General features: G+C 32.8%; 42 protein-coding genes and 1 tRNA gene (1 of these 43 only partly in view). 12 read left to right on the forward strand and 31 right to left on the reverse strand.

The genetic code is table 11. The features are described from left to right. Positions 1–339 precede the first annotated feature (339 nt). Positions 340–756: a large conductance mechanosensitive channel protein MscL gene (gene mscL, locus BUA99_RS03775; protein ID WP_072988444.1), complete on the reverse strand. Its 417-nt coding sequence runs from the start codon at positions 754–756 to the stop codon at positions 340–342. An 83-nt stretch (positions 757–839) separates the two neighbouring features. After that, entirely contained in the window at positions 840–3,284 is a 2,445-nt protein-coding gene (locus BUA99_RS03780; protein ID WP_072988450.1) for a bifunctional UDP-N-acetylmuramoyl-tripeptide:D-alanyl-D-alanine ligase/alanine racemase, read from the reverse strand. A gap of 501 nt (positions 3,285–3,785) precedes the next feature. Between BUA99_RS03780 and BUA99_RS03785 the strand changes: the two genes are divergently transcribed. Beyond that, entirely contained in the window at positions 3,786–4,391 is a 606-nt protein-coding gene (locus BUA99_RS03785) for a hypothetical protein (protein WP_072988453.1), read from the forward strand. On the opposite strand, the gene BUA99_RS03790 is transcribed toward BUA99_RS03785, so the two are convergent. The 7 genes from BUA99_RS03790 to BUA99_RS03820 form a co-directional block, all read right to left on the reverse strand. Further along, entirely contained in the window at positions 4,386–5,087 is a 702-nt protein-coding gene (locus BUA99_RS03790; protein ID WP_072988747.1) for a porin family protein, read from the reverse strand. The two genes, BUA99_RS03785 and BUA99_RS03790, sit on opposite strands and share 6 nt — an antisense overlap. Positions 5,088–6,104: 1,017 nt before the next feature. Continuing rightward, positions 6,105–6,189, reverse strand: a tRNA-Ser gene (locus BUA99_RS03795). A 65-nt stretch (positions 6,190–6,254) separates the two neighbouring features. After that, on the reverse strand, positions 6,255–7,283 hold the full coding sequence (locus BUA99_RS03800; RefSeq protein WP_072988456.1) for an asparaginase: 1,029 nt from the start codon (positions 7,281–7,283) through the stop codon (positions 6,255–6,257). After that, entirely contained in the window at positions 7,273–8,409 is a 1,137-nt protein-coding gene (locus tag BUA99_RS03805) for a 1-acyl-sn-glycerol-3-phosphate acyltransferase (RefSeq protein WP_072988458.1), read from the reverse strand. Before BUA99_RS03805 ends, BUA99_RS03800 begins: the two co-directional genes overlap by 11 nt. 65 nt (positions 8,410–8,474) lie before the next feature. Next, positions 8,475–9,242, reverse strand: a complete 768-nt coding sequence (locus BUA99_RS03810; protein ID WP_072988460.1) for a TatD family hydrolase — start codon at positions 9,240–9,242, stop codon at positions 8,475–8,477. Between the two features lie 232 nt (positions 9,243–9,474). After that, positions 9,475–10,248 (reverse strand): tetratricopeptide repeat protein, encoded by a 774-nt coding sequence (locus BUA99_RS03815; RefSeq protein WP_234972898.1) that lies wholly within the window; start codon positions 10,246–10,248, stop codon positions 9,475–9,477. Continuing rightward, the gene (locus BUA99_RS03820) at positions 10,203–10,787 is read right to left on the reverse strand and encodes an RNA polymerase sigma factor (protein WP_072988463.1); all 585 of its coding nucleotides are present in this window, start codon (positions 10,785–10,787) and stop codon (positions 10,203–10,205) included. Before BUA99_RS03820 ends, BUA99_RS03815 begins: the two co-directional genes overlap by 46 nt. A gap of 125 nt (positions 10,788–10,912) precedes the next feature. Here BUA99_RS03820 and BUA99_RS03825 point away from each other — a divergent pair, with 125 nt between their 5' ends. The 5 genes from BUA99_RS03825 to BUA99_RS03845 all read left to right on the forward strand — a co-directional run bounded on the left by BUA99_RS03825 (position 10,913) and on the right by BUA99_RS03845 (position 18,472). Next, positions 10,913–11,212: a hypothetical protein gene (locus tag BUA99_RS03825; RefSeq protein ID WP_072988752.1), complete on the forward strand. Its 300-nt coding sequence runs from the start codon at positions 10,913–10,915 to the stop codon at positions 11,210–11,212. 212 nt (positions 11,213–11,424) lie between these two features. Further along, a complete protein-coding gene (locus tag BUA99_RS03830; RefSeq protein WP_084673471.1) occupies positions 11,425–13,296 on the forward strand; it encodes an OmpA family protein in 1,872 nt (623 codons plus the stop codon). Between the two features lie 81 nt (positions 13,297–13,377). Continuing rightward, the gene (locus BUA99_RS03835) at positions 13,378–15,327 is read left to right on the forward strand and encodes a PKD domain-containing protein (RefSeq protein ID WP_072988467.1); all 1,950 of its coding nucleotides are present in this window, start codon (positions 13,378–13,380) and stop codon (positions 15,325–15,327) included. Positions 15,328–15,404: 77 nt separating this feature from the next. Continuing rightward, on the forward strand, positions 15,405–18,035 hold the full coding sequence (locus BUA99_RS03840) for a CHAT domain-containing protein (RefSeq protein WP_072988755.1): 2,631 nt from the start codon (positions 15,405–15,407) through the stop codon (positions 18,033–18,035). Next, positions 18,032–18,472 (forward strand): retropepsin-like aspartic protease, encoded by a 441-nt coding sequence (locus tag BUA99_RS03845; protein WP_072988470.1) that lies wholly within the window; start codon positions 18,032–18,034, stop codon positions 18,470–18,472. Before BUA99_RS03840 ends, BUA99_RS03845 begins: the two co-directional genes overlap by 4 nt. 70 nt (positions 18,473–18,542) lie before the next feature. Here the strand turns inward: BUA99_RS03845 and odhB are convergent, their stop codons facing one another. The 4 genes from odhB to BUA99_RS03865 are packed head-to-tail and all read right to left on the reverse strand — an operon-like array spanning position 18,543 to position 23,030. Next, positions 18,543–19,778, reverse strand: coding sequence for a 2-oxoglutarate dehydrogenase complex dihydrolipoyllysine-residue succinyltransferase (odhB, locus tag BUA99_RS03850; protein ID WP_072988472.1), 1,236 nt, complete (start codon positions 19,776–19,778; stop codon positions 18,543–18,545). 27 nt (positions 19,779–19,805) lie between these two features. After that, positions 19,806–20,042, reverse strand: a complete 237-nt coding sequence (locus BUA99_RS03855; RefSeq protein ID WP_072988475.1) for a DUF2442 domain-containing protein — start codon at positions 20,040–20,042, stop codon at positions 19,806–19,808. Beyond that, on the reverse strand, positions 20,023–20,256 hold the full coding sequence (locus BUA99_RS03860; RefSeq protein ID WP_072988477.1) for a DUF4160 domain-containing protein: 234 nt from the start codon (positions 20,254–20,256) through the stop codon (positions 20,023–20,025). Before BUA99_RS03860 ends, BUA99_RS03855 begins: the two co-directional genes overlap by 20 nt. Further along, positions 20,256–23,030, reverse strand: a complete 2,775-nt coding sequence (locus tag BUA99_RS03865; protein WP_072988480.1) for a 2-oxoglutarate dehydrogenase E1 component — start codon at positions 23,028–23,030, stop codon at positions 20,256–20,258. Before BUA99_RS03865 ends, BUA99_RS03860 begins: the two co-directional genes overlap by 1 nt. A gap of 119 nt (positions 23,031–23,149) precedes the next feature. Here BUA99_RS03865 and BUA99_RS03870 point away from each other — a divergent pair, with 119 nt between their 5' ends. Beyond that, complete coding sequence (locus tag BUA99_RS03870) at positions 23,150–23,692, forward strand: hypothetical protein (RefSeq protein ID WP_072988483.1); 543 nt, start codon at positions 23,150–23,152, stop codon at positions 23,690–23,692. 47 nt (positions 23,693–23,739) lie between these two features. On the opposite strand, the gene BUA99_RS03875 is transcribed toward BUA99_RS03870, so the two are convergent. After that, the gene (locus BUA99_RS03875) at positions 23,740–24,093 is read right to left on the reverse strand and encodes a hypothetical protein (protein ID WP_072988486.1); all 354 of its coding nucleotides are present in this window, start codon (positions 24,091–24,093) and stop codon (positions 23,740–23,742) included. Positions 24,094–24,119: 26 nt separating this feature from the next. After that, positions 24,120–25,094: a polyprenyl synthetase family protein gene (locus BUA99_RS03880; RefSeq protein ID WP_072988488.1), complete on the reverse strand. Its 975-nt coding sequence runs from the start codon at positions 25,092–25,094 to the stop codon at positions 24,120–24,122. A 250-nt stretch (positions 25,095–25,344) separates the two neighbouring features. Between BUA99_RS03880 and BUA99_RS03885 the strand changes: the two genes are divergently transcribed. The 5 genes from BUA99_RS03885 to BUA99_RS03905 all read left to right on the forward strand — a co-directional run bounded on the left by BUA99_RS03885 (position 25,345) and on the right by BUA99_RS03905 (position 32,280). Then, the gene (locus tag BUA99_RS03885; protein ID WP_072988491.1) at positions 25,345–25,866 is read left to right on the forward strand and encodes a YceI family protein; all 522 of its coding nucleotides are present in this window, start codon (positions 25,345–25,347) and stop codon (positions 25,864–25,866) included. Positions 25,867–26,009: 143 nt separating this feature from the next. Beyond that, positions 26,010–26,606: a TetR/AcrR family transcriptional regulator gene (locus tag BUA99_RS03890; RefSeq protein ID WP_072988494.1), complete on the forward strand. Its 597-nt coding sequence runs from the start codon at positions 26,010–26,012 to the stop codon at positions 26,604–26,606. Next, positions 26,606–27,946, forward strand: a complete 1,341-nt coding sequence (locus BUA99_RS03895) for a TolC family protein (protein ID WP_072988496.1) — start codon at positions 26,606–26,608, stop codon at positions 27,944–27,946. The genes BUA99_RS03890 and BUA99_RS03895 overlap by 1 nt, the downstream gene beginning before the upstream one ends. Positions 27,947–27,950: 4 nt before the next feature. Further along, positions 27,951–29,018 carry an efflux RND transporter periplasmic adaptor subunit gene (locus BUA99_RS03900; RefSeq protein ID WP_072988499.1) on the forward strand — a complete coding sequence of 356 codons (1,068 nt, stop codon included), beginning with the start codon at positions 27,951–27,953 and terminating at the stop codon, positions 29,016–29,018. 91 nt (positions 29,019–29,109) lie between these two features. Continuing rightward, positions 29,110–32,280 (forward strand): efflux RND transporter permease subunit, encoded by a 3,171-nt coding sequence (locus BUA99_RS03905; protein ID WP_072988502.1) that lies wholly within the window; start codon positions 29,110–29,112, stop codon positions 32,278–32,280. Between the two features lie 272 nt (positions 32,281–32,552). On the opposite strand, the gene BUA99_RS03910 is transcribed toward BUA99_RS03905, so the two are convergent. The 16 genes from BUA99_RS03910 to BUA99_RS04010 form a co-directional block, all read right to left on the reverse strand. Further along, on the reverse strand, positions 32,553–35,168 hold the full coding sequence (locus tag BUA99_RS03910; RefSeq protein ID WP_072988504.1) for a TonB-dependent receptor: 2,616 nt from the start codon (positions 35,166–35,168) through the stop codon (positions 32,553–32,555). A 6-nt stretch (positions 35,169–35,174) separates the two neighbouring features. Next, the gene (locus BUA99_RS03915) at positions 35,175–35,969 is read right to left on the reverse strand and encodes a GLPGLI family protein (RefSeq protein ID WP_072988506.1); all 795 of its coding nucleotides are present in this window, start codon (positions 35,967–35,969) and stop codon (positions 35,175–35,177) included. An 81-nt stretch (positions 35,970–36,050) separates the two neighbouring features. Continuing rightward, positions 36,051–36,233, reverse strand: coding sequence for a hypothetical protein (locus BUA99_RS03920; RefSeq protein ID WP_143151708.1), 183 nt, complete (start codon positions 36,231–36,233; stop codon positions 36,051–36,053). Between the two features lie 329 nt (positions 36,234–36,562). Beyond that, complete coding sequence (locus BUA99_RS03925) at positions 36,563–36,979, reverse strand: response regulator transcription factor (protein WP_143151709.1); 417 nt, start codon at positions 36,977–36,979, stop codon at positions 36,563–36,565. A 1,370-nt stretch (positions 36,980–38,349) separates the two neighbouring features. After that, complete coding sequence (locus BUA99_RS03930) at positions 38,350–40,293, reverse strand: OmpA family protein (RefSeq protein ID WP_072988512.1); 1,944 nt, start codon at positions 40,291–40,293, stop codon at positions 38,350–38,352. 14 nt (positions 40,294–40,307) lie between these two features. Next, the gene (locus BUA99_RS03935) at positions 40,308–41,234 is read right to left on the reverse strand and encodes a PorP/SprF family type IX secretion system membrane protein (RefSeq protein ID WP_072988514.1); all 927 of its coding nucleotides are present in this window, start codon (positions 41,232–41,234) and stop codon (positions 40,308–40,310) included. 35 nt (positions 41,235–41,269) lie between these two features. After that, positions 41,270–47,029 (reverse strand): tandem-95 repeat protein, encoded by a 5,760-nt coding sequence (locus BUA99_RS14800; RefSeq protein ID WP_084673472.1) that lies wholly within the window; start codon positions 47,027–47,029, stop codon positions 41,270–41,272. A gap of 1,503 nt (positions 47,030–48,532) precedes the next feature. Next, entirely contained in the window at positions 48,533–49,249 is a 717-nt protein-coding gene (locus BUA99_RS03970; protein ID WP_072988519.1) for a DsbA family oxidoreductase, read from the reverse strand. Between the two features lie 179 nt (positions 49,250–49,428). After that, a complete protein-coding gene (locus BUA99_RS03975) occupies positions 49,429–50,799 on the reverse strand; it encodes an NADH-quinone oxidoreductase subunit N (RefSeq protein WP_072988521.1) in 1,371 nt (456 codons plus the stop codon). Positions 50,800–50,811: 12 nt separating this feature from the next. After that, positions 50,812–52,254 (reverse strand): complex I subunit 4 family protein, encoded by a 1,443-nt coding sequence (locus BUA99_RS03980; RefSeq protein WP_072988524.1) that lies wholly within the window; start codon positions 52,252–52,254, stop codon positions 50,812–50,814. Between the two features lie 9 nt (positions 52,255–52,263). Then, a complete protein-coding gene (gene nuoL, locus BUA99_RS03985) occupies positions 52,264–54,147 on the reverse strand; it encodes an NADH-quinone oxidoreductase subunit L (RefSeq protein WP_072988761.1) in 1,884 nt (627 codons plus the stop codon). A 6-nt stretch (positions 54,148–54,153) separates the two neighbouring features. Continuing rightward, positions 54,154–54,474, reverse strand: a complete 321-nt coding sequence (gene nuoK, locus BUA99_RS03990) for an NADH-quinone oxidoreductase subunit NuoK (RefSeq protein ID WP_072988527.1) — start codon at positions 54,472–54,474, stop codon at positions 54,154–54,156. Between the two features lies 1 nt (position 54,475). Next, positions 54,476–54,988, reverse strand: coding sequence for an NADH-quinone oxidoreductase subunit J family protein (locus BUA99_RS03995; protein WP_072988530.1), 513 nt, complete (start codon positions 54,986–54,988; stop codon positions 54,476–54,478). Continuing rightward, positions 54,988–55,533: a NuoI/complex I 23 kDa subunit family protein gene (locus BUA99_RS04000; protein WP_072988532.1), complete on the reverse strand. Its 546-nt coding sequence runs from the start codon at positions 55,531–55,533 to the stop codon at positions 54,988–54,990. The genes BUA99_RS03995 and BUA99_RS04000 overlap by 1 nt, the downstream gene beginning before the upstream one ends. A 333-nt stretch (positions 55,534–55,866) precedes the next feature. Further along, positions 55,867–56,919 (reverse strand): NADH-quinone oxidoreductase subunit NuoH, encoded by a 1,053-nt coding sequence (gene nuoH / locus BUA99_RS04005; protein ID WP_072988535.1) that lies wholly within the window; start codon positions 56,917–56,919, stop codon positions 55,867–55,869. After that, positions 56,912–57,671, reverse strand: the 3' portion of a protein-coding gene (locus tag BUA99_RS04010; RefSeq protein ID WP_072988537.1) for an NADH-quinone oxidoreductase subunit G. Its footprint extends 290 nt past the window's final position; 760 of the gene's 1,050 nt are visible here — the last part of the coding sequence; its start codon lies beyond the right edge, outside the window; it ends in the stop codon at positions 56,912–56,914. Before BUA99_RS04010 ends, nuoH begins: the two co-directional genes overlap by 8 nt.

The raw sequence follows: 57,671 nt of genomic DNA on the forward strand, positions 1-57,671 counted from the left end.
ATTTAATATTGAATATAAAATTTGAATGGCAAAAATAGACAATATTGAAACCAGAACAAGCACACTAACAAAAAATAACAAAATGTTATAATTTTATTAATAGTTGATAATTTTTATAAATTTCTTTCAACCCTTAAGGATTTAAATTACAATTGGAACAATCTAAACTAATTAGTCTAATCCGATACATTAATAAAAATTAGCACCGATCATTACAATATCACTTTGCTATAGCGTTAAAATTATTTATTCCTTCTTAAAGAAAAACCGTCTTACTTAAAAGACGGTTTAGACCTGAACTGAGCTCAGGATTGATTAGAATATATAATGTAGCGGAAATTACTTTTTCAATAAATCTCTAATTTGTATTAGTAATTCTTCTTGAGTTGGTCCAGCTAGCGGAGCAACTACCACCACTTGTTTCTTTTTAGCTTTTTCAGCAGCTCTTAAAACAACAAAAATAAAGAAAGCAATTATAACAAAATTTATAACCGCTTGGATAAAATTACCGTACGTAATTACAGCAGCTCCAGCAGCTTTAGCAGCATCAAGAGTAACATAACTATTACCATCGAGAGCAATAAATTTTTGAGTAAAATCTATACCACCGGTAATTAAACCTATAATGGGCATAATAATATCATCCACTGCAGATCCAACAATTTTACCAAAAGCTGCACCAATAACAACTGCAGTTGCTAAACTTAAAACATCACCTTTTAATAAAGACGCCTTAAAATCACTAAAAAATCCCATAATTCCTATTTTTTTGATTAATAGTTAGATTACAAAAATAAAAAAAATTTCAATAGCTGTTAAATTTATATTAAAAATTAGTGTTAATCTCGATAAAACACTCGTTTAACCCGTTGAGATATACTTGTTAGCACTTCGTAAGGAATGGTACCAAGCGATTTCGCTATTTCATTAACCGTTGGTGCTTGACCAAAAATGATAACGGCATCTCCTTCTTTACAATCAATTTCAGTTGTTTCAACCATCAACATATCCATACAAACACTACCTAAAATCTTTGCTTTTTTATTCTTTATCATTACATATCCTAATTCATTTCCCCAGCCTCGTGAAATTCCATCCGCATATCCTATAGGAATAGTAGCCACTTTAGTTATTTCTTTAGCCATAAATTTCCGACCATAACCTACACTATCTCCTTCTGGAATCGTTCTAATTTGAGAAATAATAGACTTCAAAGTTCCTACATTTTGTAATTTTTTTTGCTCTTCACTATCATTTGAAACTCCGTAAAGTCCTATTCCTAATCGAACCATATCATATTGCGCATTAGGAAAATTAGTAATCCCTGAAGTATTCATTAGATGACGTATCGGTTTTATGTTTAGTTCTCTACTTAATTTTGATGATAATTCTTCGAATAATGCAATTTGTGAATTTGCAAAATTAAGATGCAAAACATCATCGCTTGTTGCCATGTGTGATAAAATACTTTTTACTTGAATTGTTTTATTCCCTTTTAATGTAGCAATCAATTCGTCAATTGTATTCGCCTCAAAACCTAAACGATGCATTCCAGTATCAATCTTTATATGAATTGGAAAGTGATCGAGATCTTTTTGGGCTGCAATTTTCAAAAAAGCACGTAACCCTTTTAAGCTGTATATCTCTGGTTCTAATTGATGCTGAATTATTGCACTAAAACTCGTGTTTTCAGGATTTAAAACCATTATTGGTAATTGTATACCTGAATTTTTAAGAGAAATACCTTCATCGGCAAAAGCCACACCTAAGTAATCTACCTTATGATGTTCTAATAATTTAGCAATCTCAAATCCTCCATTTCCATATCCAAAAGCTTTAACCATTACCATAATTTTTACGTTAGGTTTGAGCTTTGCTTTAAAAAAGTTTAGATTATAACTTATTGCATTCAAATTTATTTCTAGTACAGTTTCATGCGTCTTTTCCTCCAGCAGTTGAACAATTTCTTCAAATTCAAAAGACCGAGCACCTTTAACCAAAATACTTTCATTATTGAAATCTAAATTCTCATAATCCGCAATGAACTCCGCTGTGTTCAAATAAGTGGTACAATTATCAAATTTGTGTTTGTATTCAGAGATTGTTTCTCCAATACCTATCACACGACTAATTTTATTGGAAGTAATTAAGTCAGAAACTTTACTGTACAATTCATCCTTAGTCAAACCACTTTGAAAAATATCTGATACAATTACTGTTTTGTTCTCCGATTGTTTTTGACTTTCCAAAAAATCTAATGCAATTTTTAAAGACTGAAAATCAGAGCTGTAACTATCATCAATAATACTACAATTATTAATTCCGTTTTTAACTTTTAAGCGCATTTCTACCGGAAACAGCAATTGCATTCGGTTTTGAATTGTTAGCTGATCATACTTAAAATATAATAAAACCATCAAACATGAAATTGCATTTTCAACCGAAGCTTGGTCTTGAAATGGTATTTTTACCTCAAAATATTTTTCTTTATACTGAATACTTAAAATTGTAAAATCAACAATCATTTTTTTAGTAATAAAAACAGCCGCATTTTTATTTATGAAACTCCAAGTAAAAGCTTTTGAATTTGACAAATTAAAGGACTTAATTTCAGCATCAATTTGGTAAATTACTGTTTCAGCCGTTTGAAAGAGAGATATTTTCTCCTTCACTTTCTCCTCTAAACTGACAAAACCTTCATCATGCGCAGAACCAATATTTGTTAAAACACCTAAAGTTGGCTTTATAATCCGCTCTAAATTTTTCATTTCGGCACTGACCGATATTCCTGCTTCAAAAATTCCTAGATTATGTTGCTCGTTAATAGCAATGACTGATAACGGCACTCCTATTTGTGAATTATAACTTTTTGGACTCCTAATCACATTAAAATCTGGACTAAGTAGAAAGTTAAGCCATTCTTTAACAATGGTTTTACCATTACTACCCGTGATCCCTATAACTGGAAAATTAAATAAACTGCGATAGTGCGCTGCAAATTCCTGTAAAGCAAGCAGCGTATCTTTCACTACATAAAAATTAGCTTGTGACTTACAAGCACTAGGAATGTGTGTTACTACAAAATTATGAACGCCAACTTCTATTAATTCTTCAATATAAATATGTGCATCCGTATTAGCTCCAGTTAATGCAAAAAATAAAGTTTGAGAACCATTTTGTAAAGACCGACTGTCTATGGAAACCGAATCTAGGGCCATTGCAAATTGGTTATCGATAAATGTTGCGTCTGTTTTTTGAATGCTATTTCTTATTTTTAAATTCATGAATGTGGAATATCTTAAAAATTCTTTTTTGATACGAAAAGTTGTTTTTAATTTTATAAAAGTGACTGAATAAGTCGAAAGTTTAAAAGTCGTAAAGTCAAAATAAACACTCTTGGTGGATTTGACTTAAAGTTAATCCATGATGTAGTTTAATTATTTTATAATATTATATGACATACTTGACCTTACCTAACATCAAAAATAAGACTTCTTTTTAGAACGAAGCAACCACAATTCAGTATTTACCCATAATTTAATAATAAGCTACTGTATTATGCTCGATTGCAAGCATTACAATTTTCCAACAATAGAACAAAAACAGTGCTATATTTAAAAATTTGAGAAACAGCATTTTAGTCACCGACTCTATGTTGCTAGTAAATTAATTTCATTTCCAGTTTTAATCGTCAGTACCAATGTCTTAAAATTTAATAGAAACAGCGGTAATTTGTTGGAAAATTTTTGAGATTACTTATATTTGTTCCAAAGAAATAAGTAGTTGTGAAAAAATTTCTCCCTTCATTTTCCTATATTTTCCATCCGATTTTGATTCCGGCAATGGCGACTTTACTATATTTATTTTATCACAAAGGCGATTTTATTGCACAAGAAAAACTATTTATACTTTTTCAGGTTGTAATTGTCACAATTGTAATTCCTATTTTAGTATTTGTGCTACTTCGCGCTACAGGAAATGTAGATACGATAATGATGTCTAAAATATCTGAACGTAAAATTCCGCTCGTAGTTCACTGCTTTTTAATTATTTTATTGGTAAAAAAAAGTATTATTGTTGACCGATATCCGGAACTACATTTTTTCTTTTTAGGTGGATTATTTAGTATTATGCTTGCAATGATATTACTATTTGGTTACTTCAAAGCTAGCCTTCACATGATAGGAATAAGCTCTATTACTGTATTTATTGCAGGAATGAGCATTCATCTTCAAGAAAATAGTATTTTCACTATTGCAGTGCTTTTACTTCTTAACGGAATCATTGCTTCCTCTCGTTTAGAAATGAAAGCGCACACTAATATAGAACTTGCAATAGGTTTTTTTCTTGGTGCTGTTCCACAAATGCTTTTATTAGCAGTTTGGTTATAAAATATAGAATATTAAACCAAAATTAAGCGAACGCATCTTTATCGTTTCACCATTTATAAATGCCGATTGAAAAAGTGGATTTAAACCATAATACAAGTATAAATTGATTGTATTATATCCTGACGAAACATAAGCTCCGTATTGAAATTTATTGAAGTCATTATTACCTTTTATTTCGATCTTTCCATTTTCACTATTAAAAACTGATTTATCATATAGTAGATAACTGAATTTCACACCTGTGTAAATACGCCAGAATTTATGGCTTTCAAAAGTAGAAGTACGCCATCTAAACTCAATTGGCACATCAAATGAAAGATGAGAAAACTTATTTTTACTATATTTTACATCCGGTTCGATAATAGTGTAATTCGCCGACTGTGCTGTTCCTGTGATCGCTAAATTTTCATTATAATTTGTGTAGGTTAATCCAATTCCGGAGGCAATGGCAATCGTTCTCGATTTATTAATAGGCATGTCTCTTAAAAAACCACCTGAAAAACCACCTGAAAATTTATTTTGTTTTAATCCTGATGGCTTATTTGACAGGGTATTATAAGTAATGGCAACATAAAATTGATCTTCTCTATACAGCGAATCAATTTTTATTAGCGGAGTAAGTTCAGGCGCTGCAAACTCTTGCGAGTATAGGGAGGAGAAAAATAAAAGGAGAATACAATTTAAAAATAACCGCATTTTATTTTCGGGTTTAGAAAGGATGAAATTTTGCATCGTAGTGATATTATGCAAATATAAGTTATAGAAGGATTTGAAATACGTTATAAGTCGATATAAAATTTAATGAAAGCTAAAGTAATTTTGCTGTAAAATTTCTCGTTTTTAAGATTTAAACTAATATACGGTCATTTTAAATAAAAAATACAACCCTAAAATTAGATTTATATAATTGATTCATAAAATAGTTATGTGGGCAATTTTTAAATTAACTCTTTATTGCAATAAACTTAGTAGGTATTTTACTTTCATTTAAGTATTTTTAGTTCGTAAATTGTTTGAGAGAATTATAATTAAAACCATTCTCAATACTTATTTTACTCCTTTCTTCTAAAAATCTCGAACTGAATGTCTATTCATTGCGAACTATTCATTTGATTAAAAGCGCTTCGATAATTCATTTCTGGGGTTGAAATATTTTTAAACTGACAATAACATAATATCGCAGAGAGAAAAGAACTGACTCCGTTGATCCCAAAAGGGGACGTCTCACAAAGAAATAATGCTTGGCTTTGCAAGACTGAGCCTTTTTTGTTTTATAGCTTTGCCAAACTAAAAAGTTTGACACGTTATAGTAGGATTAACTCCGTTGATCCCAAAAGGAGGCGTCTCACAAAGAAATAATGCTTGGCTTTGCAAGCCTGAGCCTTTTTTGTTTTATAGCTTTGCCAAACTAAAAAGTTTGACACGTTATAGTAGGATTAACTCCGTTGATCCCAAAAGGAGGCGTCTCACAAAGAAATAATGCTTGCCTTTGTAAGCCTGAGCCTTTTTTGTTTTATAGCTTTGCCAAACTAAAAAGTTTGACACGTTATAGTAGGATTAACTCCGTTGATCCCAAAAGGGGACGTCTCACAAAGAAATAATGCTTGGCTTTGCAAGCCTGAGCCTTTTTTGTTTTAAAGCTTTGCCAAACTAAAAAGTTTGACACACTCTAAAACAAAAAAGGCTCCCCTTTCAGGAAGCATTATTTCTTTGCAGAGAGAAAGGGATTCGAACCCTCGATATGTTGCCATATACACGCTTTCCAAGCGTGCGCCTTCAGCCACTCGGCCACCTCTCTATTTTATTTTGATAAGGCTGCAAAGAACAAGAAAAAAATTGAGTTACAAAAGTAAAATCTGATTATTATATCATTTCCCCTCGCAGTGCAGTTTCAAAAATAGTTTTAAAGTCTTTTGTCTCTATTTCTTGACTTAGTAAATACATCAACTTAGTAATTGCGGCCTCTGTTGTGATGTCTTTTCCTGATATTACACCTATTTCCTTCAATACTGTACTGGTTTCATATTGCCCCATATTAACACTTCCGCCAGAGCATTGTGTTACATTAATTACATATAAACCATTTAAAATGGCTTGCTTTAATAAATTTAAAAACCAATCTTCTGTAGGTGCATTTCCTGCACCGTAGGTTTCTAAAACAATTCCTTTTAAACTAGGGATATTCAATATGGCCGCTAAAACGACTTCACTAATTCCTGGAAACATCTTGATTATAGTAACATTATTATTTAAATTTTTATGGACTTTTAGCTTTTCATTCTTTTGTATGGGTAAAAATAGATCTGAGTTTAATTTTAAATGCACTCCTGATTCTACGAGATCAGGATAATTAGGCGAAGTAAACGCCTTGAAATGTTCAGCATTTATTTTGGTCGTCCTATTGCCGCGGTATAATTTATATTCAAAATACAAGCATACTTCGCTAATAACAGGTTTATTATTTTCTCGTAATGAAGCAATTTGAATTGCAGTAATCAAATTCTCTTTAGCATCCGTGCGTAAGTCTCCTATTGGTAACTGTGAGCCCGTAAAAATAACTGGTTTTGCTAAATTCTCCAGCATAAAACTCAATGCAGATGCTGAATAGGACATAGTATCTGAACCATGAAGCACTACAAAGCCATCAAATGACGCGTAATTATCTTCAATGATTGTTGCAATTTTTGCCCATTTCTCAGGGTTTATATTTGATGAATCGATAGGTTTTTCAAAAGAAATAGTTTCTATCTCACAATCTAATTGTTTTAACTCTGGAATGCGTTGTAATAATTTACTAAAATTGAAAGCTTTGAGCGCACCGGTATCAAAATCTTTTCGCATACCAATAGTTCCACCGGTATAAATTAATAATATTTTAGGCTTATTCAACATTATGATATTTCAATTTATTCACAACAGGATTAGCGTACATTGCTAAAAAACTATCTAGTGCCACGGGATTATCATGATCAATTCTCATTTCTAAACGGCGGGCAAATAATGATTTTTCATTTTCAGTATATAAATGGGAATAGCGACTCGTTTTATTTACAATGTCAAATGCAATGAAATTTGTGGGCCATAATTTATAATTACTCAAAATTGCGTCATCGATAACTTGAGCTACGGAAACTATTTGTTTATTTGAACTCTCGTTATTTAACTTTATTTCATCGATCTCAACGTCTAAAATTTTACCAACGTGAATGTGAATCCCTTTCTTTTGACCTAAAGCACCGCTTAAAATAGTCATAAAGTCTTCATTTTTTTCTTTGACATATACTTCATTATTGGCTTCTGCTATTAGCTGCGGCATTTTCAAAGCATCAGTTGGATCATATTCATAGGAGATTGAAACGGGAACAATTTTAATTTTCTTGAAGTAATCCATTAAATTCTCCTCATCTGAACCCATTCCAAGCATTTTTAAAATACCAGGATTGGTTTCGTCTCTTCCATCTTTAGTTCTTCCCTCGCGCTGAGCAATCCAAACCGAACGATTTTCATGAAGCAATAAATGCCCAATGTATTCCGATAAAAGTTTTGAACTTTGCAGCATTTCCCTTGGCGTTAAGCCCCGCTGCACTAAAAAGTTTCTATTTAGTTTCGCTAAAGTATTCAGGAAAGACTTTTTAACTAAATTATCACCAATAGCAGATGCTGTCATAACTAAATTATGCTCAAACAATGCCGTATTCAATAAAGTAGTGTCTAAAAGTATATCTCGATGGTTTGAAACAAATAAGTAGGAAACATTTGGTTCTAAGTTTTCAAAACCTGATGTAGTCAAGCCATCTGAGCTTTTTTCTAAGACGCGTTGAACAGATTGATAAATCACATTACACTGAAAATCACGAATCGATTGCGTTTTGCGAAGTTGTTCTTTCCAAACCTCTTCTGAAACGTCGGGAAAAGAAAAATTCATCAATGCCTTCATCATTGGATGATTAATAACATCTTGAAGTGCTTCGTTTATTTCGGAGTCATAAAATGGGCGAATAGCGTCAAATTTCTGCATTATGGTTCTTAATTATTTAATTGGCAAAAGAACAAAAAATATATCTAAAAATTGTGAATTGTATTTTAAATCCCAAAAATAGCTTTAGAATTCGCAGTTGTTACCGCTGCAATTTCGGTGAGCGAAACTTTATAGATTTGCGCCAGTTTCTCGGCTATTGCAAGTATATAACTACTTTCGTTTCTTTTTCCACGATGCGGGATAGGTGCGAGATAAGGAGAATCGGTTTCTAAAACAATATTTTTTAAATCAATTTGATCTAAAAATTGATCTATTTTACCATTTTTAAAAGTTGCAACGCCACCAATTCCTAATTTCATATTGTACGATATGGCACGTGTAGCCTGTTCATAAGTTCCTGTGAAACAATGAAAAATACCAAACAAATCTACTGATTTCTCATCTTCTAAAATCTGAAAAATTTCACCAAAAGCATCTCTGCAATGAATTACAATGGGCAATTTATACTTTTTAGCAAGCCGAATTTGAGTTTTAAAAGCAATTTGTTGCTCTTCTAAATGCGTTTTATCCCAAAATAAATCGATCCCAATTTCACCTATAGCGTAAAACTTATGCTTTTTTAACTCGTTTTCTACGTGTTGTAATTCCTCAAGGTAATTCTCCTTAACGTAAGTTGGATGCAAACCCATCATCAAAAAAACATTATCAGGATAACTTTTCTCTAAATCATACATCCTTTCTGTAGAAGTAGAATCGATGGCGGGGATAAAAAAACGAGAAACATCCACATTTATAGCGCGTTTTATTATGTCGTCTCGATCTTGGTCAAATTCTTCGCTGTAAAGATGCGTATGCGTATCCGTTAGTATCATTCAGTTATCAAAAATATTTAAATTACAAAATTACAATTTATATACAGTTTCCCAACGTATGCTATTACTAATAAAGCCAATAATTTTAAGAATTATAATAATTAAATCACTTTTGTTAATTTAAATTTTCATCAAATTTTATTTATAAAGCTAAAAAAAAGCGCCAAATTCTTATAAAGAAACGATACGTTATGATTCGGTTTCTATAATTGCTTCATAAAATATTTAAACCCTAATCGATTGCTTTTAATAATTTTTCAACGGCATCGTAATTCTCATAATCTTTAGGAATAGTCAACAGGATTTCCTTGCAGGATTGATACTCTTTTTGTTTTAATTTGGCTAAAGCCAAGCCATAAATAGCTTTATTTTTATAAATTGAATTTCCTGATTTTAACTTTTGAAAAACAGCTTCTGACTTCGATGTTTTATTAATTTCTAATAAGGAAATAGCATAAAAATACTGAAATTCAGCAGTTTGTTTCTCCTTTAAAATAGATTCGAAAAGCGAAATTGCTTTCTTATAATTTTTTGTATTATACGCTTGCTCGGCTTGTTTTAAGTTTTCAGTTGAAGTACCTCTTTCGACAAAATGCGCCTCTTCAAACTGATTAAAATCTTTAAAATTAGGATCTGAACTTGGATTAAAAACAAACAAACCCAAGAGCAAAACTACCGAAGCCACAGCAAGAAAGAATAATGGTTTGAGGTTAACCACTTTTGGCTTTTTAGTTTTATAATGTTCGGATCCTATAGTATGTAGGCTTTCGCGAAAAGCACTACGTTCTTCATCAAATGAAAGTTTGTTTTCTAATAAAGATATCGTTTCCTTAAAACTTATAAATGCTGCGGCTAATTCTTGATCTTCTAAAAGTTGGTTTTCAAAAATTACTTTTTGGTCGACCGTCATTTCATTTTGAATATATTGATCGAATAAGATATAGTTTTCCTCCTTCATGGCTAATTTATTTTTAATGATTGGAAGCGACTGTGCTCTTGAATCCATTGTGTTAATTGTCCTGCACACAACGATTTTTTCTTACGAGCATACCCGTAAGTGACCTGAAGTTTTTCAGCTACTTCTTCCATCGATTTTAGTGTAAAACTCAATTTTAAGACCTCTTGGCATTTGTCACCTAGTTTTTTAAACATCAGGTCAAATAATTCTTGTTTTTCTTCAAATACTTCAGTTTGCGCAACCATCTCTTCTGTGGGTTTATAATTAGATACAAAATCATCAGTGATTGTTACCCCTTGATTGGATGTTTTTTTTAATTCATTTAGCCATTTTCTTTTGCATAAAAGGAAAAAATAGGCGTCAAAGGGGCAAGTGAGTTGCAACTTATTGGCTTTAGCCTGATTGAAAAGTAGAATTAATATTTCCTGTATAACATCTTTGGCCTGATCCTCATCACCAGAATTGTTTTTGATATAAGAAACAATTTTAGGTACAAACTTCTTGTATATAGATTGAATAACCGCCGAGTTGTTGCTGGCGAGACCTTCTATATATACTTGGTCAATATGAATCACGCTATTTATCATAAAAAATAATTATTGGCTAAAGTAAAAAAAGAAACTGAATTAAATTGAGATTGACAAGGGTAACAAATGGAGATGTGATTGTATATAAAGTCATAAACAGTGTTAAACTTATAAATAAATTGAAAATGAAAAAGCATCATTTAAGTAGCAAAGCTTCATTAGAGAAATTCCATAATGCAATTTATCAAAAAATGAAAACTGGATTCATTCTCACAGAGGAAAATAAATCAGTGCCGTTTGTGGTGTTATCTAAAGAGAAAAAAGAAATCAACCATTCGCTTCATTTTCTTCTTTGTTGTCTAACAATAGGAATTTGGTTCATGATTTGGGCTTGTTTGATTATCGAGCAGTCTTATAATAGAACTGTAATAATCGCAATCGATGAAAATGGAAATGTATTTGAGGACAAATGCCAGACTCCATAAACGTTTATCTCAGGCGCTATGATGATTCCATTTTACTAACCGGAAATTAAAATTTAAAAAGCTTTCAAAAATAGGGTAACAAAAAAACCATCGAATTGATATAATAATGAAGCCTGATTATAAAGTAAAAAAATAATCAGAAAGAAGGGTAACAATGTCAAACCCGAATTGATATAACAGTATAAAACTAAAACGTAATTAAAACTAGGATCATGAAAACAAATTTTAAAATTATTCTGACAATGCTTTTATTCGGAATTGGATTTCAAACCATTAAAGCACAAGTTTCAAAAGTAGTTAACACAACTGCAAAACAAACCGAATGGCAATTTTCTACCAGAGCCGGTTATGATTTCCCAAAATACAAAGAGGATTTTAAGTACATCGATTACTCTGGAGGAATCATGGGAGGAGTTTCTGTAAATCATTACTGGAACTGGCTTGGCCTTCAAACTGATTTTGACTACATCAAGAACAGTCCAAAGAACAACATTACAAATCCTTTTTTTGTAGATAATAGCGCAATTCCATCAGCAGTTGCTTATTCAGATATGCTGACTACTAAAAAAGATATTACGAGAATGTTTGTTGGCGCTGGTCCATCTTTTAGACATCTAAGTAACAATACTAAATTCCAAGCCGAGTTTGCTGTACTTGCAGGATTAGGAACCATTGATGGTGGAGAAATTTTAGTAGAAGGCGTAAGAAAAGATGGATCGAAAGATCTATTAACCTACCACTCTGGCTGGGACAACGAAAAACTACTTACCGGAAAAGCACAAGCTAGATTGACGTACTTTTTCAACAAAAACTGGGGTATACATGCTGGCGCTTACTACATGCATTACTTTAGTGGAGCAAAAGAATCTAGTAAAAATGACATTTTAATTAATAACGGCTATCTAACAGCTGGAAGCGCTCTGAATGTTTATTATGCTGAAAATAGTACCACAGCAATTCGTCAAGATGTTGTTGGAGAATCTACAACTATAAATGCTTTTAACGGTCAAGCCATTGTTCGTAATAATGAAGATGGTATTTCAACATCAAAAGATCTTATGCGTAAAATAGACTTATCTTCTTTTGGTATTTTTGCCGGGATAACATATCGTTTTGGCCCAAATAAAGAGCCGAAAAAAATAGTTGAGGACGTAAAAGCGAATCCAATAGAGAAAAAATATTGCATACAAACAACGGCTAAGGATAAATACTCAAAAGAAATTTTGCCTAACACTGATGTAACCATTATTGATTCAAAAGGAGTTGTAATCAAGACGGAAAAAACAGATGCTTTTGGAGTAGTGAAATTTTGTGATATTTTACCCGAGGATTACATTATAGCTGGAAAGTTTAATGATGTAGCACTTGAAGGAAACACAGTAAAAAAATCAGAATTCAAAGACAATCTTACAATTGTTAAAGAGATTTTTTATGCGGATCGAAACTTTATTATCAAAGGAAAAGCAGTAATTTGTAATACAGCAACAGCAATAAATGATGTCACTATTGTTCTAAAAAATAATGAATCAGCTGTTCAAAAAATTACAAATACTAGCAGTAAAGGAGAATTTACTTTTCAAGCGTTAGAAAACACAAATTATACAATTTACGGTAAAAAGGAAAATTATTTATCACAAACGATGACAATATTAACCAAAGATTACGACCGAAATCAATCCTTATTTATCCAACTTGAAATTTGTATGGATGCCGCTGATTGTGGAACTGCAATTGCACTTAAAAATATTCATTACGATTTAAATAAATATTTTATCAGAGAAGATGCTAAACCAGAGTTAAATAGATTAGTGCAGTTTATGAATGACAATCCAACTGTAAAAGTAGAATTATCATCTCACACTGACTCTCGCTCTTCAAACGCCTATAACTTGACACTTTCTCAAAATAGAGCCAATGCAGCGGTAAATTATATCACATCCCAAGGAATTTCAAAAGCTAGATTAACTGGAAAAGGGTATGGTGAAACTAAACTTCTTAATCGTTGTGCTGATGGAATTAATTGTACGGAAGCTGAACATGAAATGAACAGAAGAACTGAGGTAAAAGTGATCTGTCCACAATAAAAAAATAATTTTAAAAAACTAAAGCGGTGAAACTCTCACCGCTTTTTTCTATTTTTATATATTCTATGTAAAAAACTGATTATGAAAGTATTATTACCTCTATTTCTTCTATTCTCTTTAACATCGTTTTCACAAACTAAGGTAAAAGATACCCTGACACGCAGAGCTACTATTACTTACAATCAAAACGGAAATTCAGTTTCCTTTAAACCAGAAACTCCACCATTGATTCCAATTTCAGGTGCACCAAAACCTAGTTTTTCCTATCTATGGGAACTTGGCGATGGAAATTATAGCAAAGAAGCAGAACCTAAGCACGTTTATAAAAACAAAGGAACTTACAACGCAAGATTATCCGTTACTAATAATTATGACAATGGAAAACCGCCCGCAACCCGACCTAAAAAAGTGGTAATTAATGATATTAATAACAATCAATACAAAGACATCGCTTCGATCGAAGAGCAGAACGGATTTACCATTCAAAAAAATCGTGATCCTATTCCTGAACAGGAGATAGTGGTAATTTTAAGCTATCAAAATCTGGAGAATTATGTGACTAATGGCAAATTATACCTGTTCTATAATGAGAAACAATTCAAAAATAAAAACTTCGAATTAGTTGATTTTAGAACTCATGCTGGCGAACGAGAAATTAAAGAAAACAATATTGTTGCTGTAAACGACTTAAATAATTCGGGTTCTTATATGGCTTCCAGCGAAACTTTGGCTCCAGCCAAAAAATATAGAAACACGACAAATGAAGAAGATTTAGAGGCTAGTTTGAAAATTGCAAATGAAACTTACAATAATGTTTCTATTCTCGAATTTGACGATCAGGATCCGTTTCAAACTCGAAATGTTTTTTATACTTTCAAAACCACTCCTGAAATGATTAAGGATACTAGTGCAACAGTTACAATGCGCGGTATATTTATTCCCAACCGAAGTTATAAAAATCATAAAATAAAAAATCTGGAGATGGAAATCGTAACCTCGCACGATCCAAATAAAATGGGCTCAAACGGTAGTTTTATCAATTACAGAAAAGTAAAGTTTAAAAGGGTGAATTTTAAAACTCAATTTCAAAACAATGGAGAAGGACCAGCTCGAATCATTCGTTTAGAAACCGATATACCTGAGATCTTTGATAAAAAAACATTGCAAATTGAGGATATGTATCCTAAATGCCCCATTTGTCCAAAGGATATTATTCCCACGACGAGTTGTCTTGATACCATCATAAAACAGAAACAAATATTCTTTACTTTCAAGAATATTTATATTCCAGGAAGTGAGCAAAAAAATGTGAAAGAAAAGGATAGTACTAAAGGTTTTGTTAAATACTCGATGAAATTCAGTGAAGACTTCCACAAAATAAAAACTAAAAGCAGAACTGCCATATTTTTTGATAAAAATGAACCTATAATTACAAATTATGCTACTACTCGTTTCCTGCCTGGGACTTCTATAGGCGCAAAAGCAGGTTATAATTTATATCCTCAATTAGAAAACGCTACAAGTTATTTTATAGGAGCAACAATTTCACCGTTCAAATCATATCGTTTTTATTGGCAAGCAGAGTTTTTGAATAGTCTTACTAAATACATAGGTAAAGCAACTATTAGTGATAAAATTATAGGCAATGCTGCTGGAACGAATCAACTACAACGCACCACAGAAGAATCAAGTACTCAAAATATAAATTGGGAAGTTCCGCTGTTGATTAGATACAATATAAATAATTTCATTGGTATTGGCGCAGGAATACAAGCTAATGTTAATGCATTAGAAAAACAGAAACAAAATTTAAAAATCGAAACTTTTGAAGGGCCCACGGATAAGTTGTTGATTAATACAAAAAACGAATCTAGTTCTGTTTCTAATTCTTTTACTACATTAAAAACAGGAATACTATTCGATTTAACAATTGGTGCTGCACGTATTGGGCCTAGTTTTGGCGCGAGATACGTAGTGAATTTCAAAGAAAATTTTAATTATTTTCAGTTTTATGGAATATGGAAGTTCTAAGATTTACAAAGCTCATGGAACATTTTTTATTGCAACTAAGGAAAAATTTCAGCGAATCAGATTCTAACTTTGTCGCAATGAAAAACTATAGTAAAAATATTTTTACCTCATTTTTACTCATTATTTCTTTTGTCATTACAGCTCAGAAATTACCATCAAATAAAGATAAAATATACTTTGAAGTTGATCGTTTTGTTGCAAATCCTAATCCATCAAATCTACTTAAATTAGAAAAATTTGATCGAGATATTACAACCGTTATTCGAAAATCAAATGATAAAAACGAACTACTGGCGCTTGTCATTTTAAATTGCAACAAAGGGTATTATGAGACCTTATTCAACACAACAAGCAAAGCAATATCTAGCTACGAAAAAGCGTGGCAAACCTATCAAAAAAATCAACTTAAAAACTATGACATAATTGAGTTTTGCTTAATACCGTTAGGAAATTTATATGCAATTGTTGGTGATTTTGACAATGCAGAAAACACTATTAAACAGTATTACTACATCGCTACTGAAACTAAAAATCAGCAGCAGCAATACGCTGCTGTTCTAAATTTATCAAACGTGTATCAAAATACCGGAAGAATAAACGAGGCGATTGATTTATTAGAGAAAACCATTAAATCACAAAAATTAACAAACCTTCAAAAGGGAAATTTATACAATAATTTAGGTTCTAATTATTTTCTTCATACCACACCCAACAAAATGATTCCTAATGCTTTTGAAAATGCTGAAAAAGCTTATTTAAAAGCTGTCCTTTTATTAGTACAAGATAATACACAAAGCGAAGCCTTAGCCAATACATATCGCAATTTATCAAAATTAAAACTCGAGAAAAATGAAACAGAGCTCGCTTTACAGTATTTTGAAAAAGCTAAAAGTGAGTTTAGAAAGACAAGCAAGAAAAACTCACGAACTAAAGCACAATTTAATTTTGATGAAGCTATTATTCTTTTTAAGAAAGAAAATTTTGAAGAAGCTACAACTTTAATTAAAGAAATTTTCCTACTATTAATTCCATCCTACTCTAACGAAATAACACTCTTACCAAGTGAAAAATCACTCTACGCTGAAACCCTTTTACTGGACGCAATCGATTTACAAGCGGCAATTTATAAAGCGCAGAACAAACCCCAAAAGGCAATAGAAAGCTATAAACTTTCTTTTTTCATCGAAGATATATTTCAATCTTCACTACTATCTGAAAATTCGAAGATTATAAACCAAATCAGAAATCGAAATCGCACCGAAAAATGTATCGCTATTTATGAGGATTTATATAAAAAAGATAAAAATACCGCCCATTTAGAAAATGCTTTTTTACTATCTGAACAGACAAAGTCAGCAGTTTTAAAGCAAGGTTTAATTCAATCGAAAAAACAATCTAGAATTGAAAAGCAGATTTTAACTCAGCTACAAAATGAAAATATTATAATTTTAAAAGAGCAACAAAAAGGTGAATTAGCAAGTATCAACAAAATTAACGAAGCTATAAGCAAGCAAAATGAATTGATGTTGCAACTTAAGCAAATCGACATAAAAACACCAAGTAAATCAATACAAAACATCAACTTAAATGACTTGTATAATAAACTTAAGGAAGACAATGCTGTACTGATTCAATATTTTTCAGGCGTAGAAAAAATGTACTCTTTTACCATTATGGATAAAAAAATATACTTAAATTCTTTCCGCAATAATTCATACAATTCGGCAAAAATTATACAATTTTTAGATTTTTTTAATGATGCGAATAGCATTGCAAATTCGCCAAAAGAATACAATCAGCGTAGTACTATAGCGTATCAATTACTAAGTCTTCCCAAGAGTAAATCTCATAAAAACCTAATAGTTATTCCAGACGGTTTATTGAATTTTTTACCATTTGAAGCCCTGATTACGAAAGCAAGCGCTACCACGAATTTTGCCAAAATGAATTATTTTTTGAATGATTTTAATGTTGGCTATCAAAATTCCGCTCATTTCTATATGTCTAGCAAAGAGAGCAAAAAACAGCCTGAACAAACAGTTTTAGGTATGTTTCCTATTTTTGAAAACACTACTTACGCGTTGAATTTTTCTAAAGAGGAACTACAATCCATTCGAGAAAAATTTAAAGGAAACTATTTTGAAAATACGAATGCGACTTTTGAAAATTTTAAGAAAAACGCCAATAAATATTCTATTCTGCATCTTTCCACTCATGCCTCTTCAGGAGATATCCAAACGCCAGCAAGTATTAGATTTTATGATCAGGAAATTCTATATACTGAATTGTATAACTTGAACATTCATCCTGAGTTAGTGGTTCTGAGTGCTTGCGAAACTGGTATTGGTAAACTCTTTAAATCAGAAGGAGCCATGAGTATTGCAAGAGGATTTCAATTTGCAGGAGCACAAAACTTACTGTTTTCATTGTGGAAAGTGAACGATTATACCACATCAATATTTATGGATTTATTTTACACCAACATTAAAAAAAATCAATCCTATCTTGAAGCTAATGCAAATGCAAAGCGAGATTATTTAAAAAGCGCAACGGTTTCAAATGCTAAGAAATCTCCCTATTATTGGAGTGCTTTTGTATATTATGGAAGTGTTGAAAAGGAAAAAATTTCTCCAAATTATATCTATTATTCCACGGGATTATTAATGCTTATTAGCTTATTTTTGATTTATATAAGAACTAGAAAATGAAAACCCTTCCTGACTTCCTGAAAAAGGGAAATTACAAAAAAATAAGATTTAAAGTTTCTAAAACCCAGCATTTACTTATTAAAGTAAGTATTAATGGTGTTAAAGGGAATTTTATTTTAGACACTGGCGCATCTAATAGTTGTGTAGGATTTGAAAGTATTTCGCTGTTTTTATTAAATGCTAAAAGCTCAAAAACTAAAGCTTCTGGTGCCGGTGCAACAGGAATGCTGACTCAAACTTCAGATGGGAATTACCTTCAATTAGGCAGCTGGAAAGATTCAGAATTTGAATTAGTCATATTTGATTTATCCCATATTAACGAGGCGTTAGTGCAGCACAAAGCCAAACCAGTTCACGGGATTATCGGTGCCGATATTTTGATGAAAGGAAAGGCCATTATTGATTATTACAATCATTGCCTATATTTATTAAAGTGATAAATTTAGCAACAAAAAAATCCCATTTAACTAATTGTCAAATGGGATTTATATTTTGAAACTTTATTTCTTACAATTCAAATGCCTTTTTAGGATTGTTATCTAATAATAATTCCATTGGATTTTCTAATGCTTCTTTCACCGCTACTAAGAAACCAACAGACTCACGACCATCAATAATTCTGTGGTCATAAGAAAGTGCTACGTACATCATAGGATGAATTTCTACTTTACCATTTACAGCAATAGGACGCTCAATAATGTTGTGCATTCCCAAGATTCCTGATTGTGGAGGATTAATAATAGGTGTAGATAACATTGAACCAAATACACCACCGTTAGTGATGGTAAAAGTTCCACCTGTCATATCATCAACAGTTATTTGTCCGTCACGTGCTTTTATTGCTAATCTTTTGATATCAGCTTCAACACCACGGAACGTTAAATTCTCGGCATTACGAACTACAGGAACCATAAGTCCTTTTGGTCCTGAAACCGCAATTGAAATATCGCAAAAATCAAAAGCAATCTTATGATCGCCATCCATCATTGAGTTTACATCTGGATACAATTGTAAAGCTCTTGTAACAGCCTTGGTAAAGAAAGACATATACCCCAAACCTACTCCGTTATGTCTTGCTTTAAACGCATCTTTATATTCATTACGAATCATATTGATTGGCGTCATGTTTACTTCATTAAAAGTAGTTAACATTGCTGTTTCGTTTTTAGCAGCCACTAATCTTTCGGCTACTTTACGACGTAACATTGACAATTTCGTTCTTTCAGATCCACGAGATCCACCTGTAGGAGTCCCCATTGAAGGGACAGCATTCACTGCATCTTCTTTAGTAATTCTTCCTGCCTTTCCAGTTCCTGAAATAGAAGTTGGTGCAATATTTTTCTCGTCTAATATTTTTCTTGCCGCAGGAGATGGAGTCCCCGAAGCATAAGTTGTTGCTGGCGCTGGAGCCGCTTTTGGCGCTTCAGCTTTAACCTCAACTTTCTCTTCTACTTTTGCTGTTTCTGCCGCTTTATCAGCTGCGGGTGCATCACCCGATGGTTTTGCTCCATCGGTATCAATATGACAAACCACTGCTCCTACTGCCACAGCATCGCCTTCCTCTGCTTTTAATGTAATGATTCCACTAGCTTCAGCTGGCAATTCAAGTGTAGCTTTGTCTGAATCAACCTCAGCAATCGCTTGGTCTTTCTCTACATAATCTCCATCTTTTACTAACCAAGTTGCAATTTCAACTTCTTTGATTGATTCCCCTGGTGATGGGACTTTCATTTCTAAAATCATGTTTTATAATTTTATTTGTGTGTTATTTTATTTTAATAAATTCTCAATCGAAACATCTTCGTCAATCTCTTCCCAATGAATGCCTTCTCCTTTGCCGATGAATCTCCATTTTTTAAGCTGCTCTTTCGTTGCTTTTCTCAACCTAGGAAACCATTCTAAAGGAACTGCGAGCTCACGACCATCTTCTAAGAAAACAATCATTTTGTTTTCAGAAAAAACAATGTCTACTGCATTTTTTGATTTACTAATTACTGAAAAACTCATCCCATCTTTGTATTAAAAGTTCTTGATTCACTTCTACTAAATTACGCATTGTTTTTAATTGAGTAGAGTTAAATCCAGAAGATTTCACTAATTCTACATTTTCCAACTTAAATTTAGCCGTCTTTTCTGCTTTCTCAATAAGAATATGCTTTGGCATATGCTCATTGCTGTAAAAGAAAAATCGAAATCCATCAATCACTAATACCGTTGGCATTATCTAAATAAATTTTTATCAAATACCATTCGAATCGCATCAGCATGACGACGCTTAGCTCTTGTATAACTTCCTGCTGCTGGCGCTGCATAAGCTTTTAACGAAGCTAATCGCCATTTGACTAAATCAAAATTCATTAACATGAAGCTGTAAGCTCCCATATTTTTAGGCTCTTCTTGTGCCCAAACATAATCATCAGCGTTTGGATATCTTGCAATAATCTCTTTTAACTGCTCTACTGGCAACGGAAATAATTGCTCGATTCGCACTACAGCAACATCAGTTCGACCATTAAGTTCTCTCTCAGCAGTAATGTCATAATAGAATTTACCAGTACAAAAAACCAGTGTTTTTACCTCCGTTTTGTTCACAGTTTCATCATCAAATGTTTCTTGAAAAGTTCCCTGTGTGAAATCTTCAATTGGCGAAACACATCTTGGATCACGCAATAAACTCTTTGGCGTAAACACCACAAGTGGTTTACGGAACGTAGTTTTCATTTGTCTTCTCAACAAGTGAAAAAAGTTGGCCGGCGTTGTACAATCAGCAATATACATATTATGCCTAGCACAAAGTTGTAAATACCTTTCCATCCTAGCTGACGAATGCTCTGCTCCTTGACCTTCATATCCATGAGGCAGCAATAAAACGATCCCATTCTGGTTGTTCCATTTATCCTCTGCACATGAAATATATTGATCTATCATTATTTGAGCTCCATTAGAGAAATCTCCAAATTGCGCTTCCCAAATGGTCAAGGCATTTGGATTTGCTAATGCATACCCATAATCAAAACCTAAAACTGCATACTCAGATAACAAAGAATTATAAATATTAAATTTCCCCTTTTTACCTTCTAGTTTGTTTATTAGCGTAACTTCCTCCTCTGAATCTTCTACCTTTACAATAGCATGTCTGTGAGAAAAAGTTCCTCTCTCTACATCTTGTCCGGAAATACGAACATCGTATCCTTCCTGCAACAGTGACCCGTAGGCTAAATGCTCGGCCATTCCCCAATCTAATGCATTATTTTCGAAAAACATAGTTTTTCTATCGTTGATTAGTTTTTGGATTTTATTGATGAATTTTTTATCTGAAGGCAAGTTACAAACTGCATTTGCAACATCAGTTAGACCATCTTTTGTATATGAGGTATCTACTTTTTCAAGCATTTTATCATTCGAAACTCGTGCAAAACCCTGCCATTCATTTTGCATAAATGGAGTTATAATGGTTAAATCTTTTTTACGAGATTCTTCAAGATTCACCTCTAACTTAGATTTGTACTCCTTCTCTAAACCTTTAATATATGTAGAGTCTATAACGCCCTCCGCAAGTAATTTATCAGTATAGATATCTCTTGGATTTTCATGCTTGGCAATCAATTTATAAAGCACAGGCTGAGTAAAACGTGGTTCATCACCTTCATTATGTCCGTATTTTCTGTATCCTAATAAATCTATAAATACATCACGTCCAAATTGCATTCTGAAATCTAAAGCAAATGACATCGCGTGTACCACAGCCTCCGCATCATCAGCATTTACGTGTAGTACTGGCGAAAGGGTAACTTTGGCAACATCAGTGCAATATTTAGAAGAGCGCGCATCCATATAATTGGTGGTAAAACCAACTTGATTATTTATCACAATATGAATTGTTCCACCTGTTTTATATCCTTCAAGTTGCGCCATTTGCACAATTTCATATAAAATTCCTTGACCCGCAATTGCCGCATCACCATGTACAGCTATCGGTAGTACTTTTGAGAAATCATTAGGGAAATATTTATCTTGTTTTGCTCTTGTAATTCCTTCAATAACAGCACCTACAGTTTCCAAGTGCGAAGGATTTGGAGCCAAGTTAATATTGATTTTTTTGCCTGAGCTAGTAGTCTTATCGGCAGTAAGCCCTAAGTGGTATTTTACATCACCATCAAAATATTCCTGATCGTAATCTTTACCGTCAAATTCACCAAAAATATCTTGAGTTGATTTATTGAAAATATTAGCTAGAACATTCAAACGGCCACGATGTGCCATTCCCATTACAAATTGCTCTACTCCTTTCTCAGCTGCTTTTTCTATTAAAGCGTCTAAAGCTGGAATAATTGATTCGCCACCTTCAAGAGAGAATCGTTTTTGTCCTACATATTTTGTGTGCAAAAAGTTTTCAAAAGAAACTGCCTGATTTAATTTATTGAGTATCGCTTTCTTTTCATCAGCAGAGAATCTAGGTTGATTATCATTGACTCCTAACTTATTCTGGATCCATTCAATTACTTCTGGATTACGAATATACATATATTCGACACCTATATGCTGACAATATATATTATCTAAATGACTTAGAATTTCTTGAAGCGTACAAGGCTTTAAGTTCATTACTTTTGCCGCATCAAAAACCGTATTTAAGTCTGCTGTTGAAAGTCCAAAGTTTGTGATTTCAAGTGTAGGTGATGAGGCGCGTCTTTCTCTTACAGGATTTGTTTTAGTAAACAAATGACCACGAGTACGATACCCATCGATTAATTTCAAAACATTAAATTCTTTTTGAAGTTTATCCGATACTAAACTACAATCCGTATTATTTGAAGCAAAATTAGCAATTTGCTCTACTGGATTTTCGTCATTGTAAGTGGTCATTCCAAAGTCAAAACCTTGAAAAAAACTCCTCCAGCTTGGCTCAACGCTATCTGGATTCTCTAAGTATTGATCATATAATTGAGCAAAAAATTCTGTGTGTGCTGCGTTTAAAAATGAAAACCTATCCATAATATTTAGTGAATATACTTTTTTTGTTAAAATAGTTTGGCAAAAGTACAATAATACAATAAATTTATACTTCAATTTAAGATACTTTTACCTTCAATATTGTTAAAAATCTAAATACCATGAGAAACTACAAGCATTTAAGAGTGTCCCCAACTTATTTCATAGTGATAAGCTTATTTTATTCTACTTGCTTATTTGCACAGCAAAATAATAAGCAGGCAAATTCACAAAACGATTTCTGGGAAAAAGTACAATTTGGAGGCGGAATTGGATTAGGTTTCGGCTCTGGATACACTGACATTTCACTAGCTCCTAGCGCAATATATAATTTCAATCAATATGTTGCATTAGGATTAGGTGCTCAGTATAAATATTTGAAGCAAAAAGATTTTTATGCCTCCCATTTATATGGAGCAAGCATCATTGGTTTGCTGAATCCTATACAAGAAATCCAAATTTCAGCTGAGTTAGAGCAGTTAAGAGTCAATGTTAATTTAGATGGGACTAGGAGCAATTCCCAAAACTTCTGGAATACAGCGCTTTTCATTGGCGCAGGATATCGATCAGGATATGCCACTGTTGGGGCTCGCTACAATATTTTGAGTGATAGAAATAGTATTTACGGGAGTGCATTCATGCCTTTTGTAAGAGTTTATTTTTAGAAAATTGTTATGTTATCTAATAAGCATCGTTCTTCTTAGTAAAATTTCTATTTGTATTTATTTCTAAACCAAACTTTTTGCCATTCTCTTTTTAAGATTAAAAAAGCAACTTGTTCCGCAAGAATAATTAAATCCGAGCCATCTAGTTTTTTTATTTCTTCTTCAGACACGTCAATTATGTAGAGCAAATTAAGATACTCAGCAAATTTGTATTGAATGAGACGGTACACTTTTTCATGCAATTGACTTTTAAGTTCATTTGGAGTAATAGTTAATACTAAATCAATAGACTCATTAGCCAAATTAAAATCTTTGTTCAATTGTTCAACTAATTTAAGATATAAACTTTCTTTTTCAGCCTCTGATAAAAGTAAATCAGTGTTGATAGGAGCTAAATACATGATATTTTAAATTTCAGATTTACACATTACACTTTTCTTCCCATCAATCTTTCACCAAAATCTTTTAGAATTTCCTTCTTTTCATCACTAATATTTATTTTTTCTAAGGTTTGAAAAGCCTTAAAAGTAAAATCGTGAATCGCGTCTTGCGTAGCTTTAGAAGCACCTGAACTATTAAATAGTGCTTTCACAATTTCAATTTTCTCTGAACTATCCTCAGGATGTATAGAAAATAAACGATTTAATTCTATTGCATCATCAGGATTTGAGAAAGCCATTGCTTTAAGATATAGATAGGTTTTTTTGTTTTCTATTATGTCGCCGCCAACTTGCTTCCCGAAGGTTTCAGGATTTCCAAAAGCATCTAAATAATCATCTTGTAATTGAAAAGCTAAACCTAAATTGAGTCCAAAATCATAAATTAAATTGGCATCTTCTATAGAAGTTCCGGCAATAATTGCACCCATTTTCATGGCTGCGGCAACAAGAACGGCAGTTTTGTACTGAATCATTTTTAAATATTCAGCAATAGTGACGTCATCTCTTTGTTCAAAATCCACATCCCATTGTTGACCCTCACACACTTCAAGTGCTGTTTTGCTAAATAATTTTGCCAAGTCTCTAAAAACAGCAGGCTCATATTGCTCAAAATATTGATATGCTAGAATTAGCATTGCATCACCAGATAAAATTCCTGTGTTCAAATCCCATTTTTCATGAACCGTAGCATTTCCTCTGCGCAATGGCGCATCATCCATAATATCATCGTGAACAAGCGAGAAATTATGAAAAACCTCGATAGCAAGTGCAGCAGGAAGTGCCTTTTTATAGTCAGCATTAAAAATTTCAGCGGTCATTAAAGTAAGCACAGGACGAATTCTTTTACCACCAAGATCTAAAATGTAATGAATAGGCTCGTATAAATTACGTGGTTCCTTAGTTTCATATTGCGATTGCAAATAGTCCGAAAGAAAATTTTGATATTGATAAATGCTATGCATTGCGGTTTTGTTTAATGTTAAAACTCAAAAAAAGTTAAAAAAAAGTTGCTTTTAACTTATTCATTGCAAAGAAACTCAATAAACTTAAAATTCAAACTTTTACAAATGTTAAAAAAAAGCAAATACATTGGAAACTGTTTTGGTATTCAAAGTTTCCATTATACATTTGCACAAAATTTTAACATTTAAAATTCTGATATTTCTTAACATTTAAAAAATTTAATTTTATGTACAATATACTCTCCCGATTATGATAACTAAATGGAAAATTGATTCCAGCCAAAGTGATGTGCTTATTAAAACGAAACATTCGATTATTGCTTACATAGCAGGCAACATCAATAAGTTCGATGGTCATATAGACATTGAAGACAATCAGATCGAAGATGCTTCAATTGAATTTTCGCTTGACGTAAACAGTAAAGATGCAAAATTGAAGCAAGTGAGTACTCACTTTAAAATGAATAGTTTATTTGACGTCAATCAATATCCTACCATACAATTTAAGTCTACGTCATTTGAAAAAATAAATAAGAATATCAATTTTTTAAAAGGCAATTTAACGATCAAGAATGTGACTAAAGTTGTAGAGCTTGACGCAGAATTTATTGGTATAAACGAATATAATGGAAATAAGAAAGCCGCATTTGAGATAACTGGTAAAATCAACAGAAAAGATTTTGGTCTAAACTACAACACCTTTCGTCAAACAGGTGGATATGCGCTAGGTAAAGATATTAGACTAATTGCTAATTTGGAATTTGTAGTGTAATGTTGCTATTGTCTAAATGTTAAATAAAGCAAAAATAAATGGAAACTATTTTAGTTTCTAAAGTTTCCGTTATACATTTGCACCATAATTTTATAACTGTTTTTAACTAATTTAAAAGATACTGAATTTATTCAGGTTACTAAATGAAAGAAAAAATCATATCTAAAGCAAGTGAGATGTTTTTAAAACTAGGTTTTAAGAGCGTAACCATGGATGATATTGCAGGTGAAATGTGCATTTCTAAAAAAACGATTTATAAGTATTTTTGTAACAAAGAACTTCTTATTGAAGAAAGCACCGCAACAGTACATAAGGAAATACATGAAATCATTGACACCATAATATCAAAAGAATACAACGCCATTGAAGAAAATTTTGAAATCAGGAAAATGTTCAAAGAGATGTTTAAAGCCATAGACAACTCTCCTATTTTTCAATTAAAAAAACATTACCCGGAAATATATGAAACTGTTATGGCACGTGAAATTAACGAGTGCAACACCACATTTGAAAGAAATATTAAAAAGGGAATTCAACAAGGTTTGTACCGAGAAAAAATAAATGTGAAAAACTACGTTCAGTTTTATTACCATCTCGTTTTTACCATCAAAGAAAATATAAGTTCTGAAAAAGAAGGCCAACAAATTGAACTTGAAGTATTAGAATACCACACCAGAGCGATGGCTACTCCAGCAGGAATTACTGAATTAGAAAATCAATTACTAAACTACACTATATAATGAAGAGAATAATTTTACTAACAATTATGACTTTTGGGCTTGTAGCCAATGCGCAAGAAGTAAAATCGCTCACACTTAAAGAAGCGATTAATTACGCTTTAGAGAATAAAGCCGATGCTAAAAAAGCAAAACTACAAGTAGAGAATAGCGAATATCAAATTCAAGAAGTGCGTTCCAGAGCATTACCACAAATTACGGCAAATGGTAATTTGACCTACAATCCTGTAATCCAAACAACAGTAATTGATGGAGCAGGTTTTGGACAACCAGGAACCATAATTCAAGCAGCTTTTGGACAACCATGGATTTCAACAGCAGGAGTTTCACTAACTCAGGCCCTCTTTGATCAATCTGTTTTTACAGGTTTGAAAGCGGCTAAATCAACAAGAGAGTTTTATCAAATAAATGAGCAATTGACCGAGGAGCAAGTTATTGAGCGTGTTGCTAATAATTATTATCAGGTTTTCGTACAACGTCAAAAACTAACTGTTATTGATAGCACTTATAAAAATACTACTAAAGTAAAAGACATTATAAAAGGTCAGTTTGACAATGGTTTGGCTAAAAAAATTGATCTAGATCGCATATTAGTTAAGCTTTCTAACATCAACACAATGCGTCAGCAAGTGCTGAATGCTGTTCAAATTCAGGAAAATGCGTTGAAATTTTATATGGGAATGCCTATCGAGACGCAAATTGAGATTCCTCAAAAAGAATTTGAAGTCAGTTTACAATCATTGACAGAAGTACCAAACACGGCTAGCAGAACTGAATTTTTATTGTTGAAAAAACAAGAAGAACTTTTAATATTCCAAAAAAAATCAATTGAAGCTGGCTATTATCCCACGCTGTCTTTAACAGCAGGATACAATTATATAGGACAAGGTCCAAAAATGCCAATCGGCGCCAAGCCCATAGATGGCGTATACTGGTCTGACTTCTCTGCTATAGGATTAAATTTGAGAGTTCCCATTTTTACAGGTTTTAGTACTCGATCTAAAGTGCGCCAAGCAGATGTAAATTTGAGAACTATCAAGGCAAATCTTGATGATACTAAGTTATCACTTGACTTGGCTTTTGCCAATGCTAAAACGCAAATCGATAATAGTTTGATTACTATTCAAAGTCAAAAAGAAAACGCGCAACTTGCTAAAGAAGTTTTAGATAATACTCGAAATAATTATGTACAAGGATTAGCACCTTTGACTGATTTATTAGATGCTGAAAACTCATTGACTGAGGCGCAAAATAATTATACCACCGCATTATTAGATTATAAACTAGCAGAAATTCAATTAATCAAATCCAAAGGAGAATTAAAATCATTACTAAATAATTAAGAACATGAAGAAAATTATCATAACCACTATAATCATTTTAGTTTCATTAGGAGCTATAGCATTTGTTTTAACGAATAACAAAAAAGAAAATGAAGCTAAAATAGCAGTTGTAGCAGAGAAAAACGCAACCGTTTCTGTTAGAATTGACACAGTTAAAACTCAAGAAATTACTTTAGATTTTGTTTCCAACGGAAATTTTGAACCGGTACAAGAATTGAAATTTTCTGCTGAAAAGTCTGGTAAAATTACAAATATTCTTGTAAAAGAAGGAGACTACGTATCTGTTGGTCAAACGGTAGCCGTTGTGCGAAGTGATGTAATTAATGTTAATGCTCAAAATGCAAATGCGGTTTATCAAAACGCTGTAAATGACCACAGCCGCTTTGAAAATGCGTTTAAAACTGGCGGTGTTACTAAACAACAATTAGATCAAGCTAAACTAGCTATGGTAAATGCTAAATCACAATTGACTCAAGCTAACATCAACGTGGGCGACACTAGAATAAAAGCGCCAATAAGTGGTTATATTAATGCTAAGTACATAGAAATAGGTTCAATAATTTCAGCTACACCAGCAACACAATTATTTGATATTGTCAATGTTTCTAAATTAAAATTAAAGGTCAACGTTACTGAAAGCCAAGTTGCAAGTTTAAAAGTGGGAAGTAAAATAAATGTAACAGCAAGTGTTTATCCTGATGAAAAATTTTCGGGTAAAATTACATTTATTGCTGCTAAAGCTGATGAGCGTTTAAATTTCCCTGTAGAAATTGAAATTTCAAATAATGCTGCTGCTGCTTTAAAAGCAGGAATGTATGGTACTGCAGAATTTGCATCAAATCAACAAAAACGATCTCTTAAAATTGTTCCTAGAAATGCATTTGTAGGAAGTGTAAGTAGCAATCAAGTTTTTGTAATTGAAAACGGAACAGCAAAACTTAAAAATGTAACTGCTGGTAGAGTTATAGGTGATAAAGTAGAAATTCTTGATGGGTTAAATGATGGCGAAAACGTAATCGTTACCGGACAAATCAACCTGCAAGACGGTACTAAAGTGGAAATTATAAAATAAAGTACTTAGTGACTATCGAGTCGTTTTTTAGCCAAAAACTTTTTACTACTTGCTATTCACTGATCACTAATCACTCTTTTAAATTAAAAATATGAAATTAGCAGAAATATCCATAAAACGTCCGTCGTTAATTATTGTATTATTTACAATATTAACACTTGGTGGACTGTTCAGTTACAGTAATTTGGGTTACGAATTGATTCCAAAATTTGAGACAAACGTAATTACAGTTGCCACAATTTATCCTGGAGCATCGCCAAGTGAAGTTGAAAATACGGTTACTAAAAAAATTGAAGATGCAATCGCTTCCTTAGAAAATATTAAAAAAATAGATTCAAAATCGTATGAAAGTTTATCTACGGTTTCAATCACATTGACATCAACCGCTGATGTAAATATTTCTATGAATGATGCACAGCGCAAAATAAACGCTATCATAAATGATTTGCCAGATGATGCCGATACTCCTTCATTGACTAAATTCTCTTTGAGCGATTTACCAATTATGACTCTTGGTGCCAATGGAAATATGGATGAAATTGCTTTCTACGATTTAGTAGATAAAAAGTTAACACCAGTTCTTTCTAGGGTTCAGGGTGTTGCGCAAATCAATATCATTGGAGGGCAAGAAAGAGAAATCCAGGTAAATCTTGATGCCGCTAAAATGCAAGCTTACGGACTTTCTATTCCACAAGTGCAGCAAAATATTTTATCCTCTAACTTGGATTTTCCAACAGGAAATATTCAAACACGAGAACAAAAGATTTTAATACGATTAGCTGGAAAATATAAAAGCGTTGATGAATTAAGAAACCTAATTGTATCTTCAAAAAACGGAATACAAGTGCGTCTTGATGATATTGCAGACGTTCAGGATACGCAAAAAATTACTGAAAAAGTAGCTCGTATCAACCAGAAAAGTGCCATTATTTTACAAATCATTAAACAATCTGATGCTAATGCCGTTGCTGTAAGTGAGGAAGTAATTAAAACAATTAGCAAATTAGAGGCAGATTATAAAACCGATGGTTTAAAACTAGAAGTGGCAAAGGACAGCACTGTTTTTACTTTAATGGCAGCTGACGCCGTTGTACATGATTTACTTATTGCAGTGCTTTTAGTGGCACTAGTAATGTTGTTTTTCTTGCATAGTATAAGAAACTCATTGATTGTAATGGTTACGATTCCAGCTTCATTAATCGCAACTTTCATAGGGATCTACTTAATGGGCTATACCTTGAATTTAATGAGTTTATTAGGTTTATCTCTTGTTGTAGGTATACTAGTGGATGATGCTATTGTGGTATTAGAAAATATATATAGGCACATGGAAATGGGTAAAAACCGAGTTCGTGCTGCTTATGACGGAACAGCCGAAATTGGAGGAACAGTAGTTTCTATTACTTTAGTTATCGTGGTAGTGTTTTTACCAATAGCTTTGAGTACTGGTTTAGTTTCAAACATTATTACTCAATTTTGTGTTACAGTAATCATTTCTACATTGTTATCATTACTAGCTTCGTTTACTATTATTCCGTGGTTATCGTCTAGATATGGAAAATTAGAGCACATAGAAGGTAAAAATCTTTTTGGAAGAATTATTCTTGGATTCGAAAGTTACCTAACTCGTTTTACTAATTGGATATCTAATTTATTGAACTGGTGTTTAGATCATTATATCAAAACTATTTTAGTGGTTTTAGTATTATTTTTTAGTTCAACAATCGGATTGTTAGGCGGAGGTTTTATTGGAGGAGAATTCTTTGCTGCATCAGATAGTGGTGAGTTCTTAGTTCAAATTGAAATGCCAAAAGACGCTTCATTGGAACAAACCAATTTTATGACTCAAAAAGCTGAGGCATTTTTAGGAAAGGAAGAGTATGTTTTTAGTCAAATTACAACTGTAGGACAATCAAGTGGTGGTCTAGGTGCATCACAAGCTACTGCTTACAAAGCAGAAATCAACGTGAAAATGGTTGGATTAGACAAGCGTAGTGAACCTGCAAATGTATATGCCGCAAAAACGAAACGTAAGCTTGAAAAACTATTAGTAGGTGCTAAAGTTAAAACAGTTCCTGTTGGTATTTTAGGTACTGCTGAGGATGCAACATTAAATTTAATTGTTACAGGTCCAGATGTGGAAAGTGCAATGAGTTTCGCAAAAGCAGCTGAAAAAGAACTTCGCACGATTGCTGGAGCAACTGAAATAGAATTATCAGTTGAAGATGGAAATCCAGAAGTAAACGTAAGAGTTGACAGGGATAAAATGGCAGCACTTGGCTTGAGTTTACAAACTGTGGGTATGACTATGCAAACAGCGTTTAGCGGAAACACTGATGGACGTTATAGAGCTGGAGAATATGAATATGACATTAATATAAAATACAACGCATTCGATAGGAAAAGCATTACTGACGTTAGTAATTTAATTTTTATAAACGATGTAGGCCAACAAATAAAACTAAATCAATTTGCTACTGTTACAGAAGGTTCAGGACCAAGTAATTTAGAGCGAAGAGACAAATCAGCATCGGTGACGGTAAAAGGTCAAAATGTAGGTGTTGCTTCGGGAACGATTGTTGGAATCTGGCAAGAAAAGCTTGATAAATTGAATAAACCAACTGGTGTAAATTACATTTATGGTGGTGATCAAGAAAATCAATCCGAAGGTTTTGGAACACTGGGAGTTGCTTTATTAGCTGCTATTATCTTGGTGTATTTAGTAATGGTTTCGTTATATGACAGCTTTGTGCATCCATTTGTGGTATTATTTGCGATTCCGCTTTCGTTCATTGGAGCGATGTTAGCTTTGGCTTTGACCAATAATACATTGAATATTTTTACTATTCTTGGAATCATCATGCTGATAGGTCTGGTATGTAAAAACGCAATTATGCTTGTAGATTATACGAATCAACGACGTAAAGCTGGTGAAACAATTAGAACAGCATTGATCCAAGCGAATCACGCAAGGTTACGTCCTATTTTGATGACTACAATTGCAATGGTTTTTGGAATGGTACCTATTGCATTAGCATCAGGAGCTGGAGCGGAATGGAAAAACGGATTAGCTTGGGTAATTATTGGTGGATTGATCTCCTCATTATTCCTAACGCTTATCATTGTTCCTGTGATATATGAAATCATGGAAAAAATTATTGCCAAATTCTCTAAAGGTGAAAAAACAGATTATGAATCAGAAATGATTGCTGATTATGAGCACCGAGAACTAAGCGAAGATGGTTTTACACCAAAACATTAATTCCTTTTTACAAATAAAAAGCGACCTGTTCATTGCTGTGAGCAGGTCGTTTTTTTTATGCTTGTAAAATTGAGTTTGATGAAATACCACTAAGTTGTTGCAAAATATCAGAAGAATTCCTCGCTAATACATCTCTTCGTAGACTTAGCTGGAAAATGCGATTTTTATTCAAATTGTAAATGTGATGCAATTTATTTTTAACAAAGAATCCTGTTATTTAGTATAACTAGCTTGAATTATGGGGTGTTGATTAAAGAAAAGTGAATCATGTGTCAAAATCGATATTTAACGGCGCAAAGTAGATATCGTGGAACAAGTTCAACAGTTGATTGATAGAAGGTAAAATTGTTTAAAGTTATTAAAGTGAATTTATTTTCGTTTAAAATATTGTTAAAAACAAGACGGTAAGAAAACTTACTTTCTACTGGATTGTAATTGATAATGATGTTGTTGAACGAATAATTTTGCTGATTTATAAAATAGATTGCACTGTTGCATTCAGCTAAAATTGTTTTTGAAATAGTATAATTTACATCTAAAAAAATATCTTTGGTAACGTTAGTCGTTTTAATATTTTCAAATACTGACTGGGTGTAGTTATACGAAAAACCACTATCAAAATTTATTGCTTTTTTAAAATAAGAGGTTACTGAATATTTTATTTTATTGGAGTAATTTTCTGAATTTGTAAATTCAGTTGCATTGACGTTAACGGGGCTTGAATTCCAGTTTTGGATATTTTCAATTTTAGAAGCTAATTTAAGTTTGCGCACATAGTTTACAAAACTAAAACTGAAATTATAATTATCCCCGCCAAGTGTTTGCCTCAAATTACTAAAATTAAAATCATTTGTAATTATACTCTCGGTATTAAGGATCGATTTAGACTTGATGTAAGACAGAGCCGAGTTGACTGAAAACCTTTTTTCGTCCAGATAAATGGAATAATTTAAAGTGGCAACTGTATTTTTAAGTGGATTTTCATATCGTGTACCTTTAGCAAAACTACGATAATCGATAAGCTGAAAATTAGTAGTGAGTTGATTTATTTCGGGCAAAGTGTTATTTTCTGAGTACGATAATTTAAAATTACCAAAACCAGTTTTTTTAATATTTAATGATAGTGTTGGGTTTACAAGAAAGATACTACTTGTTACATTATTACTCTCAAAGTTTATATATTGTAGACTTACAAGTGCTGTAAAATCTATTTTTTTAGAAAAGTTATAACGTATGGCGTTATCAAAAAGAAATTTGAGTTGTTTTAAATTAGAAAAATTTTCATAATTGGGAAAACTATGGGTGTTGACCACAAAACTATTATTAAATTCCTCTTTTGAAAATTCAAATTGAACACTATTTGTAACATCAATATTTGAAAATTTTGTTAGAAGTTTCGTTTTATCACCAATGTAAAATAAGTTGTTATGCGCTCTTTGCCTTATAACATCCCTGGCGCTTACATTAAGAAAATCATTGAGCAAAGGCGACAGAACGTTTACATTTTCTCTAATTTCATCATTACCAAAATAGACATAGCTATTCAAAATTTTATTTTCTGATAGTTGTAGCGTGTGATTAAAATGATTATAAAAAGTATAATTCTTATTTTTTAACAACTGATTTATTTCATCCAAATTGAAGAATAAATCGCTATTTGTAACATTTGGATTAATTTTATAAATAAATAAATTAGTAACGTAATTTTTATCGTTTGGATAGTATTTGAGTTCTATTTCAGTTGAAGCAACAGTTTTACGATTGTTGTAAAAATTGTTTACGGTAAATGATATTGGATTATCTTCTAAATTGTACCTTGTTTCTGAAAATGAGTTTTGATTTTGTCTGTCCTGCGCAAGGTAAACAACTCCCCGCAAGGATAAATTATCTTTTCTTTTTGTTGCAAAACTTAAAGTGTTTAGAAATGCATTATTGAAAACACTTTGAGTTTTACTAAAAAGTGCCACTTCATTATTATTAATTTGAAATAATGATTTGGCTTTGAATTCCAAACGATCTTCACTGAAGATATTGCTTTCATGTATATCTGTGGCTACAATATCGGTTGCCTTTTCTCCAAGATTGTTATAATCCGCTAGATAAAAGAGTTTGATTTTTTTTCTTATCAATCCTAAGTTTAGACTTTCTTTCCACCGATTTTCAGATACTACACCGCTTCCCAAGGTAACATTACCAAACCATATATTTTTCTTTCCTTTGACTAGTTTTAGGTTTAAAGCAACTTTCTCAGACTTATTCAGTTTTTTTAATATTGGATTATCCTCAAAATTATCAATGATTTGAATGGACTCTAAAACTTTAGCATCTAAATTTTTTGATAAAAGTTTATAATTTTTATCAAACATATCCTCACCTTCTACGAGTAATTTATCAATTGATACGCCATGTGCCTTTATTGTACCATCCTTTAAAACCACGATTCCCGGAATTTTTTTTAAGACATCCTCAATAGTTTGCTCTGTTTTATTTCCAAAGCTTGCTACTTTTATTGTAGTGGTGTCTTGCTCAACTCTAACTTTTTTGCTGCTTTCAATAATCACTTCTTGTAAAATCTGCGCTTTTTTTTCCAAAATGAAATTTTCACTTTGGCTTGAGTTACTAACTATTTTAGATATTTTACCATAGCCTAAACAAGAGATCTCAATGGTAATGGTCAAACTTTTAGGGTTTTGAAATGCTATCGAATAGTTACCGTTTTCATCTGTGAAATCATATTCAAGGTAATCACCATTTTCATTAATTAAAGAAACAGAGGCATTTTGAATACCTCTGTTTTCAAGATCTATAATTTTCCCTTTGATGATGAATTCCTGAGCCTGAGTAGATAACGAAAAGAACAATAAAAAAAATACAATTAATTTTTGCATCTACTATTATTCAAAAGATTCAAGATAGTAAGACGACATTGGTGCTTTATCAGGCGTCATTCCAGGATAATCTTTAGCAATTAAGATCATTCTTTCATACCCACTTTCAATTGTGTTTTTACAATATAGTTTAAATTCATCGATGGTCAAAAATTTCACATTTTTGTCTTTTTTGCCTTGTCGAATGGTATAATTTTGCTTCACATTTATGGGATATTGATATTTTTTAAAATTCCAACTCACATATTTTTCTTCGTCATAGGCTTCAAGAATCATTCCTGGCAAACCATTTAATTTCCAAGGTCCCGAAAAAACTGCGATTTCAGGCGTGTACCAAGCATAATATTTCCTCCCTCTAAAGGTTGTCGTTGCCAAAACACAATTGAAAGAAGCAATTTTTTTCTTTTGATTCGTAATTTGCCAGTTAAATTTGGGCAAAACTTCCTTTACATACACTTGCTTCCCATCTTGCAAATTGAAATAAAGCGTTTTAGTTGCATAATTACATACCACTTGGTTCCCTTGTGGAGAGAGTATCAACCCATTAGAAATTTTATTGTAGCTGCCGTTGCTATTTTGATAATGAGCCTTTGATTTAGATAAGCTAGCGGCGGTTTCCAGAGAATCTTTAGCCACTACATAATAAGACTTGTCTTTACTAAACATAGTGTAGGCATTATACACTTCACCATTTGCGCCGCCCACACCAAAAGCATCAGTAAATTCATAATAAACAATACCATCTTGCGCAAAAAGTAAATTAAAATAGGTGAGCAATACGATTGTACTAATTTTTTTCATGGAGACTTTTTTATTTTGTTTAATAAATATAGAGGTAATAAAATTACTACCTCTATATGTTTTCAAAGCATTAGATTATTTTTAATCTCTGTTATCACACCATGCTGCTCCCATAGCACCCGTTTGCCTTGCAGTTGTGTCATCTGATGTTGTAAAATAAACCCTACCGCCGCCTGCGCAATTGTGTACCCATCTTTTAGCATAAGTTGATAATGGTGACAATGACATTAATGCTACTGCTACAATTAAAAAAGATTTTTTCATGTTGTCAATTATTAGTTGCCCCATTTAGGACTTGAGCGGTTAGGTTAGTCATGAAAGCTATTTTATCGTGTTGCCTATTGCACTATTTCATTTTTTTTCTTTGGGAAAAATAAACAAATCCCGCAATTCGTAGCTACTGAATATTTCATGCTTAGCTGTTAAATTTAATTTGTCTAAATGACAACAAATTAAAACGAAAAACTAAATCATATTGTAAATTTACACTGTGTTTTAATAACTTAGAGGTATTTTTACTACCTTTTTTGTTAAATTTTTTAGTTAAATCGCAATATTTATAATGAAATGTATCGAAGTCCCTTTTTCAAATGCTAAATAAGTCCCATTTTACGAGCCTCTCTTACAATATCTTCATCATTCCCTTTCGGAATATTCAATAATTCTTTTATTGTAGATTTTCTTTTATGAACTGCGCTCAGTGACAAATCAATATAATTAGGAATGTTTTTTGTAGTAATGCCCTTGTCAATTAAAACAATAATTTCTCTGTTCAAACCATCAAAAATGCTAGAACTAAGCTTAATTTCATTTATAGTACCATTTATTTTTTCGCTTCTATAAACCTGCCCTGCTAAAACCTTTTTAAAGATCAAGCGAATGGAATCGTACGTAAGATCTGATTTTTCTATCAGTCCTGCTGGATTCACAGTATTAATAATATTCTGTAATTTTATTTTATTGAAAAAACCAGAAATGAAAATAATTTTACAATTAGGGTATCTTTCCATCAAGAACAATGCTATATCTTGTCCACAGGAAAGCTTTTTTTCTAAAGATTGGGGCATACTAATATCTAAAACTGCTAAATCAATTTTTGAAAACTTTTAAGTTTCTATAAAATTATAAGCTGCCTTTAAAGTATTTACAGCAGTAATGTTGGCATCCATACCAAGGTCACCTATTGCCATTTTATAACAGTCAGTTATCATAACATGGTCATCAACCACTAAAAAATTTAAAGACATACGTTTACAATTAAATTCATTGCTATTGTATTTTTTTAAAAACTCATTTTTTATAATAAAATTTACATGTGGACATTGAAGCAAAAATTATTTTAGCGTGAGAGTTTTTTGACTATCCATTCGATTAAGTCCACTTAACACAATCTATAAATTCCTTTGCTTTTTGAACAAAACGTTACACATCGCTAGGCTTAGTGAAACAATACTAAAACTCAAATATTAAATTTACTACTAGTAAAACCATTAAAAAATTGTGGAATTTAATAGCTTGCACTATCCTTATAAGCGCAAAGCTATCTAAACTTTTAGGTCAAATATATTTCGAATAAATAAATTGTTACTGCACTGAAATAACAACAATTTTCAAATATTAACGAGAGAAATTTGAAAAAAATTGCTTTCAAATTGTAAGAATATATAAAAAATTTAATAAATTATTAACACTTATAATAAGATAATTTCCTGAGTGACAGTTTTTATAAAGATCTCTTTTTTTAAGGAAAAGGAAAGATAAATTACAAAATTTTTAATGAGGTTTTGAGGTTTTTTTAAAAAAACATAAATCCGTTTAATTCCATTTACTTTTTATAGACTTAGAAAGCAAAAATAAGTACAACGTAATGCAATAGCTCCAAATGACAGCTGATTATGAGCACCGAGAACTAAGCGAAGATGGTTTTACACCAAAGCATTAATTCCTTATTCTACAAATAAAAACGACCTGTTCATTAGTTTGAGCAGGTCGTTTTTTTGTGGAAATGCGATTGATAAAACATTTACTTGTCTTTGATCTTATCAATTCCTTTCTTCACAGGAAGACTCTTCGACAGGCTCTGAGTGAAATTGAAACTTTATTTCAATTTGATTGATTCAACAAGAATCTAACAATTATCGGATATTTGCATTTTGCTATATAAAGCTAATCGTAGTTTCAATATATTTTACTTTCAGTTTGTCAAACTGAGCTCGTACGCAAAATCAACCACGCCATAATTAATTTCGAAAACTATAAATTAAACTCCAGATAACACTGTGCTGCAAATGAAAAGTTTAAACCTGTAAATTATAAAATTTTTACAAAAAAAAGGCTGTCTAAAATTTAGACAGCCTTTGCTTGTATAGTAGATATAAATCTATTCCATTGAAATAATTACAAATTCACTTCTTCTATTTGCTTGGTGTTCTTGCTCAGTACATTCAACGCCATCAGCGCATTTGTTTACTAATTGTGTTTCACCGTAACCCTTAGCAGTTAAGCGATCTGCTTTAATTCCTTTAGCGATTAGCCATGCTCTTGTTGCTTTAGCTCTTCTATCAGAAAGTTTCGCATTATAAATATTAGTTTGTCTACTATCCGTATGAGAGCGAATATCAATTTTCATTTTAGGATATTCTTGCATTACAATTAACAATTTCTCTAGTTCAAAAGCAGCATCTTTTCTAATGAATGATTTATCTAAATCAAAGTAAAGAATTGGAATATCAAGTGATTTAGCAAGATCTGAACCTACATCAATTACTTTTTTACGTTTCTCTAGTTGAATAGGTTTCATTGTCTCACCACTTACTGGTACTATAATAACTTTGATTTCTTTAGTTTCGAATTCATCTTTCTCAGCTCTTAAATAGTACGTTTTACTGCAAACTACTTCTAATGTATACTTACCATCTGAACCTGATTTAATTTCTTTAATTAGATTAAATAGCTCATCAAATAGACTTAATTTGGTATTAACTAAGATCAATCCTGTTTCTTGATCAGTTATGATACCTTTTAGCACTTGGCTGCAAATAGTTTTAGTTTCTAAGAATCTATAAATATCATCAGATCCTTTTCCACCCTCTCTATTAGAAGTAAAAAATCCAGATTTACTACTACTGTCAACTAAAAAACCAAAGTCATCATAGGAACTATTCACTGGCGCTCCAACATTTTGAATATCTTTAAAATTATCAGCAGCTGCTACATTGGTAACAAAAATATCTAAACCACCTAATCCAGGATGACCATCACTTGCAAAGTATAATTTGTTGTCAGCAGAAATAAAGGGGAACGTTTCTCTTGACTCTGTATTAATTGGCAATCCTAAATTTAGCGGAGTCCCGTAACTCCCATCTGCATTGATTGATACACTGAATAGATCTGACAGACCTTTTGTTCCTGGCATATCTGATGCGAAATACAGTGTTTTTTCATCAATACTAAGTGTTGGATGTGCTACGCTGTATTCATTACTGTTAAAAGGTAATTCTTGTATGTCTACCCATTTACCATCTTTTTGTGTCGCTTTATATAATTTCAATAGCGTTACTTTATTAGCATCTTTACGTTTTTTGCCATCTAAGTAATTGTTTCTACTAAAATACATTGTAGAACCATCTTTAGTAAAAACAGGTGTTGATTCATGAAATTTACTATTTATAGTAGCGCTAAATCTTCCAGGTGCTCCCATTGATCCATCAGCACTAATTTCAGAAGAGTACAGATTTGTGAAAGATTCATTGTTCCACTTAAATACTTTTTTCGATACTCCACCCGTATCACGTGCAGAAGCAAAAACTAAATTATTATTATACAATGCGCTTCCATAATCAGAGTAAACTGAATTTACACCTGCATCTGAAATCTCGTATCTTCCTGAATTCTCTTTAATGTTTTGCAAATAATCTCTTTGATTTGCAAAAAGTATTGCTCTTTGATCATCAGCAGATTTTGCAATAAACTTTTCAAGAATCATATCAGCTTTCTTGTAATTTTTTACAGCTTTTAAGGTTTGTGAATAACGGTAAAGGTACTCTACTTCTTGATTTGGATTCATGTCAAAAAGCTCCGTGTACCACTTTTCGGCCTTCTCTAAATTAGCAATGAAATAATAGGAATCACCTAATTTTTGAAACATATTTTCGTCTTTATAGCCTTTGTTTGCCACTTTTTCATAAGTCGCAATTGCATCTACATAAGAGTAATCATCGAATTTTTTATCGGCTTTCTTAACACCTTTCTCTTGAGCAAACCCATTTAGGGTAAACATAAAAAGGATAACACCGTAACTGAAATATTTGAAGTTGATTTTCATAATATTAATTTGATTTAGAAGAATCTAGGTGAAGTGATTCTGTTGAATTTACTAAAAAGTTCGAATCTTAAAAATATTTCATGAGATCCTGAATTATAATTTGCTAAGCGAGTCGTTTCTAAGTCATATCCATATCCTATAAACCACGAATCAGTTGCTTGAAATCCTACTAATGCACTTACCGCTGCGCTCCATCTATAGGCCGCACCAACAGTAAATTTTTCATTAAATAAGAAATTTGCACTTAAATCTACTTGAAGCGGCGCTCCCTGAACGACCTTAGTCATGATTGCTGGTTTAAATTTTAAATTGTAATTCAAATCAAAAACGTGTCCCGCAGTGAAATAGTAATTAATTCTTTCTCTAGCAATATAAGAGAACGCGCCTGGACCTGCATATTTGTCAAAATGTTTAGTCTCAATCAAATTGGGAGCTGAAATTCCAATATATGTTTTATCGGAATATAAATATAAACCTGCACCAATATTTGGTGAAAATTTGTTATCGATATTATTTTCAAAACTATAATCGTTAGCATCGTACTGATTCAACTTTCGAAAATCTACATTTAATAAGTTAGCGGATGCTTTTAATCCAAAAGCTAGTTTAAACTTTTCAGAGGTATTAATATTGTATGAGAAATCTACCGCAATATTATTCTCATCAGATGGTCCAATTCTATCATTTATTATTGACAATCCAATTCCAACATTTGTATTATTTATAGGTGTATTAATTGAGGCTGCATTAGTTACTGGCGCTCCATCTAATCCTACCCATTGCGTTCTATGCAATGCAAATATGCTCATCGCCTGACGTGAACCTGCATAAGCAGGATTCACGTTTATCGTATTGTACATATATTGTGTGAACTGGGCGTCTTGTTGTGCTCTTACGCTTACTGACAGCAACAGTAGTATTATTATTAATTTTGTTTTCATATTCTTCTATTTAAAACTTAGGGAATTTGTATTAATTATCTGTTTATATATAAATAACCTGCTTTTTCAAATGATGTAGCAGCACTATCTTTATATCTCAAAATATAATAATAGGTTCCTTCAGGTAATTCATCAGATTGTCTGACTGTTACTCTTCCTTCTGACATACCTCTAAAGGCATTTTCTTGGTTATTATATCCTCTTTTTTCAAATACCAATACTCCCCATCGATTGTATATTTCAACACTATTATCAGGATAACATTCTAAACCTCTGATTCGGAAAATTTTATTATCACCGTTTCCATTTGGAGCAAGAGCATTAAAGATTTCGATAACACAACCTGAAATTCCTAATACTGTGGGGCTATCATCAGTTATAGTATTTCCATCTGATAAATCATTTACAATAATTCCGGATGGGCTTGTTGCTTCAACAATTGCTTGATTTGAAACACTTCCTAAGTTTATGTCTGCTTGAGTCAACACATAGATTCCGCTGTAAGCCGCACTGTTAGTAACTCCAACTCCTAAAGTTGTAATTGGAAGTCCAGTTAAAACTAATCCTGGCAAACCATCTGTTACAGTTACGTTAGTAAGATCGACATTCCCAGTATTTGTGATTGCAAAGTTGTAAGTGATTGTCTCCCCAACTTGCGCAAAACCATCGCCATTTTCGTCATTGAAAACTGCTGTCTTTACGATTGAAATTGCAGGTGACTCAATTAGTGGAATTGTTACAGTTGCTGGTGAAAGATCTACTAAACCTCCATTATCTCTTGCAGTTACCGTAAAGCTTGCAGATGTTCCGCTGAAAGAAACACTTGGTGTAAATCTTAATAAAGCAGATTCAGCTATTGTTAATACCTGATTTAGTACTACTGGTACTCCGTTAAGTGTTAATACTCCCGATAAAACATCTGGTAAAGTTCTAATAATATAAGTAACAACACTTCCATCTACGTCAGCACCTGACAGAGCTGGTAATGCTTGAGCAATTCCACTTTTTCCTAAACCTGGGGTAACTGTAATATCTGCAGTTGTAGGTGGCACATTTGTAACTAGTATACTCACAATTGACGGTGCACTAAGTGCATTATCATTATCAGTTGCTGTGTAAGCAAATGTAACTGTTCCTGTAAATCCTAGCGCAGGTCTAAATTTCAATCCTGCAGCATCTGATGCTGACAATACCGTATTTACATTAACTGGAGTTAGACCATCGTTCAAATACAAGATTCCTTGTACTGGATTTGGCAATGTTGTTACGATGAAACCGTCTGGTTTTATTGTCCCATCAATGTCAATACCTGTTAATGCTAATACTGCTTTTGCAGTTCCATCATTTACTATTGGAGTCGATACAATTAAAGTAGCTATTGGTGGGTCAACGACAGGCGTTACAGTTATTATTACTTCTGCTCCAGTAGAAGTGGTTCCATCTGTAATCTGATAAGGAATTCTAACCTCACCATTGTAGTTAACATTTGGTGTGAAAGTAATAACTCCTGCTGTTGTAACTGTTACTATCCCATTAGGTACTGTAATAGTTTGTGCGGTTCCTGGTGTTAAAGGAATTCCATTAATTGAAACAATCGTTGGAGTTGTTCCGTCTGGATCGTTATCATTTACTAGTGGCGTTAAAACAACCGGCGTATCTTCTGGTACAGTTATTACATCATCAACTGCTACTGGTGCATCATTTACTGGAGTTACCGTTATAACAAGTGTAGCTGTGGCAGTTCCTGTATTTCCATCGCTTACTGTGTAAGTAGCTATTGGAACTGTTCCATTGTAATTTAATGCTGGGACAAAAGTATAACTTCCATCAGCGTTGATTGTTAAATTGCCTTCTACTAAATTAGCTGTTGTTCCTGCTACATAAGTTGTTGCTCCAATTACAAACTGTGTAATTGTAAGTGTATTTCCGTCTACGTCTGTATCGTTTTGCAATAAGTCTTTAGCCGAACCATTTGCAACAGTGATTGTAGTGTCCTCTGGTGTTGAATCAGTTTCACCTATAGCCACTGGTGCATCATTTACTGGAGTTACCGTGATGGCAATTTTTCCTATGTTAGATACTAATCCTGCATTATCAATTACTGTATAGTCGATAGGCGTTGCTGTGCCGTTGTAGTTCGCTACCGGTGTAAAGGTTACTACACCTAAGTTGTTTACCGTGTACGTTCCTTCGCCTGTTACGGTGAATGTCGTTTGGATTCCTGCTGTAGCTGGATCTAAATCTACTGTGGTTGCATTTATTGTTCCATCAACATCAGTGTCATTTGTAGTCACATTTAGAGTAACTGCTGTGTCTTCATTGGTGGTTACTGCGTCATTAACTGCTATTGGTGCATCGTTGACTGCTGTTACGGTGATGGCAATTTTTCCTATATTAGATACTAATCCTGCATTATCATTTACTGTATAGTCGATAGGCGTTGCTGTGCCGTTGTAGTTCGCTACCGGTGTAAATGTTACTACTCCTAGGTTACTTACGCTATACGTTCCTTCGCCTGTTACGGTGAATGTCGTTTGGATTCCTGCTGTAGCTGGATCCAAATCTACTGTGGTTGCATTTATTGTTCCATCAACATCGGTGTCGTTTGTAGTCACATTTAGAGTAACTGCTGTGTCTTCGTTGGTGGTTGCTGCGTCATTAACTGCTACTGGTGCATCATTGACTGCTGTTACGGTGATTACTTGATTGGCAGTGGCAGTTAATGTCCCATCTGTAATGACATAAGGGAAGGTTACTGAACCATTATAATTTAACGCTGGTGTAAATGTAATTACTCCTAAAGCCGTAATATTAACAGTTCCGTTAGTTACAGCAATTGTTTGTACTGTTCCTGGCGTTAACGCTGTTCCATTGATCGATTGGATCGTTGGAGTAGTTCCATCTGGATCACTATCGCCTGTCAATGGTAATAATGTTACAGCTGTGTCTTCGTTCGTAGTATAAGTATCGTTTACCGCTACTGGTGCTTTGTTTGATGATGCCCAACAAAAATTACCTATACTAACCGATGCTGCTCCTGAAAGACTATTAACCTTTCTTTTTAATTCAATTCTATCAACAGCAACCGAAGGATCAACAGTTATCTGTAAGATACCATTCCAATATAAATTATTATTTGATTGCGCATTATTTGATCCAGTTCCATTAAAAACAAAATTTGTTCCTGTAGAGGTAACTGTTGGCGCCGGTGTTGTTCCGTCAGAATTAAAAGGTCGAATAAATGATGATGTCGCACCATTAGAACCAAAAGTTGTGTAAGTATAACTAACTAAATTGCCATTAGAATAAATCAAAATTTGACTTTCATCTTGGTTATTATCTACATCAGATAATTGAAAACTTAATCCTTTTGGTCTGTTTCCAGTTGTAAAATCTAAAACAGTTGTGATGTAAGATCCTACACATGATCCTGTCAAAGGTGGATCAGGTAAACGAGTTATAAATGCTAAAGGACTATTTGCTCCTTGAGGTGAAGGTATAAACTGAGTATTATCATAACCCCATTGCGCACCAATGTTGCTATAAGTACAGCCTGCAATTACGCTTGCAGTTGGAATCATAGTTACATTGTCAGCACTTGTCACAGCGCTAGCGGTGGCAGGCATTGTTGGACTAGATGCACCACTTAATGCCGTTAATTTACCAGTATTAAACGAATTAGCACAAGCTGGCAAAATATTAACTAAAATAGTGGCTGCATTAGAGATAGCACCTGAATTATCCTTTATAGTATAAAATACTTTTGAAGAACCAGTGTATGTAGCATTAGGAACAAAAGATACTGTACCGTCTGAATTAGCGTTATACGTTCCTTCAGTCGGGATTGATATTGATGTACTTCCAGTCGCTGCTGCTACTGCTGTTGTTCCTAATAAAATTGAGGTACTATTTATTGTTCCATTCCCTTCTGGATCTGTATCGGTCGTTACACCCGCTGTGTTTCCTGCAATAACAGGAATAATTACAGTTACATCATTAGGCGTAGTAGTAAAATCATTTGTTGCAATTGGAGCATCATTTACCGCCGTTACGGTTATTACTTGATTGGCAGTGGCTGTTAATGTCCCATCTGTAATGACATAAGGGAATGTTACTGAACCATTAAAATTTAACGCTGGTGTAAATGTAATTACTCCTAAAGCCGTAATATTAGTAGTTCCGTTAGTTACAGCAATTGATTGTGCTGTTCCTGGTGTTAATGCTGTACCATTGATCGATTGGATAGTTGGTGTGGTTCCGTCTGGATCGCTATCACCGGTAAGTGGTAATAATGCTACTGCGGTATCTTCGTTAGTCGTATAATTATCTGTTACTGCTACTGGTGCATCGTTGACTGCCGTTACGGTTATTACTTGATTGGCAGTTGCTGTTAATGTCCCATCTGTAATGACATAAGGGAATGTTACTGAACCATTATAATTTAGCGCTGGTGTAAATGTAATTACTCCTAAAGCCGTGATGTTAACCGTTCCGTTAGTTACAGCAATTGTTTGTGCCGTTCCTGGTGTTAGGACTGTTCCATTGATCGATTGGATCGTTGGTGTTGTTCCGTCAGGATCACTATCTCCTCTCAATGGCAATAGTGCTACTGCTGTATCTTCGTTGGTACTGTAATTATCATTGACTGCAATTGGTGGATTTCTTGGTATTGGAGTTGCTGTAGCACTGTTATTTGATAAATCTGTGTCAGATTCAAAGCCTGTGATTCCAGCAGAATTCACATAATTACCTGTTTCTTTGACAGTTGCGGTAATCGTTAGGACAGTTTGCGCTGCATTACTTAAAGCTCCAATATTCCAGATTCCCGTTGTAGAATCGTAAGTGGTTCCTACAGGTGGTGTTGAAGAAATATAGGTATAACCACTTGGTAGGATATCAGAGACTTTTACAACTGTTGCGTTGCTTGGACCATTATTTTTTGCTGTCAAGTTAAATATAACAGAAGTTCCCACTTCTGGTGATGTTATGTCAACTACTTTGGTAATTTGTAAATCAGTAATCGTAGGGTTAGGATTATTTGTCACAACTGGAGTTGTAAATGGCCCAGGAGCAATTCCTAAACGCATTGAAAATTGTCTATTTCCCTGATTACCAGTTGTTCCCAGGTTTATATCAATAAATGTTCTCGGATTATTGTAAAAAGCAATAAAAGAGGCAGAATTTTCGAATGTAATTCCAGGTAAACTAGTAGCTAAACCTAAAAACTGCGTAAATCCGCCGACATTACTTATCGTAAGTCCTGTAGGATTATTAACTTGATAACTAGCGTATTCCTTTATTTGATAAAATTCACGCTGGTTACTATTAGTCCCATCAATATCTAAACCACTCAAATTAAAATTGTACAAATACACAGGAAAATTTGTGGCAGTATCAAAAAATTCAAATCTATATTTTATTACGCTTGCGATTCCATTAGCAGCGGTACCAGTGATAACTGGCTGAAATGCACCAGCAGTCGATGTATCATCATCAAAATTAGTCAAAGTTGCAGTTGAGCCCGGCAAAATCTCAACTTTCACGTAAACCGTTCGTCCTTCAACCACAACAACATCGTCATAACGATGTACGGATCCCGCTGTTAGGCCGAGAGCAGAACCAGTTACAATTGTCTTATTGGCTGTTAAAAAAGATAAATTTTGTCCTGACAAATCAAAAACAAAGGACTGCGAAAAAACATTTGTGGTAATAAGAAAAATTAGTATCGGCAAAAAATTAAATAATTTCCTGCTTAAACTACATTCTAGATTTAGATGTGTAATTTTAGAATTCATTGGGTTGTTATTAAAAAATTGTTCGGAAAATGAATAAACACATTTATGATGTAGCTATAAATCAATTATAGATAAAATTGAAATAAACTACGAGTATCTTTACAAGTGCTTATTATGTTAAGTAGATTAACTATAATTGAGTTAATCTGAAATTGGAAATAGTTACACTAATTATTAAATAGCTTAGAATTTGTTAATTCATCTGTAATGTGGAGTATTTTTTGACTTCGCATTGAGTGATAATCAATTAACATTACATCAGTCTTATAAGTTGTTTGACCAAAGCAAAAATTTTGATCAAGTAATTCAATTTTTAAACTAAGTTCCTGATGCTGATTTATCTTGTTGAAGTAATCGTTAGAGGCAATATTTTTTGAATGAAAAACATTTGAGTAGCCACAATTAGCAAAAAGCAGAAAAGTAAAATTAATTAAAAAAATAAAAGGAAATTTTAATAATCTTTTAGTAGAGTTGAACATAGGCTGTATTGATAAATTTGGGTTGGGTAAGCTTTATTAATTTTTGGTTTGCGAAATAATTTATTTTCTCAAAAATTAAACAGTACACTATCATAAAATTTGAGTTTAAAAAAATTATTACATAATTTTAAGTTAATTTTTTAAAATTTCGCGCAAAGATATTTAATTTAATAAGCAATTTTTACTAAAAGAGCATTAAAAATAAAAACTATCGACAAAATTCAAGTAATTCCGACAAAAGGCGCTTTTCTAATTTAAAACCCGAGTTTTTTATAAGATTTACTTGATCAAAATTTATCAAATTATATGTAATCAACCATCTATTAGCTATTTCTTAAAACGTATTTCCACTAAACACAATGCTACAATGGCAATAATTAATCTAATTAAATAAGGAATTGGTAAAAAACGAACCTAAAAATTATCACTTTGTAAAACATTAATCTAATGCTTAAAACAATGCTTATCAATAGATGAAAGTAGGAAAAACTTCAGATGGGTGTCAAAATAAAAACTGCTATCCGATTTCTACATAGAGATCAATAAACTCTAAACTAAGATTGAAACTTCAACGAGAATTCAAGGTGATGAGATCTTCCCCAAATTCTTATTTCGCAATAGAATTCTCGTCATTATCGCGATTAGTTTTACGAGGATATTTGCAGTATTACAAATTGGATGTTCGATGGGGAAAGAGACTCATCATAAGAATGCGTACAACATGTCAAACTACATATTAATTTTTTACCGAATCAATATTAGTAAGCTACTTCTTAATTGATATACTGGGTGAGAATAAATAAAGGTAGATAGGCCCCACTCCTTTTGTCACGCTACAAGAACTCAAATAACAACTAACAATCTTCTCAAAATGCCTGCAGCATAACCAATTAAATGTGCATTTTGAAATGGAGCAACATTATTCGGATGCTTACAGCATAAAAAGTAAAATTAAAAGTAGTAGACTCCACTTCGTTTGTCATGCTGCAAACGACTCAATAGTAACGAGAAAATTTAGTAATCCTTAATTACATCCATCAATGCCACAGCTATCACCTAGAGTCGTATTCAAAACTATTGGCTTGGCAACAAAATTACCCTCTTTCCACACTTTTTCTAAAGTATTTATAAAAGTATCCACATGCTGTGCACCAGATACTGCATATTTATTATCAAACACATAAAATGGAACTCCTTGAACACCAATAGATTGTGCCTCTAAAATATCTGAAGCAACGTCTTTTGCATATATATCAGAATTTAACACTTCATCAATGTCTTGACTATTAAGTCCTATTTTAACTCCTAAATCTTTCAGCGTAGCCAAGTCGTTAATATTTAAACCATCAGTCAAGTATGCTTTGAATAACAACTCTTCTAAGTTATTTGCAAGATTAAATTTTTTTGCAAGATGCAACAATCGATGCGCGTTCAATGAATTAGCCATAATTGCTTTTTCAAAATGAAAATCCAATCCTGAATTTTTAGCGTTTTGTGTCATATCATCTAACATTCCCTGCGCCCAAACAGCATCTTTTTGATATTTATTTGCTAAATGTACCACCATATTATCATCAGCAGAGGCTACGAAACCTGCGTCTAATTGAAAACTTTTCCATTCAATCTCAACTGAATTTTTATGTGGAAAATTTTCTAAGGCCACTTCTATTCTTCGTTTGCCAATATAACAAAATGGACACATTATATCAGACCAAATTTGTATTTTCAAGGTATCTTTCATCTCTATTCTATTTAGTAAATTAAATATTTATTTGTATATACAAATGTATGAAAAACCAAATGACATTTGATAAATCTTATGTTTTCATTGGGAATTAAACTTTAAACTTTATGTCTTTATAATAAAAAAACCACCAAGAAATAATCTTGATGGTTTTGTAAGCATTTGAAATATCACGCTTAAGCCAGTAAATCCAATATAAAAGATGGAAATATACCCAAACCAATGTTTAGAATGATTGCCGTAATAGCAACTGCATAAATGACAAATGGAGTTGATTTTTTTTCTTCATTCGGTTCTTTTGTGTACATCGCTAACATTAATTTGAAGTAATAACCAACACTTATTATCGAGTTAATAACAGCTATAATTACTAAAAATAGGTAACCGGCCTGTATCGCATCATTGAATAAAACAAGCTTTGCAAAAAATCCTGCAAAAATTGGAATACCAGCCATCGATAATAAAGAAGCAGTCATTACTGCTGCTAATATTGGATTGTTTTTTCCTAGACCATGAAAGTTGACAATATCCTCATTATCTTTATTTTTACATACATATATAATAACACTAAAAGCTGCTATTCCAGATAGCGCATATGCAGAAGCATAATACAATAAATTACCTGCTGATGTAGATAAACTAAGCAAAGTCATTAACATAAATCCCGCATGCGATATCCCAGAAAACGCTAGCATACGCTTGACATTATTTTGGCGTAAAGCCATAATATTACCAACACTCATTGAAGCAATTGCGATAATGACAACAACAATTTTGAAAGCCTCAGAAACATCAGCGTTTAATACTGTAAGTAATTTATATAAAGAAGCCATTGCAACTACCTTTGCAAGTGTACTCATAAGAGCCGTAGTCATTGCTGGAGACCCCTCATAAACATCAGGAGCCCAAAAGTGAAATGGCACTGCTGCAATTTTAAAAAGCATACCTATGGTTACTAATACAATCCCTATCGGAAACCACACTGGCAATTCAGCAGAACGGGACAATTCACTAATTTCAATAACATCAAAACTTCCCATTGCACCGTAAATCAAACAAATCCCAAAAAGAATGATCCCTGACGCAAATGAACCCATCAGGAAGTATTTCATTCCTGCTTCATTACTTTTTAAATTCAATCGATCACTTGCGGCTAAAACGTATAACGCTATTGAAAGTACTTCAATGCCTAAAAAGAACATTGATAAATTCCCAAACGAAACCATTGCAACTGCTCCTGAAAGTAAAAATATTTTAATGGCTACATAATCAGAAATTTTTGTGGGATGCTTTTCATAATAAGTACCACTCAATGCGACTAAAAAAATTGTAAGCACAATAAATAAGGAGGAAAATGTGGTCGAAAATTTACTTACAACAATCATATTATTGTAATAACTTTCAGTAGAGTTAAATTCAGAAACAGTCAACCCGAGCACCGCTAACAATCCAAGGATTGTAATAGGTACAATAACTTTTCTTAAATTAAAAATTTCAAATAAAAGGCATAAAATACCTAATCCGATTATAGCTATTAATGTATTCATTTTATTATCTGACTAGTTGATTCTATTAATTTGTGTGAGTATTTCTTCTAAACTTGGTGTAATTAAATCCATGATCGGTTTTGGATACATCCCAAAAAAGAACAACACCCCAATAATTGCAACCATCGCTATACCCTCATTTACCGTAACATCAGGAAAACCTTTGCTATTTGTCTCTCCTAACATTGCATGCTGATACATCTTAAGCATATAGTAGGCTCCTAATATTATCGTTGTCCCACCTAAAACAGCGAACCAAATATTAACCTGATATAAACTATATAAAACCGTAAATTCACCAATAAAATTAAATGTAGTAGGTAATGATACAGATGCCAAAACTAAAAGTATAAACATCGAGGCCAATCGAGGCGCTTGAGCACGAATACCACCCATTTCTGAGATGGAGCAAGTTTGGTATCTTCTAAAAATAATTTCGCTAGCAAAGAATAAACCAACAACAACAAAACCGTGTGCAATCATTTGTAAAACTGCTCCTCGTAAGCCATCAAGGGTTAGCGTGTATGTACCCGCGGCAATTAAACCTACGTGTGCTAATGACGAGTAAGCTAGTAATTTCTTTAAATTATTTTGTTTTAAAGCAACAATTGAACCGTAAATAACTCCTGCAATTCCAAGTCCAATAAAAATATATCTGTACTCTGCTGCTGCTAAAGATGTTATTGGAAGTTGCCAACGAATTACACTATACAATCCCATTTTTAGCATAATACCTGACAATAACATTGTCCCTACTGTTGGAGATTTTTGATAAACGTTCGCCTGCCAAGTGTGAAAAGGGATTAATGGAATTTTAATCGCATACGCTAAAAAGAACGCCAAGAATATCCATAATTGTTCTGTTTCAGATAATTTAAGCTTGTATAAATCTTCTAGTAAAAAGCTGCCCGCTTGTTGATACAAATAGATAAACGCAACCAGCATAAATAAGGAACCAGCTAAAGTGTAAATAAAGAATTTAACAACTGCTTTTTTGCGTTCTTCAACATCTCCATTACCCCACACAAGTGCAATAAAATAAATAGGTATCAGCGCTAATTCCCAAAAAATATAATACAGTAATCCATCAGATGCTAAAAAAGTCCCAGCCATAGCAAATGACATAAATAAGACAAGAGCATAAAATGATTTGGAATTTTTATATTGATTTCCAAAAGAGGAAAAAATAATAATAACTGTTAAAACCGTATTTAATAATAACATTGCCATTGACAAACCGTCGGCTTTAAGTGCAAAAGAAACATTGGGCTTTGTGATCCATTTAGTGATAACGCTAATATTCTCGCCTGCATTATAATGTGTTAACAAAACTATGGAACAGCCCATAGCGACCAAGCCAAAAAATAAAGACACTTTTGAAGCTAGCTTATCTCCCGAAAGAAATGTCACAAAAGCTCCAACTAAGAGTATAATTAATATAAGAGATACGTTCATGATAATAAATTATTGGGCTAAAAATAAATAAGAAATAATGGCGCAAAGTCCTAAAACAAAAACAAACAAATATAATCCTATACTTCCAGTTTGTATTTTCTTTCCTTGATAACTTAATTCGTTAGTTACTTTGCCAAATCCATATACTAATGATGACAATCCAGTTTCAACTGTATCTCTAAAAAACTGAGACAAAAAGTTAATAGGTTTTACAAAAAGCGCATCATAGAATTCATCAACGTAATATTTATTGTAAAGCACTTTAGCAAAGCCCGTAATCTCAGCATCTGCAACAGGAACTGAATTTTGCTTGATATATTTGGAATACGCTAATCCTATTCCTATAAGTGCTCCTACTACCGCAATTGCCATTAAAGTATATTCAGTAGTACCAAAATGATGTTCAGCTGTAGCTAATTTTGGTAAAATAGGAATTAAATATCCATTTAACCAGCTATTACCAGGCAAACTAATCAAACCTCCTACCGTGGCTAAAATTGCTAAAACAATTAAAGGTATTGTCATTAGCGACGAACTTTCATGTAAATGACTTTTTTGTTCAGCAGTTCCCCTAAATTCCTTAAAGAAAGTAAGAAACATCAATCGGAACATATAAAAAGCCGTCATTATTGAAGCTATAGAACCAACTACCCATAATGGTATATTTTGATGAAAAGCTACTAACAAAATTTCATCCTTAGAGAAAAAACCTGAAAATAAAGGAACACCTGAAATGGCTAATGATGCAATTAACATTGTAGCAAACGTGATAGGCATCACTTTTTTCAAACCACCCATGTTACGCATATCTTGTTCCCCGTGTAGAGCGTGAATTACTGATCCTGATCCTAAGAACAAACAAGCTTTGAAAAAGGCATGAGTAATTACATGGAAAACTGCAACTTCATATGCACCTAATCCTAAAGCTAAAAACATGAGTCCTAATTGTGAAACAGTAGAATAGGCTAAAACTTTTTTAATATCATTTTGTATTAATCCTATTGTCGCTGCAACAAGAGCCGTTACAGCTCCAATAATAGCAATAATCGTCTGTACATAAGGGGTTAAGTCAAAGATAAAATTCAACCTTGTAATCATGAATATTCCTGCAGTAACCATAGTTGCGGCATGAATCAAAGCCGAAACTGGCGTTGGTCCCGCCATTGCATCTGGCAACCAGGTGTATAAAGGTATTTGTGCCGATTTCCCACAAGCTCCAATAAAAAGAGCAAAAGCTGCAATCGAAAGCATGTACATGTCTATGTCAGTTGCACTTGAAATGGCCGTTTTTAAACTAGCATAATCTAAGGTTGAGAATAAATTACCAATGATAAAGATTCCAACAAGTAATCCTAAATCCCCTATTCTATTCATTATAAAAGCTTTCTTTGCAGCGTCATTGTACTCTTGATTTTTGTACCAAAATCCAATTAGTAGATAAGAGCAAAGACCTACACCTTCCCAACCAATGAATAGCACTAATAAATTGCTGCCTACTACCAGCACAATCATAAAGAAAATAAACAGATTTAGGTAAGCAAAAAACTTGTGCATGTTTGCATCATCATGCATGTAACTGATGGAATACATGTGAATCAAGGTTCCAATTCCAGTTACAAAAAGTAGCCATAAAACAGATAATTGATCCAGTTGAAATCCAAAATCAACTGAGAAATTACTAATTTGAATCCAATCAAAAAGAGAAATTTTGATTCCCTCTGGTTGTGCTGCAATACCGCCAAAAAAATAAACTGTAGCCACAAAAGATATTAAAACAGAAAGTGTTCCTATTACACCCGAAAGCGTTTTTCCTAAACTTTTTCCTAAAAAAACATTAATTAAAAACCCTAAAAAAGGAGCAAGAACTAAAACTAAAACTATATTGGTATTCATTTCCATTTATCCTTTTAAGTTTTTTAAATTATCGATAGTAATTGAACCTAAGTTTCTAAAGATAGAGACTAAAATTGCCAATCCTACGGCAACTTCTGCGGCAGCTACAGCCATCGAGAAGAAAACGAAAACTTGACCTTGAGCATCTTGATGATAAGTTGAAAATGCAACAAATAGTAGACTAACGGCATTCAACATTATTTCAATAGACATAAAAACAATTATGGCATTTCGTCTATACAGTACTCCAAAAACGCCAATACAAAAAAGTATAACGCTCAGAAATATGTAATTTTCTATACCAATGTGGTTTAAAATATTATTCATATTACTTTTCTAATTTTTCTTTTTTAGACAATAAAACAGAACCAATCATTGCCACTAATAAAAGCACCGAAGCAAATTCAAACGGAACCATATATTCATTCAACAACACTTTACCTAATACATTAATTGATTGGTAATCTTCACCCGTGGTAGTGTAATCACCTACAATAGGTTTAGAATTGACAAAAATTGCAAGTAACACTAGACAAATTAAACAAAATGAAACTATAGCACCTAAACGCGTAATTCTAGGTTTGTGAACTTCTCGCTGTTCGTTTAAATTCATTAACATGATCGTAAATAAAAACAAAATCATTATTGCACCAGAGTACACAATAACGTGAACAATAGCTAAGAATTGCGCATTTAATAGCAAGTAATGTCCCGCAATGGAGAAAAAGCAAACCACCAAATAAATAGCACTATGAATGGGATTTCTACTAAAAACAGTTAAAAACGCAGTTGCTAAAGTGATAGCAGCTAAAACGGAAAAAATAATAAGTACTAGAGACATTAATTAACGTTTTTAAGTTGAGCGTTTTTCATTGCCATATCTAAAGGCATAACTAATTTATCTTTTCCAAAAATGAAATCTTCTCTTTCATAACTGGAAGGAACTAATACTTTTGATGTAGTTAAATAAATGGCATCTTTTGGGCACGCCTCTTCACATAAACCGCAAAATATACAACGCAACATATTTATTTCATATATTGATGCATATTTCTCTTCTCTATATAAATGCTTTTCGTCCGGTTTACGTTCCTCAGCTTTCATTGTAATTGCTTCCGCTGGGCAGGACAAAGCACACAAGCCACATGCAGTACAGTTTTCTCTCCCCAGCTCATCACGTTTCAGCATATGCTGACCGCGGTAAACAGGACTCATAACGCGTTCTTGCTCAGGATATTTGATAGTCACTTTTCTGGTAAAAAGATGCTGAATTGTAATTATCAATCCCTTAGCGATTGCAACAAGATATAATCTTTCCCAAAAAGTCATCTCTTTATTAGAGACCACTTTTTTTCTTCCTGATAAGGATATACTTTCTATTGACATTTTTTATTTTTTTTGAAGCTTAATCCTGCTATCCGCTACAATCTTTTAACCGCTATCGCTATTAAAAGGATTTTCACTACTATCAGGGCTAGGCACTCTAGTATTTAATAACTTATTTGATAAACTAACCTATTTTGTTTTACAATTAAAAATTGTTGTTTTAGCATGAAATTATATCCTTCATTTGATTTATAGCGACATCTAAAAATAATTAAACTTACCTCAATTTATTGATAAATATTTAACCGTTCTTCTCAATTAATACCGTATCAATTAAATTATAAATAAGAACGCTACAATTACAAGATTATAATTCCTCAGCCTATTGCATTTTTAAAATCCAAAAAAAGCAAGTAAGTCAGCTCTCAAAATTACAATACCAGTAATTACAATGTTTAAAATTGATAACGGGATTAAGATTTTCCAACCCAAATGCATCAATTGATCGTATCTAAATCTTGGGATAGTCCACCGCACCCACATAAAGAAAAATATGAAGCCACAAAGTTTAACAAACAAAGCACCAAATCCTATTATATTCGCAATATTTACACCCCAATTTTCAACAGCCCAACTCATTCCCGGATAATTATACCCTCCAAAGAATAAAACGGCCAAAAGTGTTGATGAAATAAACATGTTTGCATACTCAGCAAAAAGATAAAATCCCATTTTCATGGAGGAATATTCCGTGTGATAACCGCCTATTAATTCTGTTTCACATTCTGGTAAATCAAAGGGAGTTCTATTTGCTTCAGCAAAAGCACAAATTAGAAAAATAACAAAGGAAAGTGGCTGATAGAAGACATTCCAGTTCATTCCTGATTGTTGAATTGTAATCTCTTTCAAACTCAATGTACCTGTCATCATTAGCAAAGCTATAATTGAAAGTCCCATAGCAATTTCATACGAAACCATTTGAGATGCTGCACGTACCGCACCAATAAGCGAAAACTTATTGTTAGAAGCCCACCCTCCAATCATTATTCCGTAAATACCCACTGACACAACTCCGAAAAAATAGAGTAAACCGATATTTAAATCTGTCGCCTGCAATAATATGTCTCTTCCAAATAAATGCAAACGGTCACCCCATGGGATCACAGCGCTAGTCATTAAAGCAGTACTCATTGCAATAGCAGGACCTACAAAAAATAAAGTTCTATTTGGAGTATTAGGTTCAAATTCCTCTTTAGCAAACAATTTTAATCCATCAGCAAGTGGTTGAAAAAGCCCCATAGGACCCGCTCTGTTTGGACCAACACGATCTTGAAGCCAAGCGGCCACTTTTCGTTCTGCCCAAGTAGAATACATTGCCATCAACATTGTTAAAGCAAATACAGTAACAATTACGACGCTTTTTTCTATGATAAAAGTACTATCCATTATTACTCAAACTTTTTTGATTTATAATGTCTTCTTCAGTCAAGGGAAATTCAGCCATACTAATCTTTTTGCGGTCTTGTTCTCTACCTAAAAGTATTTTCTCTTCGGTAGCGATTTCAACTTTCTCTAATTTTCTGGTATAGTTATTTTGATTGATAACCGAATCTTTTTCAAAAACTCTTGGTCCTTCAATGATCCAATCAGTCACTTCCTTTTTATCAAATCTACAAGTATTACAAATGAATTCATCCACTTCATGATACTCATCTTTTCGTCCTGTAACACGCTGGATTTCGTCACCAAACATCCAAACAGTTGTTTTCCCGCAACATTTATCGCAGTCTCTGTGCGCGTTGTAAGGCTTGTTAAACCAAACTCTTGATTTGAATCTAAAAGTTTTATCAGTTAATGCACCTACAGGACATACGTCAATCATATTTCCAGAGAATTCATTATCAATTGCTTTAGAAATACAAGTCGAAATATTAGAATGATCGCCTCTATCCATTACCCCGTGCACACGGTCGTCAGTTAATTGATCAGCAACCATTACGCAGCGGTAACAAAGAATACAACGATTCATGTGTAATTGAATGTTTTCGCCAATATTTTCTGGCTCAAAAGTTCTTTTTTCTTCAACAAAACGACTTTGAGATTTTCCATGCTCAAAACTTAAATTTTGTAAATCACATTCTCCAGCTTGATCGCAAACGGGACAATCTAATGGGTGATTAATCAACAAAAATTCGGTT

Origin of the sequence: Flavobacterium segetis, from assembly GCF_900129575.1 — a bacterium.
Lineage (GTDB): Bacteria > Bacteroidota > Bacteroidia > Flavobacteriales > Flavobacteriaceae > Flavobacterium > Flavobacterium segetis.

Bases quoted from the DNA above. Each gene is read 5' to 3' on its own strand.
- BUA99_RS03890 (WP_072988494.1), top strand. From the start codon at position 26,010: ATGAAAGAAAAAATCATATCTAAAGCAAGTGAGATGTTTTTAAAACTA.
- BUA99_RS03920 (WP_143151708.1), bottom strand. From the start codon at position 36,233: ATGAAAAAATCTTTTTTAATTGTAGCAGTAGCATTAATGTCATTGTCA.
- BUA99_RS03930 (WP_072988512.1), bottom strand. From the start codon at position 40,293: ATGAAAATCAACTTCAAATATTTCAGTTACGGTGTTATCCTTTTTATG.
- BUA99_RS03910 (WP_072988504.1), bottom strand. From the start codon at position 35,168: ATGCAAAAATTAATTGTATTTTTTTTATTGTTCTTTTCGTTATCTACT.
- BUA99_RS03790 (WP_072988747.1), bottom strand. From the start codon at position 5,087: ATGCGGTTATTTTTAAATTGTATTCTCCTTTTATTTTTCTCCTCCCTA.
- BUA99_RS03835 (WP_072988467.1), top strand. From the start codon at position 13,378: ATGAAAGTATTATTACCTCTATTTCTTCTATTCTCTTTAACATCGTTT.
- nuoK (WP_072988527.1), bottom strand. From the start codon at position 54,474: ATGAATAATATTTTAAACCACATTGGTATAGAAAATTACATATTTCTG.
- BUA99_RS03865 (WP_072988480.1), bottom strand. From the start codon at position 23,030: ATGGATAGGTTTTCATTTTTAAACGCAGCACACACAGAATTTTTTGCT.
- odhB (WP_072988472.1), bottom strand. From the start codon at position 19,778: ATGATTTTAGAAATGAAAGTCCCATCACCAGGGGAATCAATCAAAGAA.
- BUA99_RS03900 (WP_072988499.1), top strand. From the start codon at position 27,951: ATGAAGAAAATTATCATAACCACTATAATCATTTTAGTTTCATTAGGA.
- BUA99_RS03970 (WP_072988519.1), bottom strand. From the start codon at position 49,249: ATGAAAGATACCTTGAAAATACAAATTTGGTCTGATATAATGTGTCCA.
- BUA99_RS03885 (WP_072988491.1), top strand. From the start codon at position 25,345: ATGATAACTAAATGGAAAATTGATTCCAGCCAAAGTGATGTGCTTATT.
- nuoH (WP_072988535.1), bottom strand. From the start codon at position 56,919: ATGGATAGTACTTTTATCATAGAAAAAAGCGTCGTAATTGTTACTGTA.
- BUA99_RS03845 (WP_072988470.1), top strand. From the start codon at position 18,032: ATGAAAACCCTTCCTGACTTCCTGAAAAAGGGAAATTACAAAAAAATA.
- mscL (WP_072988444.1), bottom strand. From the start codon at position 756: ATGGGATTTTTTAGTGATTTTAAGGCGTCTTTATTAAAAGGTGATGTT.
- BUA99_RS03860 (WP_072988477.1), bottom strand. From the start codon at position 20,256: ATGCCAACGGTATTAGTGATTGATGGATTTCGATTTTTCTTTTACAGC.
- BUA99_RS03915 (WP_072988506.1), bottom strand. From the start codon at position 35,969: ATGAAAAAAATTAGTACAATCGTATTGCTCACCTATTTTAATTTACTT.
- BUA99_RS03935 (WP_072988514.1), bottom strand. From the start codon at position 41,234: ATGAAAACAAAATTAATAATAATACTACTGTTGCTGTCAGTAAGCGTA.
- BUA99_RS03925 (WP_143151709.1), bottom strand. From the start codon at position 36,979: ATGGAAAGATACCCTAATTGTAAAATTATTTTCATTTCTGGTTTTTTC.
- BUA99_RS03840 (WP_072988755.1), top strand. From the start codon at position 15,405: ATGAAAAACTATAGTAAAAATATTTTTACCTCATTTTTACTCATTATT.
- BUA99_RS03810 (WP_072988460.1), bottom strand. From the start codon at position 9,242: ATGATACTAACGGATACGCATACGCATCTTTACAGCGAAGAATTTGAC.
- BUA99_RS03975 (WP_072988521.1), bottom strand. From the start codon at position 50,799: ATGAATACATTAATAGCTATAATCGGATTAGGTATTTTATGCCTTTTA.
- BUA99_RS03895 (WP_072988496.1), top strand. From the start codon at position 26,606: ATGAAGAGAATAATTTTACTAACAATTATGACTTTTGGGCTTGTAGCC.
- BUA99_RS03815 (WP_234972898.1), bottom strand. From the start codon at position 10,248: ATGGATTCAAGAGCACAGTCGCTTCCAATCATTAAAAATAAATTAGCC.
- BUA99_RS03870 (WP_072988483.1), top strand. From the start codon at position 23,150: ATGAGAAACTACAAGCATTTAAGAGTGTCCCCAACTTATTTCATAGTG.
- BUA99_RS03905 (WP_072988502.1), top strand. From the start codon at position 29,110: ATGAAATTAGCAGAAATATCCATAAAACGTCCGTCGTTAATTATTGTA.
- BUA99_RS03855 (WP_072988475.1), bottom strand. From the start codon at position 20,042: ATGAGTTTTTCAGTAATTAGTAAATCAAAAAATGCAGTAGACATTGTT.
- BUA99_RS03825 (WP_072988752.1), top strand. From the start codon at position 10,913: ATGAAAAAGCATCATTTAAGTAGCAAAGCTTCATTAGAGAAATTCCAT.
- BUA99_RS03805 (WP_072988458.1), bottom strand. From the start codon at position 8,409: ATGCAGAAATTTGACGCTATTCGCCCATTTTATGACTCCGAAATAAAC.
- BUA99_RS03995 (WP_072988530.1), bottom strand. From the start codon at position 54,988: ATGTCTCTAGTACTTATTATTTTTTCCGTTTTAGCTGCTATCACTTTA.
- BUA99_RS03830 (WP_084673471.1), top strand. From the start codon at position 11,425: ATGAAAACAAATTTTAAAATTATTCTGACAATGCTTTTATTCGGAATT.
- BUA99_RS14800 (WP_084673472.1), bottom strand. From the start codon at position 47,029: ATGAATTCTAAAATTACACATCTAAATCTAGAATGTAGTTTAAGCAGG.
- BUA99_RS03820 (WP_072988463.1), bottom strand. From the start codon at position 10,787: ATGATAAATAGCGTGATTCATATTGACCAAGTATATATAGAAGGTCTC.
- nuoL (WP_072988761.1), bottom strand. From the start codon at position 54,147: ATGAATACCAATATAGTTTTAGTTTTAGTTCTTGCTCCTTTTTTAGGG.
- BUA99_RS03875 (WP_072988486.1), bottom strand. From the start codon at position 24,093: ATGTATTTAGCTCCTATCAACACTGATTTACTTTTATCAGAGGCTGAA.
- BUA99_RS04000 (WP_072988532.1), bottom strand. From the start codon at position 55,533: ATGTCAATAGAAAGTATATCCTTATCAGGAAGAAAAAAAGTGGTCTCT.
- BUA99_RS03980 (WP_072988524.1), bottom strand. From the start codon at position 52,254: ATGAACGTATCTCTTATATTAATTATACTCTTAGTTGGAGCTTTTGTG.
- BUA99_RS03780 (WP_072988450.1), bottom strand. From the start codon at position 3,284: ATGAATTTAAAAATAAGAAATAGCATTCAAAAAACAGACGCAACATTT.
- BUA99_RS03880 (WP_072988488.1), bottom strand. From the start codon at position 25,094: ATGCATAGCATTTATCAATATCAAAATTTTCTTTCGGACTATTTGCAA.
- BUA99_RS03800 (WP_072988456.1), bottom strand. From the start codon at position 7,283: ATGTTGAATAAGCCTAAAATATTATTAATTTATACCGGTGGAACTATT.